The following is a 57,265-nucleotide window of genomic DNA, read 5'->3' as shown; positions in this document are numbered from 1 at the left end:
TCGATGCGTACCTCAAGGCGTCGTGGGCGTTCGATGGGTTCACGGAGCCGTCATCTGTGTGGAGAGACGGCGCGTCACCGCTGACGAGCGTCCTGTTGGCGGTGGTGGGGTTCGACGCGCCGTCGAGGATGGCGATGGGGTCTTGTCCCGATTCCAAGGACGTCACGCGGGTGGTGGATGGAATGTCGAAGTTGGCGATCGGCGAGCCGGCCGTGACGACCTGCTGGATGTTGTAGCCGGAGTCCCCTGCCGCCATGGCACCCGCCGTGATGCCACCGAGGCTGAAGCCCACGAGCATGACGGGGTCGCTCTTCGAGATGCCTGCCCTCGCCATGGCATCGTAGGTCGCCTGCGCGAGCGCGGTCTGATCGCCGTTGGCGATGGCGTGCATGTCGGACGTCAGGTCATTGGGGTTGGCGGTACCCGCGTAGGGGTTCCACTGCTGAGTGCTCGGAATCTGAACCGTGTAACGGACGACGCCGTCTTCGCCTTCCGTCGCGATGATCCTGACGACCCCCTCGTCTTTGGCGCCCATGGCGTCCACCTGCTGGGCACCGAGCAGCAGTCCCGCGAGATCGTGAGGCGCTGCCTTCCCGTCGGCAGCGTAGTTCTGGGCGTAGAACTCCTCGAACGAGAGGTCGGCATCGTCCCCGTACAGCGCCTCGTAGGCGTCCGCCGCAGCCTTCATCTCGCGTTGGTCCAGCACCTGCTGACTGTTCTGGCTGCCCCCGAGCACGGCCTCGCCGTCCTCGAACATGCCGAGGGTGTCGCCGGTGGCGAGCAGACCCTTGACGACGACGTCGTAGCCGGGGCCGAGGGCACCGAGCGAGGACTGCATGCCCTGGATGAAGTTGCCCCAGGCCGCGACGTCGTCGTAGTTCTTCGCCACGTTGTCACCGAGTGCCGACTGCAGTCCCGGCAGGCCGGTGAGCAGCTGACCCGGGTCGTCGACGTACTGCTGCCACGTGTCGCCGACGCCGCCGACCAGGGCCTTGAGGCCCTCGGTGCCGACGGCGACCACACCCGACTCGAGAGCCGAGGCCAGCAGGTAACCCGTCAGGCCCAGCACGCCCTTCAGCTGCTCGCCGGTCGTGACGGCCGACGCCGCCACCGACACCGTGCCGCCGAGCAGCGACACCGTCACGCTGACGGCCCCGCCGAGACCGGCGGCCGAGACCTGCAGGGCGCTGTCGGCCAGTTCGTAGGTGGACACCACGGCGACCGTCACGACGGCCAGTGCGTCGGCGGCGGCGATCGAGAGCGCCAGGGCCGCGGTCGCGCCGACCACGACGCCGGTCACGGTGGCGGCCGTGCCGGGCGACAACACGGCCGACTCGACGAAGTCCCCGTCCGTGAGGACGCCGCCGACCGTCGTGACGCGCCCGGCGACGAAGGCCGAGTGGGCGCCCAGCGTGGTCGCCAGCCGCTCGATGTCGGAGTAGGTCGCCGTGAGGTCGCCGGCGGCCCCGGCCGTCGCTCGCGAGGTGTCCACCGCGGCGGCGGCGCCCTTCTCGCCCAGGTCGCGCGAGGCGTCCCTCATCGCGACCGGCAGGTCGCCCTTCTCGAGGAACCCGTCGACCATGTCGCCGAGCAGATCGTCGTCAGCCATCGCGCGCCTCCTTCACCCATGTCGCCAGCACCCCGAGCAGGTCGGCGCGGACCATGCCGCGCCCCACGCTCGTCAGGTGCACCCTCGTCTGTTCGGCCAGGCGCTCGGGCACGCCCGCCGCGGCCACCGGGACGGCCAGCCCGATCTTGATCCAGTCCGTCTCGCCCAGCAGCCAGGCACCGGTCCAGGCGCCGTCGGACGCCCGCGAGGCGAACGTCACCCGGAACCCCGTGGGCAGCGTGCCCGTCAGTTGCCGCAGCAGGTCGACCGAGTCGGAGGCGTGGACCTGTTCGACGACCTGCGCGGTGACGGGACCCTCGCCGCGCTCGAGGGCCGCGATCACGGCCCGGGACTCGGCCAACCCGAGGCTGCGGTGCGTGATCGGCGCGGCCTCGCGGCCGCCGGCGGGCAGGTGCGACAGGAGCTCGTCGGTCAGTGCCTCGAGCGGCGCGAGGGTGACCTCGACCGTGGCGTCGGCGAAGTCGCTGCCCGTGGCACGACGGAACGCGAGCCCGGCTGCGGTCGGGCCGACGAGGTCGACCAGCACGCGGGTCTCGACCTCGGGCTGCCAGGCCTGGACGACGGCGCGAACCTGACCCACCGAGTGCAACGCCAACCCCGCCAGCACGGCGGGAGACGTGTGGGGGCGCAGGTCGAGGTCGTCGGTGACCTCGAGCAGCACGCCCTTGGCGGCGAGGGCGGCCAGCGCCTCGGGGCGCGGCGTCTCGCCAGGGCGAGCCGTCTCGCCCGCGCCGAGCGTCCAGTCGGCCGGCAGCGTGAGCCCGGGCAGGCCCCGCACGAGCCAGCGGTACTCGTCGGCCGTGAGGTCGAAGCGCGAGACGGGCGGCACGGCGGGCCTCGAGGACCCGCTGCCGGTCACGACCAGCCCCGCGAGACGAACGTGTCCTTCAGGTCGAGCCAGTCCTTCGACCCGGCGACCGGCGTACTCGGCACCGCCGTGGCGATCTCTCGGGCCCGGATCACCTTCTGCTCGGGCACCTGGACCCCGGCCACCTCGTAGTAGAAGACCTTGACCTTGGACGCGACGCCCTCGACGACGTCCTCGGCGGCGGCCGCGACCGTCGAGACCACCCTCATGAAGCCGGTGACGGCGTTCGCCGGGACGTCCTCGACGAACTCGCGGACGGTGCGGGCGACGTGCACGGCGTCGTTCCAGCGCTCACCGACCCACGCGGCGGCGTCCTCGATGGCCTGCTTGACCTCGTCGACCCGGCGGGCGTGCTGCTCGAGCGCGTCGGCGGCGTCGTCGACCTGCGAGGCTCGTCGCCCCAGGTCGTCGGCCGTCGTCGTCACCCTCGCCCGCAGCGCGTCGGCGGCAGGCGACGTCCACGCCACGTTCGCGGCGTCGTCGATCATCGTGCGTGCCCTGCCGCGCAACTCGTCGGCCACCGTGCGCAGCTCGGTGGCCTTCGCGCGCAGCCGGTTCGTGTCCCCGTACATGCGTCACCCCTCGCGGCCGGTCGCCCCCCGGGCGGCCGGCCATCGCTCGTCGGTCGTCAGCGACCGATGCGCGAGGCGAGCTGCGAGTCGACGTCGCCGAGCGTCGTCGCGGTCGTGCGGAGGAAGGTCGAGAGGTCGTTGAGGCCGCCGATGGCGTTCTGCGCACCGGTGGTGAAGCGCGTGTAGGCGTCGTTGTAGGCGCCCGACGACTTGTCGGTCTGGAACCCGGCACTGGTCAACGCGGCGATCTGCGACTGCAGCTTCGACAGGGTGGCGTTGATCTCGTCGCGACCGGCCAGCAGGCGGTCGGCGTTGCTGTTGAGCTCTTGGTACGAGACGTTCATGTTGGGCATGGTGTTCCCCCCGGTGGTGGTCGTCGGTAGACGGAGCTGTCGGCCCCGCGTCGACATGCAAGCAGATCGGTGCACGATCCGCACCTTAATATGCGGCTGAATCGACTTTGCCCGGGGGTGAGGTCGAGGGTGACTGCGCGGGCGAGACGGGCGCCGCGGGCAGGGCCACCTGCACCCGCGACACCCGTCCCTGGTCGACCAGCAGTCCCCGGCCCACGGGGAAGTCCTTGCGGGTCACGCGGGGGAACTGCGTCCGGAACAGCTGCAGCCCGTCGGTCTCCTCCGGCTGCATCACGATGCCCGCCCGGGCCGCCTTGAGCTCGGAGAACGTCTGCCACGCACCGCCGCCGGTGATCGTGTCGGTCTCGGCGACCACCACGACCCCGGCGCGCCGCGCCGCCTTCAGGAGGCGCGCGACCGACCCGTCCGCCGGCAGCGCCTCGAGGTCGGGGACGCTCTCGACCGCGACGACGAGGTCGAGCTCGGTGCCGGCCGGGGCGGACTCGATCCGCAGGGCCAGGGACGTCGTTAGGGCGTCGGCGGACTCCGCGTCGCTCGACGCCTCGACCCAGTCGAGCGCCCCGCCGAGCCGGCCGCGTCGGGCCGCCACCAGGTAGGGCTGCCAGCTCGGGCGGGTCGCCCGGATGCCCCGCAGCACGGTCGTCATCGTGGTGGTGCGGCCCGACCCGAACGGGCCGGTGACGACGAAGAGCCCGTCGAGCGGGACGGCCACGGGCGCCAGCGTCTCGTCGGCGAGGCCGAGGGTCGGACGTCCGTCGACGTCGGCGGGCAACGAGGTGGCGGAGATCCGCTCGGGCAGGCGGCGGACGCCGGGGGCAGCCGACACGTGGTCGCCGAGCGAGGCGGCCAGGGTGTCGACGACCTCGGCCTGGGCGGCGACGTCGGGGGTGCCACCCGCGACGGCGAGCTGCACCTCGAGCCCGTCGATCACCGCGCGACCGGCGGGAGCGTCGACGAACACGTCGGGCTTCACCCCGGCGACGGCGTAGTCGCCTTCGCTCGCCAGGCGCAGCACGAGCCTCGTCTGCAGGTTGGACTGCAGCGTGGTCGAGAAGGCGCCGAGCCGGTCGGCGGTCAGCACGAAGTGCAGTCCCACCTGGCGACCGACGGCCAGGAGGTCGGCGAAGCGGTCGAACACCGCGCCTCCGGACCGGAACTCGTACCCTGCCCGGAAGGCCGCCATGCCGTCGACCAGGACGAGGACGCGGGGCAGCGCGGTGCCGGTCGCCGCGCGGTGGTCGGCGAGGCTGCCGACGCGGGCGGCCGAGAAGAGGGCGGAGCGCTCGTCGACCAGCGCCTCCAGCTCGGCGAAGAGCCGGGCGACCCGCTCGTCGTCGTCGCCGTCCACGATCGAGCCGACGGTGGGCAGCGACTCGAGCGAGGCTAGGCCGCCGCCCGAGAAGTCGATGCCGTGCACCCACACCGGGTGCTGCCGGGCGACCGCCGAGGCGGCCACGGCGACGGTGCGCAGGGCGGCGGACCGGCCGCTGCCGCCGGTGCCGATCACCGCGACGTTGCCGGTCCGGTCGAGGTCGAGCACGTAGGGCGCCTGCCGCTGGGCCGAGGGCTCGTCGCGCAGGCCGATGACGAGGCCGCTGCCGGTCGAGGGCGGCAGGTCGGCGAGGTCGAGGCGGTCGGGCAGCGGCTCGAGCCAGGGGCGTCGCGGGGCGGCCAGGCCCACGGCCGACGACGCGCGCCGGATCGTCGCGGCCAGCCGCTCGATGTCGCGGGGCGCCGACTCGTCCCGCCGGTTGTCGGAGCTCGCCACGACCCAGTCGCGGCCGCGACCGAAGACCAGCTCGGTGACCTCGACGTCGGGCCTGCTCCGGTCGTCGTCCGAGGTCCAGCCGCCGAGGTACGCGGACTGGAAGTCCAGCACGCGCCCGGGGCCGAGCTTGGCGGCGGCTCGACCGGGCGTGCCCGGCGAGAAGAACGCCGCCGTGGGCACGCCCAGCACGTCCTGGCTGTCGGCCTCGTCCGAGACCCGCAGGGCGACGCGGAGGTTCGTGTTGGCTCGCAGGTTGTCCTTGATGACGCCGGCCGGGCGCTGGGTCGCCATGATCAGGTGCAGCCCCAACGACCGTCCGCGCTGGGCGACGTCGATCACGCCGTCGACGAACTCGGGCACCTCGCGGGCGAGGGCGGCGAACTCGTCGATCACGATGACGAGCGACGGAGGCGCGTCCCGGTCACCGCGCTTCTCGAGCGTCTCGAGGTCCTTCGCCCCCTTGGCGTTCAGCAGGTGCTCGCGGTGGGTGAGCTCGGCCCGCAGCGAGGTGAGGGCCCGCCGCACGAGGTGCGTGTTGAGGTCGGTGACGAGGCCGACCGTGTGGGGCAGGTCGACGCACTCGGCGAACGCCGCGCCTCCTTTGTAGTCGACCAGCAGGAACGTCACGCGGTCGGGCGAGTGCTCGGTCGCCATGCCCATGATCCAGGTCTGCAGGAACTCGCTCTTGCCCGACCCGGTCGTGCCGCCGACCAGGGCGTGCGGACCGTGCCGTCGCAGGTCGAGGGCGAACGCCTCGGCGGGCCCCTGCCCGACGAGCGCGCGGATGCCTCCGGGCTCACGGTGCGAGCCCGGGCGCCAGGCCGAGGTGAGGCTGTCGTTCTTCATCCAGCGCTGGACGACGGCGTCCGACTGGTCGGCGACCCGACCCTCGAGCAGGTCGAGGAACCCCACGCGGTGCGGCAGGTCGGACTCGTCGAGCACGGGGGCTCCGGAGTCCTCGACCGGCGCCAGCAGGCGCGCGGCCTCGAGGGCGTCGATCGAGCTCGTCGTCTCGAGCCGTTCGAGCGCGACCCGGACGCCGCTGCGGACGAAGCCGACCGCGGCCTGGCCCGTGTCGCCGTCGACGTCGAGGTAGGTGCGGCAGACGACCGGCAGCGACGCCACCGTGCTCGCGAGCCACAGCACGAAGACGCCGTAGTCGGGCCCCTGCTCGGCGATGGCCACGAGGCGGGCGCGGTCCGCCGGCAACTCGTGCGCCACGACGACGAGGACGGCCGGCACCGCCGGCAGCGAGTCCACCGAGGCGCCGTGCTCGGCGTCGGCGGTGCGCGCACGGTCGAGCCGCGACCGCACCGTCTCGCCTCGCCCCGCACCGGCCTCGCGACGCGTCGCGACGAGCTCCTCGAGCTCGGCCATGAGCATCGTGGCCGAGGTGAAGTCGCCGGCCAGCCCCGAACTGCTCAGGGGGCTGTGCGGCGAGTCGACGTGCGGCAGCCAGGTGAGCCACGACCAGTCCCTCTGGGACTCGCCCGATGCCAGGGCCGTCACCACCAGGTCGGCGGGCGAGTGCAGCCCGACGAGCTGCAGCACGAGCGATCGTGCGGCGTCGCGCGAGATGGTCGAGTCGCCGGCGACGCCGATCGCCCCGGCACGCTCGAGGTTCTCGATGATCGGCACGCCGTCGACCTCGGCGAAGTCGTCCACCAGTCGCGTGACGCGGTCCCAGTGGTCGGGCCCCGACGAGTTCTTCGAGGGCGGCGTCACGACCGTGCGACTCGGCTGGGTGCCCAGGCCGAAGCGGACCTCGAGGAAGGTGGTGTGCTCTGGCTTGCGCGTCCAGAGCAGCGGCGACCGGTCGCGGACCGCCGCCGCGACCTCGTCGGCCGACGGGGACTCCGCCACCCGCGCCTCCCGTTGCCGGTCGCGCTCGTCCTCGAGGTGCGCCCGGCTCGCCGCCAGCGACTCTTCGAAGCGCTCGCGTTCGTCGCGGCCGCGACGCTTGTTCTGGATGCGGTTGTCGATCCAGGTGCCGATCATGATCACCGGCGACAGCGCGATGAACAGCAGGCTGAAGACCTGCCGGGTCACGGCGAACAGCACGGCGCCCATGATGACCGGAGCCACCACGGCCAGCACCGGGAACCTCGTGCGCTCGGGGATGGTCGGCAGTTCGGGGGCGACGACGGTCTCGCCCGGGTAGGTCGGTTCGACCCGGGGCGAGCGGACGAAGGTCGTGTGGTCGCGGGCGTCGGGGGAGGTCGGCGACGGGGCTCCCGCCGACGGGGCCGCCGTGGTGGCGACCGGCCGGGGGCCCGACGCCGGGGTGCCGGCCGAGGGCACCCGCGTCACGACCGTCAGTTCGGTCTCGCCGAGGGTCCGGTCGGACGCGAGCCCGTCGTCGGCCGCGAGCCCGTCGTCGGACGCGAGCAGGTCGTCCGACGCGAGCACGCCGTCCGACCCGGGCGACGGGGGCGGACCGGACGGCCCGCCGGTCGCCGACGGGACCCCGCCGGGGGCGACGGGAGCCGGGGGGACGCCGCCCGCCGCGAGGGGTGCCGCGGCGCCGCCCGCGGCCGACGCCCCGGAGGTCGGGGACCCGGTCGCGCCGGGCAGCACGCCGCCGGCCTCGACGGCCCGGCCGTCGAGGCGGTGCTGGGGGAGGCGCGGTCGCGACCCGGTCAGCAGCGACACCCGCATCTCGGTGTCGCCGACCCGCAGCAGCGAACCCTCCGAGAGCACGGCGCGGTCGACCAGTCGGCCGTCGACCTCGATGCCGTTCGAGCTGTTCAGGTCGGTGACGGTGAGGCCCTCGGTCGCGCTGACGCTCGCGTGCCGGCGCGACACCGAGGTGTCCGACAGGTGCACGTGGGCTCCCGGGTCGCGTCCGACGTAGCTCGTGCCCGACGCCAGCCGGAACTCCCGGCCCGTGTCGGGGCCCGAGGTGACCTGCAGCAGGGCGACCGGGAGAGCGAGCCGGTCGTCGCCGATGCGGTGGTCGTCGGTGGCGACCACCTCGACGGTGCACCCCGACCGCAACCCGGACTCGTGGACGGTCAGCAGCGGGTTCAGCAGGCGGGAGGTCGTCGACCCGGGCACCCACATGCGCAGCGTCGGGGTCGCGGGCCTCGGCGTGCGGGGGGCGTCGGGGTCGGACTCGACCAGGTACCGGGCGATGTCGCCGACGCTGGCCGTGATGTCGACCGTGACGGCCAGGTCGCGTGCCCGGTCGTCACCGCGCCGGGCCCCGTCCCCGTCGATCAGTGTCAGCTTCAGCCGCATAGCCGTCTCCCCTCGCCCGCGACGAGCCTAGGTGACGAGCGGGGGAGGCGCGGGTGCAGATGACGCGCCGCCCGCGACCCCTGCCGCCCGGCTACAGCGCGACGAGCCGCTCGTGGGCGTCGTCGACCCAGGGGTCCATCGTGCGACGTGAGGCGTCGGCGTCGTGCCAGGCGACGATCTGGCGGGCTCCCTCGGCGAACGGCACCCGCGCCTCCCAGCCGGGCACCAACGCGCGGATCTTCGACGTGTCGAACACGGCCGGGTGGCTGCGGTCGCCGCAGAGGTCGGCCGTCCACTCGGGCACCTCGTCGGTCAGCACCTGCGTCGTGCGGTGGACGACGTGCAACGACGCGCCCGCAGCGTCGGCCAGGTCGCGGGCGATCATGTTCCAGGTGAGCAGCTCGGGCGACATGATGTGGAACGCCTCGCCGAGGGCTCCCGGGTGGCCGAGCAGGCCGACGAACGCCCGGGCGAAGTCGGCCGAGTGGGTCAGCGCCCAGAGCGACGTGCCGTCACCGTGCAGCACGACCGGGTCGCCGCGGCGCATGCGCTCGATCGTGGTCCAGCCGCCGAGCAGCGGCACGTGCGTCTCGTCGTAGGTGTGCGACGGCCGCACGACGGTCGCCTGCACCCGCCCGGCGAGGTGCTCGTCGCGCAGCAGGCGCTCGCAGGCGATCTTGTCGCGCGAGTACGACCACCACGGGTTCGACAACGGCGTCGCCTCGGTGATCGGCAGGGTCACCGGGGGCTTCTGGTACGCCGAGGCCGAACCGATGAACACGTACTGATCGGTCAGCGGGGCGACGACCCGCATCATCGACGCGAGCTGGTCGGGCGTGAAGGTCAGGAAGTCGGCCACGGAGTCGAAGCGATGCCCCCTCAGGGCGGCGGCCAGCGCCTCCTCGTCGCGGACGTCGGCGACGAGCTGCTCGACGCCCGCGGGCACCGGCCTGATCGTCGTGCTGCCGCGGTTCAGCACGGTCACGGCGAGGCCGTCGCGCAGGGCCTGTCGCACGACCGAGGCGCTGATCTGCCCGGTGCCGCCGATCACGAGGAGGGACGTCGATGTCATCGCTCCACTGTGCACCCCCGCGACCCGGGGTGGTCGGCCCACCGGCCCCGGGGTGACGCGTCGGGGGCGGCGGGTCAGGCCTGGTCCGGTCAGGCCTGGTCGAGGGCGTGGCGTGCTGCGCGGACCAGCTCGGGGTCGGTCTCGAACCACGAGTCGGTCGACGCCTCGGTGCCGAGCGACACGGTCGTCCCCGACCGGGACGAGGAGGCGCGCACGGCCTGCGCCCGCTTCGCCGACAGGTGCACGGCGTCGACGCCCGCGGCCACGAGTGCCGGGACGTCGCCGAGCTGCACCCCGCCCCCGGCCATCACCTGCACCCCGCCCGCCACCTCGACCATGCGCGGCAGCACCCCGGCGGCGAGCCCCGCCCCGACCGTGGACGCCCCGCCCGACGTCAGCACGCGCGTGACGCCGAGCCCCGCAAGTGCCGCCACGGCCGCCACCGGGTCCGCCGCCCGGTCCACGGCCCGGTGCACGGTGACTTCGAGCGGTGAGACCCCAGGAACCGGCCGAGACCCTCGGGCGCGAGCGGGGGTCTGGGCGGGTTGCTGGGGTGTCGTGCCCGGCTGCTGTGCGGCGGCGTCGAGGGCGGCCTCGACGAACCAGCGGACGGCGTCGACGTCGAGCGAGCCGTCCTCGCGCAGTGCGCCGACGACGACGCCGGCCACGCCGGATCGCACGAGCGCGCGGATCTCGCGCACCATCACGTCGAGCTCGTCGGCGTCGTAGGCGAACCCGCCGGGTCGGCACCGGACCAGCGCGTGCACCGGCACGCCCGTCGCGACCGTCGCCTCGACGAGCCCCTGCGACGGGGTCACGCCGCCGAGCTCGAGGGCGCTGCAGAGTTCGACGCGGTCGGCTCCGCCGTCGCGCGCCGTGACGGCCCCGGCGGCGCTCGTCACCGCGATCTCGAGGGCCGGCCGCGGGCGGACGGACGGGACGGCGGATGAGGAGGCGCGGGTCGCGTCGGTCGTCATGCCACGACCCTAGGCGAGCGGTCGCAGCCCGTGCCGGGCCCGGCACGGGCGGGGGTGCATGATGGCGGGATGCCCGACGCACCCCGCACGCCCGACGCACCCCGCTCGCCCGCCGCGCCCGCCGCCGACGCCGCGCCCGCCGCCCACGCCGCGACGCCTGCCGCGACGCCTGCCGCCGACGCCCCGGCCACCGCCGCGTACCGCGCGGCCCGCGACCACCTGCTCGGGCTCGGCCACGACCTCGACCGGGCGAGCGACGAGTTCCGCTGGCCGGACGTCGGCGACCACTTCAACTGGGCGACCGACTGGTTCGACGTCGTCGCCGAGGGCAGCGACCGCACGGCGCTCTGGATCGTCGAAGAGGACGGCTCCGAACAGAAGGTGTCGTTCGACGCCATGCGTCGCCGCAGCGACCAGGTCGCCGCGTGGCTGCACGACCTCGGCGTCGCGAAGGGCGACCACGTCATGCTCATGCTCGGCAACCAGGTCGAGCTGTGGGAGGCCATGCTCGCCGTCATGAAGGTGGGCGCGGTCATCCTGCCGACCTCGACGGTGCTGGGCGGCGCCGACCTCGCCGACCGCGTCGACCGTGGGCTGGTGCGCCACGTGATCGCCAACGCGGGCGACGCCGCCGCGTTCGCCGGGGTCGAGGGGATCGAGGCCGTCACGCGCATCGCCGTCGTGCCCGAGGGCGAGGCGACCCCCGCGGGCTGGACGTCGTTCGCGGACTCGCACCGCGCCTCCTCGGTTCGCCCCGACGTCGCGACCGCGACGGGGGACCCCTGCCTCGTCTACTTCACCTCGGGCACCACGAGCAAGCCGAAGATGGTGGTGCACTCGCACGCGTCGTACCCGGTGGGCCACCTGACGACGACGTACTGGCTCGGCGTGCAGCCGGGCGACGTGCACATGACCATCTCGTCGCCGGGCTGGGGCAAGCACGCCTGGAGCTGCTTCTTCGCGCCGTGGACCGCCGAGGCCACCGTCTTCGTCTACAACTACGGCCGGTTCCGCCCCGCCGAGTTGCGCGACCAGCTCGAGCGGGCCGGGGTCACGTCGTTCTGCGCGCCGCCGACGGTCTGGCGCATGCTGATCCAGTCGTCGCTGGGGTCGCGGCCGGGTGCGCTGCGCGAGGCGCTGTCGGCGGGGGAACCGCTCAACCCCGAGGTGATCGGCCGGGTGCAGCAGGGCTGGGGGCTCGACATCCGCGACGGCTACGGGCAGACCGAGACGACCGCCATCGTCGCCAACGCCCCCGGCGGCACGATCAAGGCCGGGTCGATGGGACGCGCCCTGCCCGGCGTCGACGTCGTGCTGGTCGATCCCGTCACCGGCGTCGTCGGCGACGAGGGAGAGGTCTGCCTCGACCTGACGACGCGTCCGGTCAACCTGATGACGGGCTACCTCGGCGACGCGGACCGGACCGAGTCGTCGATGCGCGACGGGTTGTTCCACACCGGAGACGTCGCCGTGCGCGACGCCGACGGCATGATCACGTTCGTCGGCCGCACCGACGACGTCTTCAAGTCGTCGGACTACAAGATCTCGCCGTTCGAGGTCGAGAGCATGCTGATCGAGCACCCCGCGGTGGCCGAGTCGGCCGTCGTGCCGGCTCCCGACGAGACCCGGCTCCACGTCGTCAAGGCCTACGTGACCCTGGCCGAGGGGTGGGCCCCGGACGCCGAGACCGCCCGCGCCGTGCTCGCGCACGCCCGGGTGTCGTTGCCCGCGTGGGAACGCGTGCGGCGGGTCGAGTTCGCCGAGCTGCCGAAGACCATCTCGGGCAAGATCCGCCGCGTCGAGCTGCGCGACCGCGAGGAGGCGCTGGCCCGGTCGGGCGAGCGGGCCGCGGCCGAGTGGCGCGACGGGGACTTCCCCGACCTGAAGGGGTAGGGGCGCGCGGCGAGCCCTGCGCCGCACGGCTCCCTCTCACGGCACCGCGTTTCGTGCACGGCACCGCGACTAGTCACGGTGTCGTGCACGAAACGCGGTGCAGTGTCGGGCGGGGCGGTGCAGTGTCGCGCGGCGCGGGGCGGGGCGGTGCGGGGCGGGAACGGCTGGGTGTCGCCGGATCAGCCGGCAGGCAGTTCGCGGCCGGCGGCCCAGACCCGGGCCACCGTCCAGTCGTCGTGCCACGCGACGGCGTCGGCGGCGTGCCCGGGGGCCAGCCGGCCGAGCGGCGGACTCGCGGCCGGCGCCGCGGCCGTGCTCGGGTGCGTGGCTGCTCGCCTGCCCCCCGCGTCGTGCCCGAGCACGTGGGCCGGCACGAGCGTCAACGCGGCGACCGCGTCGACGGGGGAGAGACTGGCCGCCGTAATCGCGAGGCGGAGGGCCGCGTCCTGCGTCAGGGTCGAGCCGGCGATCGTCGCGCTGCCCGTGAGCGTGGCGACGCCGTGGTCGACGGTGACCGCGAGCTCGCCGATGCGGTAGTCGCCGTCGGCGGCCCCGGCCGCGGCCATGGCGTCGGTGACGAGGGCGACCCGCCGCGGGGCCGACCGCAGCACGAGCTCGGCCACGGCCGGGTGCACGTGCACCCCGTCGAGGATCAGCTCGATCGTCACCCGCTCGTCGCCGACCGCCGCGACCAGCGGCCCCGGGTCGCGGTGGTGGATTCCGGCCATCGCGTTGAAGGCGTGCGTCACGAGCGAGGCGCCGCGGTCGAAGGCCGCGCGCGCCAGGTCGAAGTCGGCGTCGGTGTGGCCGACGGCGGCGACGACGCCCGAGCTGACGAGCCGGTCGATCGCGTCGAGCCCGCCGGGCAGCTCGGGCGCGATGGTGACCTGCCGCACGACGCCGTCGCAGGCCTGGAGCAGGGCCTCGACCGTGGCCGCGTCGGGCTCGAGCAAGAAGTGCGGCGCGTGGGCGCCCCGCCGGTCGGGAGCCAGGAAGGGCCCCTCGAGGTGCGCCCCGAGCACGAGCGGGTCGCGCCGCATCAGGTCGCCGATCGTCCCGAGCGACCGCGACAGCACCGGCACCGGGTTCGCGACGAGGCTGACCAGCGATCGGGTCGTGCCGTGTCGTCGGTGCAGGGCGAGACCGGCGTCCAGGCCGTCGGGCCCGCCGTCGAAGGCGTGGCCGCCACCGCCGTGCGTGTGCAGGTCGATCAGCCCCGGGGTGAGCGTGGCGCCCGCGAGGTCGACGGTGACGTCCGCCGGGGGTGGCACCGCGCCTCCTGCGGTCGGATCGTCGGGTGCACCCGCCGTCGCCGAGGAGGCGCGGGTCGCGTCGACCCCGCCCGTCACCCCGGCCGCCCCGCGCGACCCCGGCACCGTGGCACCGGTGGCGACGATGACGTCGCCGTCGACGAGCATCCAGAAGCCGTCGACCTCGCCGTCGGCGTCGACCTTCCGGGCGTCCCTGAACAGGGTGGTGGTCATCGGCGGGCTCCCCGGCGGTTCTCGCGACGGAAGGCCAGCACGCCCGTGACGCCGGCCAGGACGGCGAACGCGACGGCGACGACGGGGTAGCCGAGCATGGCCCAGGCCGCGACCACCGCCCCCATGATCGCGATCTCGACGAGGGCCTTGCCGACGGCGTCCGTGGCGATCGGGGCGCGAGGCGACCGGAAGAGGCCCCACACGACGATGGCGAACAGGGGCGCGCCGATCATGAACGCCAGCGACGGGAACGGGAACGGCCAGGCGAGGTAGCCCCAGAACCCGAGGCTGAGGAAGGCGAGGATCAGCGTGACGAAGCGCACCAGGTCGAGAGCGCCGACCGGGCCGCCGCGGGCCGGGACGGGAGGGGGCACGGAGTCGGTCGGAGTCACCCGCCCAGCGTACGGCCGGTGTGTGCCGTGCGGCCTGTCTCTGATCCGGTACGCACCGGATCGAGCGGCGGAGCGACGAGTGGGCAGGACGTGCTCCTCGCGGGCGCGGCAGCAACATCTTCTGCCCACTCGGCGGTCGAACGGTCGGGCGGCCACGGGCCGGGACCCGTGACACGGGGTCGAGTGGGCAGGAAGTGCTCGTCACGGGGCCGTGAGCAGCATCTTCTGCCCACTCGGCGTCGGGCGCCGATTGCCGGGCGCACGGGAGGGGGTCGGAGCCGACGAGGCCTGTGCCTGTGCGGGGCTAGCGGAAGACGATGGTGCGGGCGCCGTCGAGCAGCACGCGGTCCTCGGCGAACCAGCGGACGGCCTGGGTCAGGGTGCGGCTCTCTTCGTCCTGGCCGATCGCCATCAGCTCGGGAGCGCTGCGGGTGTGGTCGACCCGGACGACGTTCTGCTCGATGATCGGCCCCTCGTCGAGGTCGCTCGTGACGAAGTGCGCCGTCGCGCCGATCAGCTTCACGCCGCGCGCGTGCGCCTGTCGGTAGGGGTTCGCTCCCTTGAACCCGGGCAGGAACGAGTGGTGGATGTTGATCGCGCGCCCCTCGAGGGCCGCGCACAGCTCGGGGCTGAGGATCTGCATGTACCGCGCCAGCACGACGAGTTCGACGTCGTACCGGTCGACGACCTGCAGCACGCGCGCCTCGAACGCCGCCTTCGACTCGGGGTCGGTGACGGGGTGGTGCTCGAACCGCTTGCCGTAGAACTCGGCCAGGCCCGACAGGTCGTCGTGGTTGGCGAGGATCAGCGGCACCTCGATCGGCAGCTGCCCGGCGCGCTGGCGGAACAGCAGGTCGTTGACGCAGTGCGCGGCCTTGCTCGCGAGCACGAGCGTGCGGGTCGGGCGGCCGACCACGTCGAGCCGGTGCGTCATGCCGTAGTGCGCGACCACCGGGGCGAGGGCGCCCTCGAACGCGTCGCGCTCGCCGGGGGCCTCGACCTGCAGCCGCATGAAGAAGGTGCCCGTGTCGTGGCTCGAGAACTGGGCCGACTCGGTGATGTTGCCGCCGGCCTGCACGACGGCCCCGCTGATCGCGTGGACGATGCCGGGCCGGTCCTGGCAGACGAGGGTCAACGTCCAGTGCGTCGTCGGGGCGGGGGCGCCGCCGTCGGCCGCGTCGGCGGGAACGGAGGAGGCGCGGGTGGCGTCGGTCGCGTCGGTCACCAGCCCAGGGTAGTGCGGCGGGCCGGGCCGGACGGGCAGGTCAGTACGACGAGATCAGCAGCGTGACGAGGGCGACGAGCGGCAGGACTCCCTGCGTGATCGCCGCGCGCGCCTTGGTGCGGTCCGACAGCAGCAGCACGAGGGCGGCGGCCAGCATCGACCCCGTGCCGACGACGACGAGCGCGTTGCCCGACGGGGACGCCTCGAAGGCGCTGCCCGCGCCTCCTGCCCCTCCGGCCGTGATCAGGACGACGCCGACGATCGTGACGATCGCAAGGAAGAGGTTGTAGAAGCCCTGGTTGAAGGCGAGGCCCCTCGTGTGCTCGGCCTGGGCGTCGTTCGTGACGCCGAAGGTGGCGCGGACGCGCGGGGTCGTCCAGAGGACGGACTCCATCACGAAGATGTAGACGTGCAGCAGGGCGGCGAGCGAGGCCGCGACGAGCGAGACGATGAGCATGCCCCGACCCTAGGGGCGGTGCGCCTCCCGGCGGTGGCCGCGACGGCGGGTCAGTAGCATCGTGGGGGCGCGGCGGGCGCACGCCGGTGACGGCGAGGGCGACAACGAGGAGGCGCGGCGTGGCAGAGCGGGTCACCATCGTCGAGGTCGCGGCCCGGGCCGGCGTCGCGATCAGCTCGGTCAGCAGCGCCCTCAACGGTCGCCCCGGCGTCTCGGAGCAGACCCGCGCGCGCATCAGGCGAGCAGCCGACGACCTCGGCTTCGTGCCGAGCGTGCGGGGTCGCAGCCTCAGCGCCAAGCGGGCCTTCACGGTCGGGCTCGTCGTCCACCGCGACCCGTTCGTGCTCGAGTCCGACCCGTTCTTCGGCGCGTTCATCGGCGGCCTCGAGTCGGTGCTCGACCCCCGCGGCTACGCGCTGATCCTGCAGATGGGGTCGGCGGCCGACGAGCCGCTCGACCGCTACCGGCGGCTCGCGGCCGGCCGGCGGGTCGACGGCGTCTTCTTGAACGAGCTCACCGTCGATGACCCCCGCGTCGACCTCGTCCGCGAGCTCGACCTGCCCGCCGTCGGGGTCAACCCGGCCGGCGGCTTCCCGTTGCCCGCCGTGCGGCAGGACGACTCGGCCGGCATCGGCGAGCTCGTCGAGCACCTCGTGTCGCTCGGGCACCGATGCTTCGCGCACGTCGCGGGGCCCGACCGCTTCGTGCACTCGCGGCGTCGCGGAGCCGCCTGGCGCGACGCCCTCGTGGCCGCCGGGCGCGACCCCGGGGTCGTCGTCGAGGCCGACTTCACCTACGACGGGGGAGCCCGCGCCGCGTCCCAGCTGTTCGGCCCCGGTTCGGCGGGCGTGCCGGGTGCGACGGGCGCACCGGGCGACGACCGGCCGACCGCCGTGTTCTGCGCCAACGACCTGGCCGCCATCGGGTTCATGACCGAGGTGGACCGGCTCGGCCTCCGCGTCCCGGGCGACGTGAGCGTGGCGGGCTTCGACGGCATCGAGCTCGGGTCGTACGTGCGCCCCGGGCTGACCACGTTGACGACGGCCCCGCGGCTGATCGGGGCCGAGGCGGCGCGCCTCCTGCTCTCGGCCGTCGAGGGCGAGACCGTGACGGACGCCGAGATCGGGCCGGCGCGCCTCCTCGTCCGCGCGTCGACGGGCCCCGCCGCCCGCTGACCCGGGCCGGACGCGGCGGATCGCACCGCCGACTGAACGTCGCACGTCAAAGTGCGCGGTGCGACGTTCAGTCGGCGGTGCGACAGAGGGGTGAGGCCGCAGGGGGTTCCGGTCGGGCCGTCGCCGTGCTAGCTTCTCGATCTACCGAAACGTTTCGGTAGACGAGCGAGACCGCACACGACGAAGTGGGTGCCCCCGATGACGACCACCGACGCTGAGACCGTCGTCGACGCGGCCCGTGCCGCGTCGGAGCCGTACCTCGTCCCGCTGACGCGCGAGCGCCTCCGGACGGTGCTCGACGAGGCCCTCGTCCACCGGAACGAGCTGACCGGCGCCCTGTCGCAGTCGACCTTCTCGAGCCCGGCCGCCTACGCGCCGGCCGCACCCGACTGGGCCGTCGGCCCGTTCGACGCCGACCCGGCACTGACCTTCACCCTCGACGGCCAGTGGCCCGACCCGGACGGCCTCGGCTGGACGAGCGACTCGCTCTACAACCCCAGCCTCATCGAGCACGACGGCACCCTGCACCTCTTCTACCGGGCCTCGCCCCGCAAGGAGAGCCTCGGCAGCCGCATCGGCCACGCCACGCTCGCCCTGACGCAAGACGGCGTGCCCGCCCCCGGTGCCGTCTGGGTCGACGACCCGGCGAACCCGGTCGTCCGCCCGACCCTCGACGACGAGCTGCTCGGCACCGAGGACCCCAAGGTCTACCGGGCCGAGGGCCGCTTCTGGCTCTTCTACAACGGCGTCTTCCCGATCACCGAGGAGGCGCGGGTCGAGCACCCGAGCCCCGGCTACCCCGTCGAGGCGGTCGGCATCGACATCCTGGTCGCCGTCAGTGACGACCTGGTCACCTGGCAGAAGCTCGGGCCGATCGCCGACCACGAGCAGACCAGGCTCTGGGCGAAGGGCGCCGTCATCCCGCGCGACGAGCACGGCGACGCCGTCCGGCTCGGCGGCACCGGCTCGGCCGACGACCCTGGGCAGTACCTCATGTTCGTCAGCGAAGGCTTCGACGGCGTGCTGCACGTCGGCCGCTCGGACGACCTGCGTTACTGGACCTTCGAGCCCGCGCCCTACCTCGACCTGTCCGGCGTCGGCGGGCACCTGCACGAGGTCGCCGCGGCGATCGTGACGGGCGACGGTCGGCTCGTGCTCGACGTGTTCCACGACGTCGACGGGGTCTTCGCGGCGAGCCAGGCGCTCTACGACGTCGAGAGGCCCCTCGACCAGCTCGCCCTGACGCCGGGCGGCTCGCTCAGCTGGGGCGGCCTGCAGAAGGTCGGCGGCCGCTGGACCTTCGCCCAGGGCTGGGACGCCCCCGCCGGCCACCGCGACCTGTACTTCTACCGCACCGCACCCGAGACCACCCCCTAGCCCCACCGCAGCCCCACCCCCACCCAAGGAGAACACCGTGCAACGACGCACACGCTTCACCCGCCGCGCCACCCTCGGCGCCACCGTCCTGGTCGCCGCCCTCGGCCTGACCGCCTGCTCGGGCGGAGGCGGTGCCTCGGGCGACGCCCTCACCGCCAAGGGCCCCATCACGATCTGGTACTCGAACAACGAGCAAGAGGTCACCTGGGGCAAGGCCATGGTCGAGGCCTGGAACGCCGACCACCCCGACGAGCAGGTCAAGGGGCAGGAGATCCCGGCCGGCAAGTCGAGCGAAGAGGTCATCGGCGCCGCCATCACGGCCGGCAACGCCCCCTGCCTCGTCTACAACACGGCGCCGAGCGCGGTCGGACAGTTCCAGAAGCAGGGCGGCCTCGTCGACCTCTCGAGCTTCCCCGACGGCGCGAGCTACATCGAGGAGCGCAGCGGCGACCTCGCCAAGCAGTACCAGGACGCCGACGGCAAGTACTACCAGCTGCCCTGGAAGTCCAACCCGGTGATGATCTTCTACAACAAGGACCTCTTCACGAAGGCCGGCCTCGACGCCGAGAACCCCGACCTGTCGACCTACGACGACTTCCTCGCGACGTCGAAGACCCTGGTCGACGCGGGCGTCTCGAAGTACGCCATCCACCCGGCCCCGACGAGCGAGTTCTTCCAGTCGCAGTTCGACTTCATGCCGCTCTACGCGGCCGAGACCGGCGGCACCGGCCTCGTCGAGGACGGCAAGGCGACCTTCGCCGACACCGAGGGCGAGGACGTCGCGACCTTCTGGCGTTCGCTCTACGAGCAGGGGCTGGCCGGCCAGGAGCAGTACACGGGCGACTCGTTCGCCGACGGTGAGGCCGCGATGTCGATCGTCGGACCGTGGGCCGTGTCCGTCTACAAGGACGTCAACTGGGGTGCCGTGCCCGTCCCGACCAAGGACGGCACGAGCGCCGACGAGACCTACACGTTCAGCGACGCGAAGAACGTCGGCATGTACACCGCCTGCGAGAACCAGGGCACGGCATGGGACTTCCTGAAGTTCTCGACCAGCAGCGACGAGGACCGCGCCCTGCTCGAGACGACGGGACAGATGCCGATCCGCACCGACCTGGCCTCGACCTACTCCGACTACTTCGACGCGAACCCCTCGTACGCGCTCTTCGGCGACCAGGCCGCCCGCACCGTCGAGGTGCCGGCCGGCCCGAACACCGTCGCCGAGCTGCAGGCCTTCCGCGACGCGTGGTCGAACAGCGTGATCTTCGGCAAGGGTGACGTCGACTCGTCGCTGAAGGACGCCGCGGACAAGATCGACGAGCTCGCGGCGCAGGGCTGATCGTGTCCACCGTGCACGAGGCGGCGGCAGCGTCGCCGACCGCCGGCCGGACCGAGGAGGCGCACCGCGCCTCCTCGGGGGGCCCCGGCTCCGGGCACCGGGCGGGCCGTCGCCGAGGTGACGACCCGCGCGGTCGTCGCCGGGGCGGCCTGCTGGGCAAGAACCCGCTCGGCCTGCTCTTCAGCGCGCCGTACCTGGTGTTCGTGCTGGCGGTGTTCGCGTACCCGCTGGTGTACGCGGTGTACATCGCGTTCCACGACTACTTCTTCACGGCGCCCGGTGCGGTCGTCGCCCGCCCCTTCGTCGGCCTCGACAACTTCGTCACGGCGTTCACCGACCCGGCGGTCATCCGCTCGTTCGGCAACGTCGGCATCTTCCTGGTGATCAACGTCCCGTTGACCGTCGTGCTGAGCATGGTGCTCGCCACGGCGCTCGACCGGGTCGTGCACTTCCGGGGGTTCCTGCGCGTGGCGTTCTACGTGCCGTACCTCACGGCGAGCGTCGCCGTGGTGGCCGTCTGGTTGTTCCTCTTCAACGGCGACGGCCTCGTCAACCAGGTGCTCGGGCCGCTGGCCCCCACGCCGTCGTGGTTGATCAACTCGGCCTGGGCGATGCCCTCCATCGCGCTGTTCGTCACGTGGAAGCAGCTCGGGTTCTACATCCTGCTGTACCTCGCGGCGCTGCAGAACGTGCCGAAGGAGCTCTACGAGGCGGCGTCGAGCGACGGCGCCGGCGCGGTCCGGTCGTTCTTCACCGTCACGGTGCCGGGCGTCCGTCCGGCCACCGTGCTCGTGCTGCTCGTCTCGACCGTCACCGGGGCGAACCTCTTCACCGAGCCGTACCTGCTGACCGGGGGAGGCGGGCCGAACGGCGCGTCGACCTCGCCCGTGCTGCTGATGTACCAGAAGGGCATCGAGCAGGGGAACCCCGACCAGGCGGCCGCCATCGGCGTCGTGCTCGTGATCCTCGTGCTGGTCATCGCCCTGCTGCAGAACCGGTTCGCCGGCGGAAAGGACGAACGATGACGATCGCCGACGAACGCGCCTCCACCCCCGAGGCGAGCCCCGCCCGCACCCCGCGGGTGGTCAAGAAACCACCGCTGACCCGGGCCCAGACGACGCTGCGCGGCGTCGTGCTCGCGATCGGCGCCCTGGCGTTCCTGTTCCCGTTCTACTACATGGTGATCGGGTCGCTGCAGACGCGACCCGACCCGACCGTGGCGGGTGCCTTCCCGCACCCGTCGAACCTGACGGTCGAGAACTACGCCGCGATCGACAGCCGCATCGGACTGCTGACCGGCCTGGCCAACTCGGGCATCTTCACGGTCGGCGTGCTCGCCTGCACGCTCGTGTTCGGGGTGCTGGTCGGCTACGCGCTGGCCGTGCTGCAGTGGCGCGGGCGCGGGGTCACCTTCGCCCTGGCGCTGCTCGTGCAGGTCGTGCCGTTCCAGCTGCTGATCATCCCGCTGTACGTGCTCATCGCGCGCAACTACGGGCTGAGCGACAACTACCTCGGCATGATCCTGCCGTTCGCCATCAACTCGACGGCGGTGATCATCTTCCGGCAGTACTTCCTGCAGCTGCCCAAGGAACTCTTCGAGGCCGCCCGCATCGACGGCACCGGCGAGTTCCGGCTGCTCTGGAACATCGCGCTGCCGCTGGTGCGACCGGCGCTCGTCACGGCCCTGCTGCTGACCTTCATCGGCCCCTGGAACGAGTTCCTCTGGCCGTTCCTGATCACGAAGGAGGCCTCGATGCAGCCGCTCGCGGTCTCGCTCGCGAACTACATCAGCAACGTGGCGGCGACCGCGGCGAACCCGTTCGGCGCGACCCTCGCCGGCGCCGTCGTGCTGGCCGCCCCGGTGGTGCTGCTGTTCATCGTGTTCCAGCGCTACTTCATCTCGACCGACGTCGGCTCGAGCGTCAAGGGCTGACCGCCCTCGCGCTCTCGTCCCGTCCCCGTCGAGGAGGCGCGGTGCCGGTCCACCCGCCGCGCGCCTCCTCGGCTCCCTCTTCTCGAAAGGCCCCCAGATGGCTGACTTCCCCTACCGACTGACCCGCCTGGGCGTCGTGATGACCCCCGACCCCGACGCGCCCGACGAGGCCGAGGGCGTGCTCAACCCCGGCTCGGGGCGCGGGCCCGACGGCGAGCTGTACCTGCTGCCGCGACTCGTCGCCTCGGGCAACGTGTCGCGCGTCGGCCTGGCCCGGGTCGTCGTCGAGGACGGCGTGCCGGTCGGCGTCACCCGCGAGGGCGTCGTCCTCGCACCCGACCGCGGATGGGAACGGGGCGCGACGCACTCCGGCGTCGAGGACCCCCGCGTCACGTGGATCGACGAACTCGGCCTGCACGTCATGACCTACGTCGCCTACGGGCCACTCGGGCCGCGCACCGCCGTGGCCGTCAGCGACGACCTGCGCGACTGGCGTCGGCTCGGCCCGGCCACGTTCGAGTACGTCGACGAGCTCGACACCGACCTCGGGCTGTTCCACAACAAGGACACCGCGTTCTTCCCCGAGGCCGTCACGGCGCCCGACGGCACGCGGAGCTTCGCCGTGCTGCACCGGCCCATGTGGCACATCGGGGCGACGGTGCCGGGCGAGGGCAGCCCGCTGCCGGCCGGCGTCACCGACGGGCGGCACTCGATCTGGATCAGCTACGTGCCGGTCGACGCGGTCGCCGCCGACCCCCGGGCGTTGGCCCGCTGGGGGCAGCACCGCTTCGTCGCCGGGCCGGCCTTCGCGTTCGAAGAGCTCAAGATCGGCGGCGGCCCGCCCCCGCTCCGCGTGCCCGAGGGCTGGTTGCTGCTGCACCACGGCGTCACCGGCGTGATCGACGACGCCTTCGCGCAGCAGCAGAACGTCAACTACGCCGCGGGCGGCATGATCCTCGACGCCGACGACCCGTCGCGCGTGGTCGCCCGGTCGGAGGTGCCGCTGCTCGAGGCCGAGACCGCCGACGAGCGCGACGGCATCGTGCCGAACGTGGTGTTCCCGACGGCGATCGAACGCGTCGACGACGTGCCCTACGTCTTCTACGGCATGGCCGACTCGAAGATCGGCGTCGCCCGCCTCGACCGCGCCTGACGGGCGCGCGCCCGCACCCGCGACCCGCTCGTCACCACAGAGAACACCGACAAGAAGGAGGCGGTCGACGATGATCGCACGCAACTCACGATGGACGGGCGCGGCACTGGCCGCGGCCCTGGCGACCGTGCTGGGGGTGACGGGGGCGCTGCCGGCTGCCGCCGCGCCTCCTGGTCCGGGGGCCGCCCCGACGACGGCGCCGAGCGCGCCCGCCGCACCGAGCGGCGCGCCGAGCACGCCGGCCTCGCCGAGCACGCCGACGCCGCCCGTCGCACCGCTGACGAACCTGGCGCACCTGGACTTCCTGCTCGACCGGACGACGCCGGCGCCCGAGGCCGGGCACTCGACCTACCGGCAGGACGCCGAGCCGACGCTCACCCTGCCCTGGACCTACGCCGACGCCCGCGACGGCGGCACCTTCGCCCGGGTGGGCGGCGGCCCGCTCGACCCCGCGACCGGCTACTGGGGGCAGGGCGCCTACAACAGCGACGACGTGTCGCGAGCGGCCGTCGTGTACCTGCGCGACTGGAAGCAGACCGGCTCGGAGGCGAGCCGCGACAAGGCGTACGAACTGCTGAGGGCGACCGCGTACTTCCAGACCACGACCGGCGACGCCGCCGGCAACGTCGTGCTCTGGATGCAGCCCGACGGCACGTTCAACCGCAGCCCGGTGCCCGTCGAGCTGCCCGACCCGTCCGACAGCGGCAACAGCTACTGGCTGGCGCGCAGCATCTGGGCCTTCGGCGAGGGCTACGCCGCCTTCGCGCAGAGCGACCCCGGGTTCGCCGCCTTCCTGCAGCAGCGCCTGCAGCTCGGCGTGACGGCCCTGAACCGTGACACGTTGTCGCACTACGGGCAGTACGACGTCGCCGACGGGGTGAAGGTGCCCGCCTGGTTGATCGTCGACGGGGCCGACGCCTCGTCCGAGGCCGTCCTCGGGCTGACCGCCTACTCGGCCGTCGCGCCGGGTGACGCGGCCGCCCGCACGGCGCTGACGCAGCTCGCCGAGGGCGTGGCGGCGATGTCGTCGGGCGACGGGCAGACCTGGCCGTACGGAGCCGTGCTGCCCTGGGCGAAGTCCCGCTCGATGTGGCACGCCTGGTCGTCGCAGATGCCCGTCGCCCTGGCCCGGGCCTCGACCCTGCTCGGTCGGCCCGACCTGCTGAAGCCGGCCGTGCTCGACCAGACCTCGTTCACCACGACCCTGCTCACCGCGAGCGGGCCCGACAACGCCTGGTACCCGACGCCCGTCGACCAGACCCAGATCGCCTACGGCGCCGACTCGAGGCTGCAGTCGGCGCTCGCGGTGGCGTCGGCGTCGGGATCGGCCCAGGGCTCCGGCCCGGGTGCGGGTCCTGCGTCCGGCCCGGGTGCGAAGGGCCCCGGCGCGAAGGGCGCGACGGCTCCGGGGCTGAGGCGCATCGCGGCGGTGGCCGCGAGCTGGTACTTCGGCACGAACCGCTCGGGCACCCCGGTGTACGACCGCGCGACGGGCGTCACGTACGACGGCGTCCAGGCCGACGGCACGGTCAACCGCAACAGCGGCGCCGAGAGCACGATCCACGGCCTGCTGTCGATGATCGCGCTCGACGGAGCCCCCGACGTCTCGGCCCAGGCGCAGGGCCTCACGAGCGTGACCTCCCGCGACGGTCTGACCGTGGTCGAGGCCGAGACGGCGTCGACCACGACGGGCACGGTCGTCACGCCCGACTCGGCCTGGACGGGCGAGTCGCAGTACGGCGGCGGCGCGGCGCTCCGGCTCGAGCCCGGGCAGAGCGCGACCATCACGGTGCCCGCGGGCTCCGGGTTGCGTCACGTCGAGCCCGTGCTGCTGGCTGCCGAGGGCGTCCGGTCGACGTCGGTCTGGAAGGCGGGTCGCGTGCCGCTGGGGACGCTGACGACGCAGGCCGGCGCGCAGGGGGTGACCGCCGCCTCCGGGGCCCTGCTGCCCCAGACGCTGCCGGTGCCGATCGGTGTGGGAGCGACCTCGATCACGGTGACCGCCGGGCGGAACGCGACCGTGGTCGACGGCCTGATCGTGCGGCCGCTCGTGCAGCGGCTCGTGCTCGCCGGCACCGCGGCCGACGGCCGGGCGACGACGACCGAGCTGCTGTCGTCGACATCGCGGCTGCCGCTGCCTGCCTCGGTCGGCGTGCGCGGCAGCCGGTCGTCGGTGTCGTCCTACGACGCGCAGGGCCGCCTCGTGCAGCAGCGTGACGTCCAGGGCCGCAGCGTGATCGTGGTGAAGCCCGGAGGCTTCGCCGTCCTCACCCGGTAGCGCACCCCCCGAGACCCCAGGAACCCGCTCAGACCCCACGCCGCGCGCGAGGGTCTCGGCGGCTTCCTGGGGTCTCGCCTTGCCGGGACCGCAGGAGGCGCGGGTACGGTCGGACGCATGAGCGACGACACGCAGGCCCACGGTCCCGACGACGCCGGCCGCGACACGAGCCCGGGGCACGTGGTCGACCACGACCCGACGGGCATGACCGACGACGAGAAGCGGCACGACCAGCTGACCCGTGCCCCGAAGTCGGACGAGTCGGACGCCGCCCCGCGCATCACGACCGAGGACCGCGGCGACGGCGTCACCCGCATCGACGTCGCCGACACCGCCAAGGTCCGCCCGGGCAAGGCCGACTGAGGCGGGGTGCCGGTCGGCGGGCGGTCCCGCGCTGCCGCCCCGCGCCTCCTCGGCACCTCTCGCCCAGGCCGATCCGGTACGTACCGGATCAGGCTCAGCGCGTGCACGCCACCCCGCGTCGGAGCCCCCGTCGACGGCTCGTACGCCCCGGCAGACGCACTTCGCAAACGGGACAGCACGCGTGCGCCCGCCCGGCCTCGGGCATACCGTGCACGCATGGTGTCCCAGGTCAGCGCAGAAACCAGTCCACCGAACACGTCGACGAGCACGGGCCCGGGGGCGAACCCGCCCGGCGTCCCGACCACGTCGATCACGCTCACGGTCAACGGCAGCCCGCACCCGCTCGTCGTCGACAACCGCACGTCCCTGCTGGACGCCTTGCGCGAACGCCTCGACCTGACCGGGTCGAAGAAGGGCTGCGACCACGGCCAGTGCGGCGCCTGCACGGTGCTGGTCGACGGGCGGCGCACCAACAGCTGCCTCGTGCTCGCCGTCAGCGCCGAGGGCAGCGACGTCACGACGGTCGAGGGCCTGGCCGACGGCAACGCCCTCCACCCCGTGCAGCAGGCGTTCCTCGACCGGGACGCCTACCAGTGCGGCTACTGCACGCCGGGCCAGATCTGCTCGACGGTCGGCATGCTCGAGGAGGCGCGGGCCGGCATGCCGAGCCACGTCACCACCGACATCACCAACGGTGAGATCGACCTCGACGACGAGGAGGTCCGCGAACGCCTGAGCGGCAACCTCTGTCGCTGCGGCGCCTACCTGAACATCGTCCCGGCCGTGCACGACGCGGCCTGCGCGCACGACGACGCCACCGAGGGAGCCACCCGATGAAGACCTTCGAGTACGAGCGCGCGACCGACGTCGCCTCCGCCGTCGCCACCCTCGACCGCACCCCGAACGCCAAGCCCCTGGGCGGCGGCACCAACCTGGTCGACCTCATGAAGCTCGGCGTCGAGCGTCCCGACCTGCTGGTCGACGTCAGCCGCGTCGACTTCGGCGGGGTCGACGAGCTGCCGGGCGGCGGCCTCCGCATCGGGGCGGGGGTCCGCAACAGCGACCTCGCCGCGCACCCCCTCGTCCGCACCCGCTACCCGGCCCTGACGCGCGCCCTCGTCAGCGCGGCCTCTGGTCAGCTGCGCAACCAGGCGACGACCGGTGGCAACCTGCTGCAGCGCACCCGGTGCACCTATTTCATGGACACCACGAAGCCCTGCAACAAACGCGAACCCGGCACGGGCTGCGGCGCGATCGCGGGGCTGTCGCGCGAACTCGGCATCCTCGGCGTCAACGACCTCTGCATCGCCACGCACCCGGGCGACATGGCGGTCGCCCTGGCCGCCCTCGACGCCGTGGTCGTCTTCGGGACGGTCGACGGCGAGCAGCGCCTGCCGATCGACGGGTTCTTCCGCGAACCGGGCGACGACCCGACCCGCGACACGAACCTGCCGGCCGGGGCCCTGATCACGGCGGTCGAACTGCCCGCGCTGTCGGTCGCCACGAACTCGACCTACCGCAAGGCGCGCGACCGCCGGTCGTACGCCTTCGCCCTCGGCTCGGTCGCCGCCGCCCTCTCGGTCGACGAGGCCGGAGTCGTGACCGACGTCCGCATCGCCTTGGGGGCCGCGTCGCCCGTGCCGTGGCGTGCCCGCAAGGCCGAGGAGGCGCTGGTCGGCTCACCGGCGACGCCCGCCTCGTTCGCGGCCGCCGCGCAGCTCGAGCTGGCCGCCGCGACGACGACCGAGCAGAACGCGTTCAAGGTCGCACTGCTGACCCGCCTCGTCGTCGGGGTGCTCAGCGAGCTCGCCGGCCTCGACCACGAGGCCGACGACACGGCCGAGGGCGTCGACCCCTCGCCGTTCCGCCCGACGGGAGCCAACGGGGCGCACCGGCACGTCGCGGCCGACGTCGGACCGGCGAGCGGCACCGGCACCGCCGACGCCACCGACACCGAGGGGAACCCCGCATGACCACCATCGACGTCGTCACCCCCGTCGACACCAGCGTCCCCACCGGTCTCGGCGCCCCCGTCGCCCGGCTCGAGGGTCGCGACAAGGTCACCGGTGTCGCCCGCTACTCCTACGAGCACACGCCGGAAGGCGTGCTCTACGGCTGGATCGTCCAGTCGTCGGTGACGACCGGCACGATCACCGGTTCGAACCGCGACGAGGTGCTGGCGATGCCCGGCGTCCGGGACGTCATCACCCACGAGCAGGCCCCGCACCTCGAGGACGCCGAGGACGGCGAGCTGCTCGTGCTGCAGTCGGCGGCGGTCGCGTACCGCGGTCAGCCCGTCGCGCTCGTCGTCGCCGACACGTTCGACACGGCGCGCGAGGCGGCCTCGGCCCTGGCCTTCGACTACGACGAGGGCCGGGGGGACGTCGTGCTGAGCACGGACCACCCGTCGCTCTACGCTCCCGAGACCGTCAACGCGGGCTTCGAGACCGACACCTCGCAGGGTGACGTCGACGCGGCGATGGCCGACTCGGCCGTCACGATCGACGAGACCTACGAGACCGCGGCCCTGTTCAACAGCCCGATGGAGCCGCACGCCACGGTCGCCACCTGGGCCGACGGCGAGCTCGACGTGCTCGACTCGAACCAGGGCACCAGCGGCGTCGCGACGACGCTCGCCACGCTGTTCTCGCTCGACCCCTCGGCCGTGCGCGTGCGGGCCGAGCACGTCGGCGGCGGCTTCGGTTCGAAGGGTTCGGCCCGTCCGGTCGTCGTGCTCGCCTCGATCGGGGCGATGCTCACGGGCCGCCCGGTCAAGGTGGCCTACACGCGACAGATGATGTTCGCCCTCGCGGGCTACCGCACGCCGACGATCTCGCGCGTCCGGCTGGCCGCCGACTCCGAGGGGCACCTCTCGGCCCTGTCGCACGAGGCGTACTCGCACTCGTCCACGCTGCAGGAGTTCACCGAGCAGACCGCCGAGCCGACCCGCCACCTGTGGGCCGCGCCGAGCCGCCTCATGACGCACCGCCTGGCCCGACTCGACGTGCCGACGCCGCGTTGGATGCGCGCGCCCGGCGAGGCCCCCGGCATCTACGCCGTCGAGTCGGCGATGGACGAGCTGGCGTCGAAGCTCGACGTCGACCCGGTCGAGCTGCGCGTCCGCAACGAGCCCGAGGTCGACCCGCACACCGGCCAGCCGTTCAGCAGCCGGCACCTGGTCGACTGCCTGCGGCGCGGGGCCGAACTGTTCGGCTGGGCCGGCCGCGACCCCCGCCAGGGCGTCCGCCGGGTCGGACGCTGGCTCGTCGGCACGGGCGTCGCCGCCGCGACGTATCCCGCGAGCGTCATGCCCGCGGGTGCCCGCGTCACCGCGCTGCCGGGCGGACGGTTCGAGGTGGGCGTCAACGCGACCGACATCGGCCAGGGTGCCCGCACCGTCATGGCGCAGATCGCCGCCGCCGAGCTGGGCGTGCCGCTCGACCTGGTCGACCTGCACATCGCCGACAGCCGGCTGCCGACCGCAGGCGTGGCCGGCGGGTCGTCGGGCACGGCGTCGTGGGGCTGGGCGGTGACCAAGGCGAGCAGGCAGGTGACCGAGCTGCTCTCGCAGGGCCAGCCCGTGCCTCCCGAGGGTCTCGAGGTCGTCGTCGACATCGCCGAGGACATCGCGGCCATGAGCGACCACTCGCGCTTCGCGTACGGCGCCCAGTTCGTCGAGGCGCGCGTCGACCTCGACTCGGGCGAGGTCGTCGTGCCGCGCATGGTCGGCGTCTTCGCGGCCGGTCGCATCATGAACGCGCGCACCGCCCGGTCGCAGTTCGTCGGCGGCATGACGATGGGCCTGTCGATGGCGCTGCACGAGCACGGCATGCTCGACCCCACCCAGGGCGACTACGGCAACCACGACTTCGCGACCTACCACGTGGCGTCCAACGCCGACGTGGGGTCGATCGAGGTCGAGTGGCTCGACGAGCAGGACCCTCACCTCGCCCCGATGGGCGGCAAGGGCATCGGCGAGATCGGCAACGTCGGAGCCGCCGCGGCCGTGGCCAACGCCGTCGCCCACGCGACCGGCATCCGGGTGCGCGACCTGCCGATCCAACCCGACAAGCTGCTCGCCGGGCTGCCGACGCGGTACTGACCGGCCCCCGGTGCACGCCCCGGGGCAGGAGGCGCGGTGTCGACGGGCACCGCGCCTCCTGCCCGTGGGCGGCGTCAGCGGATCAGGTGGATGCTGCCGTCGCGGTCGCGCAGCGGGGCCCGCGAGGCGCCCGAGCGCACGGCGAGCACCTCGGCCAGGATCGACACGGCCGTCTCTTCGGGCGTGCTCGCACCGAGGTCGAGCCCGATGGGCGAGTGCAGCCGGGCGAGCGCGTCGTCGTCGACCGACCGCTCGCGCAGGGCGGTCATCCGCCGGTCGTGGGTGACGCGTGAGCCCATCGCTCCGACGTACGCGGCCGGTGAGGCCAGCGCACCGGCGACCAGGTCGGCGTCGAAGCGCTCGTCGTGCGAGAGCACGGCGATGACGGTGCGCTCGTCGACCTCGGTGCGGGCGAGGTAGTTCGGCGGCCACTCGACGACGACCTCGTCGGCCGAGGGGAACCGCTCGGGGGTCATGAAGACGGGCCGCGGGTCGCACACGGTGACGCGATAGCCCAGCACGGCGCCGGCGTTGCAGAGGGCGACGGCGAACTCGACGGCTCCGAAGACGAGGAGGCGCGGCGGGGGCACCGAGCGCTCGCTGAAGACCCGCAGGCCGTCGCAGTCGTCGACGGTCGGCACGACCTCTCCGGCCCGGACCGGGCCGAGGACCACGTGCGCGGTGGCCGCGCGTCCGGCCGCGGCGTCGCGCAGGGCGGCGATCGTCACGGCGTCGTCGGGCGTGACGAGGCGGGCGAGCACCTCGATGCGTCCGCCGCAGCTGAGGCCGACCTCGAACGCCGATTCGTCGCTGAAGCCGAAGGTCTCGAGCTGCGCCACGCCGTCGTCGAGCACCTGCGTGCAGCTCTCGTACACCGCTCCCTCGACGCAGCCGCCCGAGATGCTGCCGATCACGGTGCCGTCGGTCGTCACGGCCATCGAGGTGCCGACCGTGCGCGGAGCGCTGCCCACCACCGACACGGCCGTCGCGACGGCGAGGCGCTCGCCGGCGTCGAGTCGGGCCAGCAGGCGGTCGGCGATCTCGAACACGGCGCTCCTCGGGTCGGCGTCGGGCGGCGCCAGACCTCGATGCTGCCACGGCGGCGGCCTCGGGGCACACCGCGCCGCCGCGCGTTCGTCACGCGTTCGTCGGGCGGACGAGCCGGTTAGCCTGCAGCCATGGACGAGACCGCCGCCCCGCCGTCCGGCGGCACGCCGTCGGTCGGCAGGTCACCGGTCGGCACGTCGTCCGACGGTCTGCTGCTCGCGGCCGGTGCCGGGACGCGCATGGGTCGACCCAAGGCGCTCGTGGTCGACGAGCACGGGCCCTGGCTGACCCGCGCGGTGGCGACCCTGCTCGACGGGGGCTGCGACCGCGTCGTCGTCGTGCTCGGGGCGGGCGAGGTCGAGGCGCGTGCGCTGCTGGCCGCCGACCCGCGCCTCCTGCCCGTCGAGACGCCGGCGTCGACCGAGGTGACGGGTGCCTCGGGAGCCGACCCGCGCCTCCTCGGGTCGGGCGCCCCGGCGCGCGTGTCGGTCGTCGTCGCGGACGACTGGGCCGACGGCCTCGCCGCCTCGCTCGCCGCCGGGCTGACGGCGCTCGCCGCGTCCGACCCCGAGGAGGGGCGGGTCGCCCTCGTCACGCTGGTCGACTACCCGGGTCTGCCGTCGGCCGCCGTCTCGCGGTTGCTGTCGCCCGCGGCCGCCGACCTCCCGCTCGGCCCGACTGCGCTGCGGCGGTCGGTGTTCGGCGGACGCCCGGGTCACCCCGTCGTGGTCGGTCGGTCCCACTGGGCCGACCTCGCGGCGTCCCTCATCGGAGATCGCGGGGCCGGCCCCTACCTGACGGCCCACGCCGCCGAGCCGGTCGACTGCTCCGACCTCTGGGACGGCCGCGACGTCGACGTGCCGGCCTGACCCGACCCGGTCCGTGGGATCGAGTTGCCGATCGTCGCGGCTCGACCGGGTGGACACCCGCGACGATCGGCAACTCGATCGATCCCGACGACTCGGGGGAGGGTCAGTTGCACTTCCCGCTGCCGCTGTAGCACGGGGTGTAGTTCGCGGGCAGGGGTTCCTGGCGCGGTGTGGGGGACTCCCACCGGTCGCCGGGGACGGGTGCGCCGACCGCGCCGATCACGACCAGCCCGGCGACGACGACGGTCGCGACGACGGCACCACGATGACCGGCGGTGATCGCGGCGAAGAGTGAGACGACGAGGCAGGCGAGGCACGCGACGAGGGTCCTCAGCCAGCCGGCCGCGGCCTCGTCGCTGACGGTCACGGGGCTGCCGAAGAGGCTGAACTCCGCCGAGAACCACTGCCCGGCCAGCGAGAGCATCAGCAGGACGCCCGCCGCGAGGGCCAGGGCCTCGACGATCACGGCGACGCGGTGGACGAGGTGTCGGGGCGCCCGGTCGGCCGGTGCGGGTGCGGGCGTCGCGGGCGTCGCGGGTGCGGGCGTCGCGGGTGCGGGCGCCGCGGGTGCGGCGGGTGCGGGCGCCGCGGGTGCGAGCCCGGCCGGTGCGGACGCCCCGGGTGCGGACGCCCCGGGTGCGGGCCCGACGGGTGCGTCGTCGGGTGTGCGCTCGGCCGGGCGGGCCGCCTCGCCCGCCGACGTGCCGCGACTGTCGCGGCCCGACCGTGCCGCGACGACGACGAACGCCGCCAGGCCGACGGTGGCGACGAACGGCAGGCTGACGAAGACCAGGGTGGGCAGCGTGTAGAGCGAGATGCCGGCCCTGATGCCCTGCGTGACGCCCGACCCGACGGTGAGCTCGACGCCGGCCCGGGCCACGGCCGCCGCGGCGACGTAGAGCCAAGCCCGGCGTGACGCGGTGGCGTCCGACCACCGCCACGCGACGAGCACGGCGAGGACGGCCCAGACGACGAACGGCACCAGCCCGGTCCGGCCGAGCGCCTCGGGCAGCTCCGTCAGCGAGGCGACGACGCGCCCCGCCGAGGCCGTCACCGTGAACAGCAGCCGTCCGGCGACGATCAGGGCCGCCGCGGTGCCGATCACCCAGGCCACCTCGCGCCGGTCGACCCGGCGGCGCAGGCTCGCCGCCGCCCCCGCGAACCGGTCCCTGAGCTGAGTGTTCGTCATGGGTAGACGGTACCGGGGGCTCGCCGGGGCGACGTCATCCCGCCGACGGATCTCGGCCCCGTCCTGCCCCGCCCCTCCCTTCGCCGCCCATGAACCCGGTTTCGAACCGTGCACCCGCTTGCTACCGGGTGCACGGGTCGAAACCGGGTTCATCGCGTGGTCGCCGGTTGGCGCCGGGGGCACCGACGTCGGCAGGATCTCGATGGCGGGTGCCGGGCCGCGCGCCCTAGCGTCGGTCCCATGCCGATCACGCCCGACACGAAGAACTGGACCTGGGTGCTCGACCGCGCCTGCCCCGACTGCGGCTTCGACCCCGCCCGGGTCGCGTTCCGCGACGTGCCGCGCCTCGTCCGCGAGAACGCCGCCGCCTGGCCCGCCGAGCTCGCGCGGCCCGACGCCGGCACCCGGCCCGACGACGCCACCTGGTCGCCCCTCGAGTACGGAGCGCACGTGCGCGACGTCTTCCGCGTCTTCGACACGCGCCTCCGGCTGATGCTCGTCGAGGACGCTCCGACCTTCGCGAACTGGGACCAGGACGCCACGGCGCTCGACGACGACTACGCCGCCCAGCACCCCACGGTCGTGGCCGACGAGATCGTGGCGGCGGCCGCCGTCGTGGCCGACGCGTTCGAGGCCGTGGACGACGACCAGCTCGACCGGGTGGGCCTCCGCAGCGACGGCTCGGCCTTCACGGTCGACTCCCTCGCCCGCTACTTCGTGCACGACCCCGTGCACCACCTGCACGACGTCCGCCGCTGACCCCGGGCCCGCCAGGCGTGCCGGCTCGCCCCCACCCGCCGCCGCTGTCGCACCGCCGAGTGGACGTCGCACCGTCGAATGAGGCGGTGCGATGTCCATTCGGCGGTGCGACGCCGCCCGACCTGCCGCGTCCCGGCTCAGGCTCCCGCCGGGGCCACCACCGGCGCCGCGGTCGGAACCTGCACCGTCGCCGCCTCGCCCGACCCCAGGTGCACCGTGGCCCGGCCGGGCACGACGCGCGTCGACACCATCGAGCGGGTGACGCGCACGCCGATCAGGTCGCCGTCGATCGTGTTCTGCGGGCTGAGCAGGGCGCCCCGCCGGTTCTTCTTGGCGTCGACCTGCCAGCCCGAGAACCCGGCGCAGAGCCCGGTCGTGTTGCCGCCGAGCAGCAGGGCCCGGCGGTGGTCGGCCGCGGACTGCACGTACGACCGCAGCCACTGCTTCGCGGGGGCGTCGATCAGCAGCTCGCCGTCGTCGACGACGAACGCGACGGGGCGGCCGTCGGGGTCGAGAAGCGGGCGCAGCTCGGCCTCGGTCAGGTCGATGCCGGTCAGCACCGCCCGGACGCCGTCGCGCCCCGCGAACAGGCGCAGGGGCGACGGGCGTGGGGCGGCGATCACGAGCTCGGTGCCCGCGCGCAGCAGCGACTCGGCCATCGTCACGAGCATCGTGCTGCGTCCGCTCCGCGAGGGGCCGGCCACGACGAAGGTCGGGGCGTCGGCCTCGAGGTCGATGCCCTGGGCGGTCATCTCGTCACCGCCCACGCCGATGAGGGCCCAGAGCGGTCGCGCGGCGTCGGCCCCGGCCAGCTCGAGGGCGTCGTCGAGGCGGAGGTCGGTCGGCAGTCCGTCCACGCGCAACGGCCGCACGCGACGCGTGGCGACGGGTTCGGCCGCGTCGAGCCGGGCGGCCAGTTCGCGCAGCGCGGTCGCCTGGCCCTGACCGCTGACGTCGTCGCCGAGCACGCCGACCTGCAGTTCGACGCCGCTGCCCGAGCGGAAGCCCCGGCCCGGGGCGATCTCGCCGGGCAACTCCTTGTGGTTGATGCCCGCGAGGCTGTAGTCGAGGCGGTCGGTCAACCGCAGGACGACCTTGTCGTCGGTCAGCACGGCCATCCGGCTGGTGAGCAGCGACCGGTCGCCGGCGATCACGACGTGGATGCCGGCCCCGGCCCCGTCGCGCAGCAGCGCCTGCACCGAGTCGGTCAGTCGGCCGCCGTCCACCTCGCCGAGCGTCCCGACGAAGTTCTCCCACCGGTCGATCATCAGCAGCACGTGCGAGAGCCGCGCGCCCGCGGGGGCGGTCGCCCGCTGCTCGGTCACGTTCGCGACGCCCGCCTCGGCGATGACGTCGTGCCGGCGGCCCATCTCGGCCACCAACCGGTCGATCAACCGCGTCGACCGCTCGATCTGGGTGCGCTGGGTCACGGCACCGCAGTGCGGGAACGCCGCCAGGGCCGACAGGGCGCCGTTGCCGCAGTCGACGCCGTAGAGGTGCAGGTCGTCGCTCGAGACGGCCGACACCGCCGCCGCGGCGATGCTCCGCAGGGCCTGCGACCGACCCGAGCCGGGGGCCCCGACGACGTACAGGTGGCCGAGGCGGTCGAGGTCGACGACGGCGTCGCGCTGCAGCTGGCGGTCGGGCAGGTCCTCGGTGCCCCAGGCGAAGGCGAGCGGGGCCGTCGAGCCGGCCCGCGCCTCCGGGTCCACGGTCGTCAGCGGCACCCGCTCGGCCAGCGGGTCGAGCCACGGGCTGCGCTGCGACGGCACGGCCAGCAGGTCGTTCGCGTCGCGCAGGGCCCCGACGAGCACGGCGAGGTCGGTGTCGGCCGCGGCCGTGCCGGTGGCCGGCCGGGTGGGCACGGTCAGGGCGAAGTCGCGCCAGCCCAGCCGTCGGACGAAGGGCTCGACCACGGCGCCGCCGACCTCGGTGGCGCTGCGGCCGCCGACGCGGGCGGACTGGAACGGCACGACCGACGCGTGGCCGAGACGGGCGTAGGCGCGCCCGGGCACGCTCTTGGCGATGCGGGCCGCGTCGGGGATGTCGATGACGTCCGAGCTCTCGCCCGTGTCGGTCATGCGCAGGGCCACGCGCAGGTTGGTGTTCGCGCGGATCTCGGGGCTGATGACCCCCGAGGGCCGCTGTGTGGCGAGGATGAGGTGCACGCCGAGGGAGCGTCCGCGCTGTGCGATCCCGACGAGCCCGGTCACGAAGTCGGGCAGCTCCTTGGCGAGCGCCGCGAACTCGTCGATGACGATGAGGAGGCGCGGCAGCCGTTCGCCGGCACCCCCGGTCGCGAGGTGGTCGCCGTAGTCCTCGACGTCCTTCGCGCCGACGGCGGCCAGGACGTGCTCGCGCCGGGTCAGTTCGGCGCGCAGCGACCGGAGCGCCCGCTCGACGAGGTGGCTGTCGAGGTCGGTCACGAGACCGACGGTGTGGGGCAGCTCGGCGCAGGCGGCGAACGCCGCCCCGCCCTTGTAGTCGACCAGGACGAACGTCATCGCGTCGGGTCGGTTGGCGACGGCGAGCGAGGCCACCAGCGACTGCAGGAACTCCGACTTGCCCGAGCCGGTCGTGCCGGCCACGAGGCCGTGCGGGCCGTCCTTGACGAGGTCGAGCGAGAACGGGCCGTCGATCGAGACGCCGACGACCGCGGTGGTCGAGGCGCCGGACGAGCTCCACCGGTCGGCGAGCTGCTCGCCCGTCGGTCGGGCGAGGTCGAGCACCTCGAGCAGCGCCGCGGAGTCGGGCACCAGGCCCTCGGTGGCCGTCGAGCTGATGTCGCGGACGGGCGAGACGTCGCGGGCCACGTCGTCGTACCACCCGGGCACGACCAGGTCGGTCAGCACGTGGTCGACGTCGAGGGTGTGCTGGCGGCGCAGGACGAGTTCGGCGTCGGACCGCTGCAGCACGGTGGCCGCGCACTCCTCGGGCAGCTGCCACTCCTCGGCGTCGAGGCAGACGACCCGCACCCCGCAGGCCGGACCCTCGCGGAGCAGGCCGACGACGCCGGGCATCGCCCGGAGGCGGCGGGCCCCGTCGAGCACGACGACGTACTCGGGCGTGAACCGCACGGCGCGGGACTGCCGGGTGGCCAGGGTGGCCTGTCGTTCCGCCACGAGCTGCGAGAGCTCGGCGAGGCGTCGGCCGATCGACTCGGAGTCCGCACCGACGAGCGAGAGGGCGTCGTCGCCGTCGGGGCGGACGTGGGGCAGCCAGTTCACCCACGACCAGTCGTCGACCGCGGTCGTCGAGGTCAGGACGACCAGGCGGACGTCGAGCGGGCTCTGGGTCACGGCGAGCTGACCCAGCATCCAGCGGCCCATCTCGCGGGGCCAGGCTCCTGTGCCGGCCACGCCCACCACGCCGGCCGCGGCGAGCGAGACGGTGACCGGGACCCGTTCGGTCGTGCCGGTCACGACGCTGCGCGAGACGAGGTCGCGATCGTCCTGGATCTCGACGGTGGCGGGCAGGTCGGCGACGCCCACCCGCACGGTCAGGTGGTCGGCGTCGGTCGACCGGCGTTCCCAGAGCCGCCGGGTCGGCACGCGAGCAGCCGTCCGCAGCTCGGCGGCGTCCCCCGCGTCGTGGCGGCGCCGGTCGCGCTCGGCGACCACGGCCTGGTCGACGCGCTCCTCGATGCGCCGGACGAGGTCGCGGTGGTCGGCGAGCATGCGGGCGTGGCTCTTCTTGCCCTGGCGCCGCGAGGTGACGGTCGTGCCGATCATCATGATCGGCGACATGAAGGCGAACATCAGGTAGAAGGGCTGGCGGAACAGGATCGCCATCGTGACCCCGAACACGGCGGGCACCGCGGCCATGATCCACGGCAGGGGCGAGCGCTGCGGGGGCACGGGCTCCTTCGGGATCGTGTAGCGGTCGACGACCGGAGGCGGCAGCAGCCGCGGAGGCCGGTTGAAGTCGAGCCAACCGGAGTCCGGGGGGCGCAGCAGCACCACGTCGGACACCGTGACGGGGCGGGCGGCGAGCATCGAGTCGGCCACCCGCAGGATCTCGCCGTGGGTCCACGCCGTCCAGTCCGGGCCGAGGTCGGCGCCCTCGAGCAGCACCAGCGGCACCGCGCCTCCGGTGAGGCGACGGAGGCGCACCGAGGCGTCGAAGCCCACCTCGAACTCGACGACGGCCTCGCCCGACGTCGACTCGAAGCCGAGCGACCCGTCAGGCCCGACGGCGAGCCGGGTGGTGCCGACCATCAGGGGCTCGAGGCGCCCGCTGTCCCGTCCGCCCACCGTGCGCAGTTCGACGATGCCGGTGGGTCGGGGCGTCGGGGGCGTCGAGCCGAGGTGCAGGACGGTCCCGTCGAGCAGGCCGCTCGTCGCGAAGGTCACGCCGTGGTCGACGTCGACGGCCTCGCGGGGGACCGCACCCCACTCGCGGCCGAGGGCCTCGAAGATGCGCTCCATCGGGGTGTCGCCCGGCGCGTCCACGAGCACGTCGCCCGAGCGGCCGACGAGGTCGTCGACCACGGTGACGACGACCCTCACCGGGTGCCCACCGCGGTGGGGGTGGTGGTGGCGGTCGCCGCGGCGCCGGCGTCCGGCGTGCTCGCCGGCCGGGCCGTCGCGGACAGGGCGACGTCGACCCAGCGCAGCTCGCCGAACGGTCCGGCCTCGAGCAGGCCGTCGCGCCGCGCGGTGAACGACCAGCGCGCCTCGGTCGACGAGGTCAGCACCACGACGCCCCAGAGCGAGTCGGGGCGTTCGAGGGCGGCGCGCAGGGCGGCCCACGCGTCGCGGCCGGGCACGTCCGCGAGCAGCAGGACGCCCGGTCGGCCGTTCTCGACGACCCGGGCCACGGCGTCGTCGAGCGAGAGGACGGCACCGAGCGCGACCTCGTCGTGGGTCAGTCCGACCGTGGCGAGGGCGGTGGCCGACGACCAGGGCGACGTCGCCAGCTGGTCGGTGATGCGACGGGCGACGGCCAGCACGGCCGCGCGGTCGCCCGACACGGTGACCGGGCCGTGGGCGTGGGCGAGTTCGACGTGCGTGCGACCGTCGGACGACGAACCGAGGGCGACGGTCGTCGCGAAGTGGCCGGACCGGTCACCGGCGACCCCGTCGGCGTGCAGGGCGGCGAGCGAGGCGGACCAGGTGCGGCCGTCGACCGTGGTCGACCAAGGAGCCGGGGGTGCGACGGTCGGCGAGACGAGGTCGACGTCGACCCGGTCGAGCCCGACGACGAGACGCACCATGCCGGGGAACACCAGGCGCTCGCGTTCGCACGAACCGATCAGCGCCCGCAGGACGCGGTCCACGGTCCAGGTGCTCGCGGGGTCGGCGCGCACCTGGTCGGCCCAGTCGACGGCCACGGTGCTGCGCTCCTTGCGGGCTCCGATCACCAGGGGCACGGTGAACGCCAGCGTGACCACGACGAGCAGCACGGCGATCGTCAGCGCGAGGTTGCCGAACGGGTGCACGAACGGCGACAGTGCTGACGACGACAGTGCTGACGACGACAGCGCTGACGACGACAGCGCCGACGACATCAGCGCCGACGACGACAGTGCGAGTGCCGTCACGCGTCGACCTCGGCCAGCCGCGTCTCGAGGTCGCCGGGCTCGGCGCCGGGTACGTCGATCCAACGGAAGGTCGTCACGAGGGCGTCGAACAGCTGCACGAGGGCCGCGGCGAGTCGTTCGCTCGGTTCGTCGCCGTAGACGGCCGAGAAGTTCAGCACGAGCCAGCGGCCCGGGCGGTGCGGCACCGAGATCGTGTAGACCACGCGGCGCGTCCAGACGCGCTCCCACGAGCCCTCGGGCTCGTCGTTCGTCAGCACGTCCTCGGTGCGTGCGGCGGCTGCGCCGTCGACGTCGCGCAGGCCGCCGTCGAGCTGACCGGCGTCGACCAGCAGGCGGGCGATCACCTCGACGGGCTCCGCGTCGGACTCGTCGTCGACCTCGGCCTCGGTCAGCGACGCGGGCAGCGTGTAGCCGTCGACCGGTCGGCCGGGCAGGTAGACGGCGGTCGCGCCCGCCTCGCCCGCCTCGGCGACCGTCCGGGCCAGCTGGCGGCGGAACTGCCGTCGCAGCGGCTCGGCGCTGTCGCGCGGCAGGTCGTCGGGCAGGGCGGCGGCGACGATCGCGTCGAGCTCGTGGGCGAGGTGGACGGCCGCCTCGGGACGAGCCGGCAGGCGCACCCAGCCCGGGGGCAGGGTCATCACGAACGAGGCGGTCAGGTCGACGGTCATGCGTCGCTCCCGTCGGTCCACGGGCCGACCCGGATCAGGGGCATCAACCGGACGACCTGTTCGCGGAACGGCACCACGAGCCCGAGGTCGTTCGTCCGCCAGAGGGCCACGACGTCCAGGCCGTCGCGTCGGCGGACGCACGTCACGGTCGCCCAGACCTCGCGGTCGTCGGTGACGTCGGCGCGGCTGACGACGATGCCGGGTCCGTCACCGTCGGGCAGGTCCTCGACGGTGGGTGCCTCGGCGGGGTGACCGCCGCGGGCCAGGCCCAGTTCGAGCAGGTCCACGTCGTCCTCGGTGTCGGCCGCCGACACGATCACCGGCAGCGGCCAGCGACCCGGCAGGCCGAGTCCGGCGACGAGTCGCGACGAGTCGTCGAGCGAGTCGGCCATGTCGAGCAGGTCGGTCAGGGTGGCGTCGACGTCGAGGGCAGGAGGCGCGACGTCGATCTCGAGGTCGGCCCGCGCCAGCTCATCGAACAGGTCGATCATCAGCTCACGCCACTCGGCCTCGTCCAGGCCCGCCCCGGCCGTCCGTGACGGCACGACGAGCCAGTCGGGCAGGCCGGCCTCGATCACGGCCTCGACGCGGGGACGGTCGAGGCGGTCGCCGCCGCCGCTCACAGCGGCGCCTCGGGGCGCTCGTTGCCCCCGGGGAAGTCCTGCTTCGCGCGGTCGTAGGCCGGGAGGGCGCCGTTGGCGGCGAGCAGGCCGAACCCGGTGCCGGCCCACCCGTACATCGTGCGCCCACCGTTGAAGAACGAGATCGCCGGCGACAGGCTCGGGGTCGCGATCCCCTGCAGGCGCAGGGCGTGTTGGTAGACGTTGTAGTCGTGAACCTGGTCGACGCCGAACAGTTTGTCCTTCCGGAACCCGCGGTACCCCGGAACGCTCTTCCTGAATCTCTCGTTGAACGCCTTGGCGTCCTTGTTCAAGAGGAACGGCAGCTTCTTGAGGTTCCACCAGTTGGGGTCGACCTTGCCGATGCCCGTCTTGTGGATCGCGTTCTGCTCCATCCGCGCGAGCAGTGCGGCACGGCCCGGGCCACGGAGGTCGGCGAGGCGTTCCAGGTTGGCCGCACGCTGGTTCTGCATGGCGAACCGTTCGACGCGCAGCTGGTTGCGTTCCTGCCACCGGGCGGCACGCTGCTGCTGGGGGCGGATGGTCATGGACGCCCGGTTCTGGGCGATCATGCGCGTGAGCTTCTCGTTGTTCTTGACGAGCTTCGCCTCGGTCTTCGCGAACCGCTCCGACATGAGCCGCAGCTGTTTCGCGTCGGTCTTGACGAGCGCGAGCTTGCGGATGCTGACGAGCTTGGTCAGCAGGGCGCCGGCACCGAGCAGCAGCACGCCGACGCCCGCGATGATGACGTCGACGAACGACGCGTCGCCCAGGGCGGCCTGCGCGGCGGTCGCCGCGAAGGCGAGCCCGGTCACGATGGCCCCGGCCAGCGCGGCCATGCCGAGACCCGGGATGAAGAACGCGAGCAGGGCCAACGCGACGCCGATCCAGGTCAAGATCTTGACCAAGATCTTCAAGAACTTCCGGAAGTTCTCCTTCACGCGGTCCTGCCACGAGTCCTTGAGGCCGTCGTTCCACGCCCCCCTGATGGTCTCCGAGGCGCGCCGCCCGCGGGCGTCGAGTTCGGTGAGGGCGTTCTCGAGGCGGGCCACGGCCGCGGTGCTCGACCCCTTGGCGTCCGAGAGCGCGCCGTCCTTCGCTCGGCCCGCCGCCTCCTCCTCGGTCGTCAGCGGGGGAGCGTCCGACGGGCGTCCGACCCGCGGGTCGGACATGCCGGTGGCCGCGGCCATCGCGCCGTTCGCCGCCGTGGCGTCGGCCAGGGCGGCGGCCGACTCGGCCAGTGCGACCTGCAGGGCGGGCAGGTACTCCGTCAGGGCGTCGCGCACGGCCGTGTACCGGCCGCTCATCTTGGTCAGCTGTTCGCCGACTTGCTTGCTCTTCTCGCGGACCCGGTCGGCGCTCTCGCCCTTGAACTGCGACTCGTCGCCCTCGCCGATGCGGCGGAGCACCGTGGCCTGGTCCTCGATGTCCTTCGCCATGTCGCGGTAGTAGACGGTGAGCTGCTCGATCTGCTCGACGTCGGCCACGACCGGGTCGCGGTGACGGTTCAGCAGGTTCCACTCGCCGGGACGTTCGGGCATCAGACGGTCTCCGTCTTCAGGCCGTCGGCGATGCTGGCGTCCGCCTTGTCCCACTCGTCGTGCATCTGCTGCAGCTTGTCGTGCAGCTTCGAGACGTTGTCCTTGATCTTGCCGCGGTGGATCTTCCAGTTGCCGCTGAAGTCGTGCATGGCCTTGTTCACCGTGGCCTGCCCGAAGATGTCCTTGTTCTCGTCCTTGCCCGACGCCTGGTGGTCGAGCTCGTCCCGCACCCGCGCGAGGGCGTCGATCGAGGTCTTCAACGCCTCTCCGTCGACGATCAGGTCTGCCATGTCTCCGAGTCCGTTCCCGACGATGTCGTGTCGATGTCGTGCCGAGGTCGTGCCGAGTGGTGCCACCGGGCGGTGGCGGACGGGCGGTCCCGCCTCCCGGGGCGGGAGGCGGGACCGCGTCCGGCTACTTGAGGGCCTTGGCCAGCTCGGAGTCGGTCTGCTCCAGCGCCTCGGCGGCGCTGTTCAGGTACTGGCTCATGCCTTCGAGCCCCTGGATCGTCTTGGTCGCGCCGTCGTTGAACTCCTGGTACGACGACCCGAACGCCACGGACGACTGGTCGGTCACGTAGCCGCCGCTGATGAGGCTGTCGACCAGGGTCTTGAGCTCGCGCAGCTTCGACTCGATGTCCTGCTCGCCGTTGTTCAGACGGGTCGCGGCATCGCGCATGTCGCCGTAGGTCACGTTCAGGTTGGGCATTCGGTGCTCCTTCGAACTGGGGTGTCGTCGGTGTCGACGGTGTTCACCGGCGGCGAACGAGGGCAAAGCTAACGGGACGAGGTGTCCTCGTGGCCCCTGAGCGGGGGGTGGATCGGTGCCTTAACCCGCTCCGGCGGCCCGATACCTCGGGGTATGCGCGGCGGTCGACGAAGCGAATGCGATCGTTCATCGGCTCTTTTCTTGCGCTCGGTGAAGAAATCCGGCCCGAAAGAGGTCGCCGGGTATTCACCCGCCCCTGACCGAACGGAGTTGTCCGGTTTGCGAATCCCCGGTGTGTCGACCGGGCGACGAGGTCACCTGCGAGACGGTGCGGAGTCCCGTGAGGGGGCTCGCAGCGACCCGTCGAACACCGTCAGCGCCGTCGCGACGACCGCGAGACCGATCACGACCGCGGCCAGCGTGTGCAGTCCGGTCGTGGTCGGTGCGTCGCCGTACACGCCGCCGATCAGGCTCGACGCCCCGATGGCCCCGACGTAGATCGCGGTGCGCGAGAGGCCCGCGGCCGTGCCGATCATCGACGACGGCACCTGGCGGTAGAGCGCGGCCTGGTTCGAGACCGAGGCGAGGCCCTGCGGCAGGCCGAACAGGGCCGGCACGAGCACGAGCGCCCAGACCGGGGACCCGGAGGCGGTGGTCAGCAGCAGCGCGCCTCCTGCGATCGGCACGGTCGCCGCCACGACCAAGGGCAGCCGCACGGCCGACCGCCGGGCGAAGACGAAGGACGCGACCCCCGCGACGATCGCACCCGGCAGCTGGATCAGCCCGGCCTGCGCGCTGCCGATGCCGCCGACCTGCTGCACCCACTGCGAGAAGCCGTAGGTGACCGTGTAGGCGATGCCGTAGACGAGGAAGAGTCGCAGGTAGGTGCGGGTCAGGGGCCCGTTCGCCGCGAGCACGCGCACGTCGACGAAGGGCGCGACGGCTCGGAGCTCCCAGGCGACGAGGCCGACCAGCGCGGCGACGGCCAGGCCGAGCAGCCACCACCAGCCCTGACGCAGGTCGAGCAGGAACACGAGCAGGGCGGCGATCGTGACGGCGAAGAGGGCGAGCCCCGGCAGGTCGACGGCACGGGCGAACGAGAGCCGGGTGGCCGTGGGGTCACGGGCCGGGCGCAGCGAGTCGCTCGGCATCCAGAGCAGCGAGAGCACGAGTCCGACGCCGGCGAGCGGCACGTTGACCAAGAAGATGGAGTGCCAGCCGAACAGGCCGATCAGCGCCCCGGCGAGGGCCGGCCCGGCCGCGGCCGACGCGAGCGACGAGATCGACAGGCCACCCAGCACGAGCGGCGGGGTCGCGACGCCGAGACGGTCCGACTGGTTGCGGATGGCCGTCATCGCGGCGGGGTAGGCGGCCGAGGTGCCGATGCCGATCAGCACCCGCGCGGCGACGGCTCCGCCGAACGACGGCAGCACCTCGGGCAACACGCCGGCGAGCATGACGACGACCATGCCGCTGACGAACACCTTCTTCGGTCCGACCCGGTCGGCGAGCTTGCCCATCGTCGGCTGGCCGATCGCGCTGGCCAGGTAGAGCGCGGCCACGAGCCAGATCGCCTGGTCGGCACCGATGCCGAGGTCGGTCGAGATCGGGGCCAGGGCGACCGCGATCATCGTGGTGTTGATGGGGTTCAGCAGCGGGCCGAACAGCAGCGGCACGACGAACCGCGGCCCGAACGGACGGGCGTCGTGCGAGGTGCGGGCGAGGCGTGCGGCCCGGGCGCCCTCTCGTCGGCTGGGGACCGCGCCGGTCACGACCGGTGCCGGCGGATGCGGATCGGACCCTTCGCCGTCGACGGGTCGACCACCGACCCGCCCTGCGTGATGTCGACCTCGCCCGCGGCGACCAGGCGACGGGCCGCGCGTCGCACGGGCTCCATCAGGTCGCGCCACGCGTCCTCGTCGTCGGGGTGCAGCGACCGGGCGACGTCGGAGGGGCAGATGCTCGACGTGGCGGCCCGGGCCGCGAGCAGGTCGCGGATGCGCTGCTCGAGGGCGCGGTCCTGCGTCGTCACCTTGCGCTTGCGGCAGGCGTCGCTGCAGTACGCGACCTCGTCCCAGTTCGACGCCCACTTCTTGCGCCACTCGATCGTGCGTCCGCACGATCGGCAGGTCTTCGGATCGTGGGTCGCGGCGCTCATGCTGACAGTCAACGCGGGAGGCGCGGTGAGCGTTCCCGGGGACGCGCCCGTCGTTCCCTCCGCTCGGTGCGTGTCGCACCTCCTCGTCCGCTCAGGGGATGGAGGCGGGGGCACGGTCCGCGTATCGTCGTCCCGATGAGCGGGGACACGGCGGCAGGCACGACGCGGGGTTCGTGGTTCGAGGTCGATCGGCAGCCGGTGCCGGGTGCGACCCCGAAGCAGGCACTACGGCGCTTCGTGGGCAACGCGTACGTCGTGCACGCCCGGGCCGGCCGCGCCGAGTTCTGGTGGATCTGGCTGTTCCAGACCGCGCTGGGGCTCGCGTGGAACCTCGGCGTCGGGTCGCTCGTGCGCGGGGCGGGCGAGGTGTCGTGGTCTGTCGGCGCCTACGGCTCGTCGCTCTTCGCGTACTGGCAGGTCGTCACGTCGGGTGGGACGGTCGGCGGTGCCCCCGGGGGGACGACCTGGGTCGGCATCGTGTGGGGCCTCTGGTGCCTCATGACTTTCGTGCCCATGGCGACGCTCACGATCCGTCGCCTGCACGCCGCCGGCGCGTGGGGGTGGGGCTGGTTCTGGCTCGGCGTGCTGCTCCCGTTCCTCCAGATCGTCGTCGTGCTGATGCTCGCCCGCGAGACCCGGCCGCCGAGTGCCCGCTTCCGTGACCGCGAGCTCGACCTCGCAGCTCCGCAGGCGACCGACCCGCCCCTGGCCAGGCCGGGCGACAGCGGCTAGACTCGACCTCGGTCGGGCGTCATTCCCGGCCCCGGGCGTGCACGACAGCGCGCAGTCGGGATCACCATCCTCCCCGAGCCACCCACGGTCACGAACGACACGAGTCGTGAAGGCCGTGCCGCCGACAGGCCTGCTCGACCCTCTGGTCGAGGCGACCGGCCGGCCCGTGGCCGCCATCGGGTCGAGAGAACGGCGCCCGCCGACCACCCCAGGTTCCATGACACTCGCACCCCCGCGCCCCACGGCGCCCTCGTCCACCCCGTCCGCCCGCTTCCCGTGGGCCGGCCTGATCGCCATCGCCGTCGCCACGTTCCTCTCGATCTCGGGCGAGATGCTGCCGACCGGCCTGCTGCCCGAGATGAGCGCCGACCTCGGCGTCACCGAGTCGAGCATCGGCCTGCTCGTCAGCGTCTTCGCCTTCACGGTCGTGCTGACCAGCACCGGCCTCACCCACCTCACCCGTCGCCTGCCCCGCCACCTGATCGTGGTCGGCCTGATCGTCGTCCTCGCGATCAGCGCCGGGCTCACCGCGATCGCGCCGACCTACGAGCTGGTCCTCGCCAGCCGCGTGCTCGGCGGTCTCGCCCACGGCATGTTCTGGGCCATCGGCGGCGCCTACGCCGGGCACCTCGTGCCGCGCGCCCAGGTCGGCCGTGCGCTCGCCGTCGCCATGAGCGGCGGCACCCTCGCGTTCGTGCTGGGCGTCCCGCTCGGCACCGCCCTCGGCCAGGCGCTCGGCTGGCGTGAGGCGTTCGGCATCCTCGCCGGTCTGATGGCACTCGGGGCCGTCTTCGTCTACAAGTTCCTGCCGCCGGTGGGGCGGGGTACGGCGCACGAGTCGACCCCCGAGCCGGTGACCGACGCGGTGCCGACGCTGGTCGAGGGCACCGCGCCTCCTGCGGGTGCCACCGTCCGCCGTCGCAGGCTGCCGAAGCCGAGCGTGCTCGGCGTCGTGCTGAGCTGCGTCATCACGGCGGTGTTCATGATCGGCCACTACTCGTTCTTCACGTACATCACGCCCTACCTCGTGCGCTCGACCGGGGTGCCCGAGCAGGGACTCGCCGGCTGGCTCTTCGCGTTCGGCGTCGCCGGGGCCGTCGGGCTCGGCATGGTCGGCTGGTTCCTCGGGGCGCGGCCGCGGGTGAGCATCCCGATCGGGGTGGCCGTGGTCGGTCTCGCCGTGACCGGCATGCTGCTCTTCGAGGGGATGCTCATGCCGTCGCTCGTGGCCTTCGTGCTGTGGGGCGTGACGTTCGGTGCCCTGCCGCCGCTGTTCCAGACCCGCATGCTGCAGGTGGCACCCGAGCGCATGCGCGACCTCGCGAGCGCCTTCTACACGACGGGCTTCAACGCCGGCATCGGCGGAGGAGCCCTGATCGGCGCCCTCGTGCTCGACGGAGCCGGGCTCGACTCGCTGCCCGTGCTCTACATCGTGGTGGCCGCGGTCGTGCTGGTCGCGGTGCTCGTGAGCGACCGCCTGCTCGCCCGCCGATCGGCCCGCCCCGCCGCCTGACCCGGTCGTGCGGCGCTCACCCCGCGTCACCCCGCCGAGCGGCGCTCACCCCCTGCCTAGGCAAATCGCTGAGCGCCGCTGCAGGGGGTGGCTGACGCTGTGGCGTCCTCGCGTCGTGCCAGCCAGCCGTGTCACCCCGCCGAGCGGCGCTCAAGCCCTGCCTAGGCAAATCGCTGACCGCCGCTGCAGGGGGTGGCGCGGCCGGGACGCACGAACGCAGGAGGCGCGACTCGCGTGAGTCGCGCCTCCTGCGTCCGGGGCGGTCCGGGGCGGTGCGGGCGCCGGGTCAGCGGCGACGACCGGGCTGCTGGTAGCCGCCGGCCTGGCCGTTGCCGCCACCGCGGCGCTTGTTCATGATCTTCTTGAAGACGAACGTCGCGATCAGCGGGGCGAAGCGTCGGAGCAGTGATGCCATGGGGTGCCTCCTGGGGCGATGGTGCACGGGTCGTGCGGTCGAGCCGGTCGGCTCGGTGGGATGCGGCCCGCGGTGCTGCGGGAGACGATCGCGTCGGGGCGACCGCCGCAGGTCTCACTGAACTCCCTGCCCGCTGAAAGCGCTGACTACTGGACGCGCCGCGACTCGTTCTCGTCGTCCGAGTCGTCGTCCTGGCCGGCGATGAAGATGTCGCTGACCTCGATGTTGATCTCGACGACCTCGAGTCCGACGAGCTGGGTGATGGCGTCGCTGACGGCCTGACGGACGTCGTTCGCGACCTGCTGCACCGACATCGGGTAGTCGACGACGATGCTGAGGTCGGCCGCAGCCTGGGTCTCGCCGACCTCGACCTTGACGCCCTGGCCGTGGTCCTGCTGGCCGACCGCGCTGCGCAGCGCGCCCACGGCACGCGACGCCCCGCCGCCGATCGAGTGGACGCCCGGCACCTGGCGGGCGGCGATGCCGGCGACCTTGGCGACGACTCCGTCGGCGATCTGCGTCGTGCCCGCGGCGTCGGACGACACGGTCGAGGCACCGTCGACCCGCGAGGGGCTGTCGACGCGCGACCCGGTGCTTGTGGCGGAGGTGGTCATGGCGGTGTTCGACATCTGAGGTCCTCTTTCGGCTGGGGTGGGTGGTGCGTCAATGAGACGCCGTGCGCGACCCGAACGTCACGGTGAAGATGCTGACAACCCGCTGAGTGGCCGCGCCTACTGTCGGGGCATGCAGCGCACCCGGTGGATCTTCCTCGACCAGCTCGGCCCGCACTTCGACGACGGCGACCCGATGCTCCTGATCGAGAGCCGGTCGTCGTGGCAGGGACGCACGCTGCACCGGGCCAAGCTGCAGCTGATCCTCTCGTCGATCCGGCACCGGGCGGCCGAGCTCGGCGACCGGGTCGAGTTCCGGCAGGTCGACCACTACTCCGAGGCGCTCGAGGGGCGCGACGACCTGCAGGTGGTCGACCCGACCTCGTACCGGGCCCGTGGCCTCGTGCGGTCGGTCGGCGCCGAGGTGCTGCCCAGCCGTGGCTTCGTCTCGAGCGAGGCCGAGTTCGCCGAGTGGGCCGCCGGGCGACAGGGCGGCCGCGGCGCCGGCCGGTCCGGGGGCGCGGCGGCGGACGCCGACGATGCCCGTCGAGGAGGCGCGGGTCGACCGACCGGCGCGTCCGGCGGTCGACCGGCACCGCGCCTCCTGATGGAGGACTGGTACCGAGCCGTCCGTCAGCGCACCGGCCTGCTGATGGAGGGCCCACAGCCCGTCGGAGGCCAGTGGAACTACGACCACGACAACCGCGAGAAGCCGCCGAAGGGAGCGGCGACGCTCGGTCTGCCGCCCCAGGAGTGGCCCGCCGAGGACGACATCGACGCCGAGGTGCGTGCCGACCTCGACCGGTGGGAGCGCGAGGGCGTCGTCACGCTCGTCGGCGACGACGCGCCCCGTCGTTTTGCCGCCACCCGGGCCGAGGCGACCGCTGCGCTGGCGGACTTCGTCGAGGTGCGGCTGCCCGACTTCGGCCCGTTCGAGGACGCGACGCTGTCGGGCGACTGGACGATGGCGCACTCGCTGCTCAGCGCACCGATGAACCTCGGCCTGCTCGACCCGCGCGAGGTCGTCGAGGCCGCGATCGCGTCGTACCAGGCGGGCGACGCGCCCCTGCGCAGCGTCGAGGGGTTCACCCGGCAGATCGTCGGCTGGCGGGACTGGGTCTGGCACCTGTACTGGCACCTCGGCGAGGACTTCGCGACGACGAGCAACCACCTCGGAGCGACGCAGCCGTTGCCCGCGGTGTTCGCCGGGCTCGACGCCGAGGCGGTCGAGGCCGAGTGCCTGAGCGACACCCTCGACGGGTTGCGGCGCCACGGCTGGAACCACCACATCCAGCGGCTGATGATCCTCGGCAACTGGGCCCTGCAGCGCGGGGTCGACCCGGCGGCGCTCAACCAGTGGTTCGTCGACATGTACGTCGACGGCACGCCCTGGGTCATGCCCGCCAACGTCGTGGGCATGTCGCAGCACGCCGACGGAGGCATCGTCGCGACCAAGCCGTACGCGTCCGGTGGCGCGTACGTCAACCGCATGACGGACCACTGCGGCTCGTGCCGGTTCGACCCGAAGAAACGGCTCGGCGAGGACGCCTGCCCGGTGACCGCCGGGTACTGGGCGTTCCTCGACCGGGTCGAGCCGGTGCTCTCGGGCAACCCGCGCATGGGCCAGCAGTTCGCCGGGCTGCGCGGGCTCGCCGACCGCGAGGCCGTCGTCGAGCAGGAGCGCACCCGCACGACCTGGTGACCCGGCGCCCTCGGAGGCACCCCTCGTTAGGGTGACGGGAGCACCGGGCGCAGGGAGCCCGGCGCAGATCACGAGGGAGCCCCGATGGCCACGTCCATGCGCAGAACGGCCGTGACGGCCACCACCACGGGCGTGCTCGTCCTCGGCCTGCTGCTCGCCGGCTGCACGTCAGGAGGCGCGGGTGGCGACGACGACGCCGCGTCCGGCGGGTCGTCGGCCGGCTCCGGCGGCTCGGGGTCGACCGCGTCCGGCGAGGGCACCTTGAACGATCTGACGAGCTGTGAAGACGTCGGCGTCGCACTCGGCTCGGTCATCGACGGTCTGGAGGCAAATGCTGACTCTGCCTTTGAAGGCAATCAAGGAGCCTGTGCCTGGTTGACACCGGGTGTGGACGAAAGCAACGTCGCGGACGCGAGTGGAATTCTGGTCGTGACGCAGCAAAACGAGTTGAGCGAATCCGACATCAAGGCCCAGATTGATGAGGCGGAGGCAACGGAGGGGGTTGAAGCCATCGATGACTCGCGGGTTGCGGCCTTCGGCGGTCAGGCGTTCTCCCAGACCGGCACGCAGCAAGGTCTAACTGCCTCGGTCACGACGATCATTTCGCCCCACGGCCTGGTCGCCGTCACCGCGACGGGTGCGGGCGACACCGCCCCGCTCAGCACCGACGAGACGCTCGACGCCGCCTACGGCCTCTTCGACTGAACCGCGCCGGGTGCGGGCGTCGTCCTCGTGACGCGCCCGCGCCTCCTCGGCTCGTACGCTCGTCGGCTCGTCGGCTCGTCAGCCGACGCTGATGCGGTCGAGCACGAAGTCGGCGATGACGCGTTGCCCGGCGTCGTTCGGGTGCACCCCGTCGGCCGAGAGCAGCGAGGCGACGCCGTCGGCGGGCAAGGCGTCGGAGAGGTCGACGTACGCGCTGCCGGACTCCGTCGCGAGCCGCTCGACGACCGCACGGTAGTCGTCGACGTCGCCGGCCAGCCCCCGGGTGAGGTTCGTGCCGGGCACGAACTCGCCGATCAGCATGATCGACGGCGGGTCGTCGAGGCCCTGCAGGCCCTCGATCAGGGTGCGGTAGTCGTCCTCGAACTCGGCGGGCGTGCGGGTGAAGGCGTCGTTGGCGCCGAGCGTGACGGTCACGAGGTCGGGGGCCGCGGCGGCGACCGAGTCGAGGTACCCGGGCAGGTCGGCCGTGAAGGTGCGCGCCGTCGCGCCCGAGCGCGACGAGTCGAAGAGCGAGACGCCGCGGTCGCGGTCGCCGTCGTACGCCGTGAGGCCCTCGAGGTCGACGGCCGAGTGGGCGTGGATCGTCACGGTGTGCTGACCCGCGTCGAGATCGCTCACGGGGGTGATGCCGCTCGTCGCCATCGAGTCGTGCGTGTCGACCTCGACGGCGTCGCCGTCGTCGATGGCGTAGCTGAAGGTGCCGCGGCCGCTGGTCCACCAGAGGTCGAGGCCGGTGCCGGTGAACGCATAGGTCGTGGTCGCGCCGGCCCCGAGGGTGACCGAACGGTAGCCGAGGTCGGCGGTGCGGGAGGACGCCGAGACGGGCCCCTCGCTGCTCGTCGCCCAGCGCGCCCAGGTCGACGCTGGCGGCGCGACGGCGAACGCGGCGGGCCGGTAGCCGACCCCGCCCGGCACGTCGTCGGTCGGGTAGCGCTCGCGAAGGCCGTCGAGGGTGAGGTCGATCCAGCGGGAGTCCACGGTCGAGGCGCCCATGCCCTCAGTGATCGAGTCGCCGACGGCGACCCAGCGGGCGGGGTAGTCGTCACGGTCGTCGAGGGCGGTGGCCCAGTCGGCGAGCTCCGAGGAGGCGCGGGTCGGGCCGGCCGACGAGGTCGCGTCAGCGGAGGCGTCGCTCGTGGGCTCGCTCGGGACGGTCGGGTTCGCCGTGCAGCCCGTCAACAGGGCGAGGGCGGCGGCGACCGCGACCAGTCGGGTGGTGCAGGTCATGAAGACGACGGTAGTCGAGGCACGCGGGGGCCGTTCGCCGGCAGGGTCGTCGACCGGCTCACGACTCGGTGACGGTGCCGCCGTCGACGCGCCAGTGACGGTCGAGCCGCACGGTCTCGAGCATGCGGCGGTCGTGGGTGACGAGCAGCAGCGTGCCGTCGTACGACTCGAGGGCTTGTTCGAGCTGCTCGATCGCGGCGAGGTCGAGGTGGTTCGTGGGTTCGTCGAGCACGAGCACGTTGACGCCGCGGGCCTGCAGCAGGGCGAGGCCGGCGCGCGTGCGCTCGCCCGGCGAGAGCTCGTCCACCGGGCGCGAGACGTGGTCGGCCTTCAGCCCGAACTTGGCGAGCAGCGTCCGCACCTCGGCCTGGGGCCAGTCGGGCACGAGAGCCTCGAACGCGTCGGCCAACGGCACGTCGCCGGCCAGCAGTGCCCGGGCCTGGTCGATCTCGCCGACGGCGATGCTGGCTCCGCGGCTCGCGCCTCCTTCGCTCGGTTCCTGCCGGCCGAGCAGGCCGCGCAGCAGGGTCGACTTGCCGGCGCCGTTGGGGCCGGTGATGCCGATGCGGTCGCCACCGTTCACCTGCACCGAGACCGGGCCGAGCACGAACTCGCCCGTCGCGGGGTCGCCCTGGCGGAACACCGCGCCGCTGAGGGTCGAGACGACGGCGCTCGAGCGGGGTGCTGCACCGATGGTGAACTCGAGCTGCCATTCTTTGCGCGGCTCGTCGACCTCGTCGAGCCGGGCGATGCGGCTCTCCATCTGGCGGACCTTCTGGGCCTGCTTCTCGCTCGACTCGGCCGAGGCCTTGCGGCGGATCTTGTCGTTGTCGGGCGCCTTCTTCATGGCGTTGCGGACGCCCTGGCTCGACCACTCGCGCTGCGTGCGGGCACGGCCGACGAGGTCGGCCTTCTTCTCGGCGAACTCGTCGTAGGCCTCGCGGGCGTGACGACGGGCGGTCTCGCGCTCGTCGAGGTAGGCGTCGTAGCCGCCCCCGAAGACCCGGTTCGACGACTGCGCCAGGTCGAGCTCGAGCACCTTCGTGACGCACCGGGCGAGGAACTCGCGGTCGTGGCTGACGAGCACGATGCCCCCGCGCTGGCCCTGGACGAAGCGCTCGAGTCGTTCGAGGCCGTCGAGGTCGAGATCGTTGGTGGGCTCGTCGAGCAGGGCGACGTCGAAGCGGCTGAGCAGCAGGGCGGCGAGGCCGACGCGGGCCGCCTGGCCCCCGCTGAGACCGGTCATCGCGCTGTCGGGCCCGACGGCGACCTCGTCGGCGGCGCCGGTGCCGGTGGCGAGGCCGAGGTCGGCGAGCACCTGCGGCAGGCGTTCGTCGAGGTCGACGGCGCCGCTGGCGAGCCACCGGTCGAGGGCCGTCGAGTAGACGTCGGCGGGGTCGAGCCCGTCGGCGCGCGGGGCCGGGTCGGTGTCGCCCAGGGCGGCGGCCGCGGCGTCCATCTCGGCGGTGGCCTGCGTGCTGCCGGTCCGGCGACCGATGTAGCCGGCGACGGTCTCGCCGGGCACGCGCTCGTGCTCTTGCGGCAGCCACCCGACGAAGGCGTCGCCGGGGGAGAGGGTGACCGTGCCGGCCTGTGGCTCGTCGACCCCCGCGAGGAGGCGCAGCAACGTCGACTTGCCGGCCCCGTTCACGCCCACCACGCCCACGACGTCACCCGGGGCGACCGTCAGGTCGAGGTCGTCGAACAGGGTGCGGTGCCCGTGGCCGCCGGCCAGGCCCTTGGCCACGAGTGAAGCGCTCATCCGGCCATTCTCGCGCACCGGCCCGTCGGGCCTGGCATGCTCGACGCATGGCCACCCTCACTCGTCCCCGCCGCGGCAAGATCATCGCCGGAGTCTGCGCCGCCCTCGCCGCCCGGTTCGGCATCAGCGCCTTCCTCGTGCGGCTGATCTTCGTGCTGTCGATCATCCTGCCCGGGCCGCAGGTGCTCGTGTACCTCGTGCTCTGGGTCGTGTTCCCGAAAGAGGACCGCTAGGCCCTCGCCGGGCATCGGCCGGGCGTCCGCCCGGGCGCTCGAGACCCGTGGCGCCGGGTCAGCGCTTGGGCAGGGACCTCAGCAGCGCCTCCTGCAGGTAGCCCAGCCAGTCGAAGACGTGGCCCATGGCGCGCAGCTGCGGGTCGCCGCTCGGGGCGACGCCGTCGGCCGTGACGCCGAGGCGCTCGCCGAGGGTCAGCCGCAGGTCGTTCAGGGTGCGGAGCCACGACTGTTGCGCAGCCCGGTCGAGCCCCGTCTCGGGCGCGTCGAGCGAGGCGAGCACCGCCCGCCCGTTCTCGACCTTGCGCCGGGTGAGGTCGCCGGCCGTGAAGCGACGGAACTCGGCGGCCGCCTCGTCGTCGTCGCGGTACGCCGCGGGCAAGAGGCGCGCCAGGGCCGGATCGCCCTCGTCACCTTTCTCGAGCAGCCCCAGCAGTTGGCCGACCAGGTCGGCGAGCAGGCCCCGCTCGTCGGCGTCGAGCCGCACGCGGACCTCGTCACCGCCCCGGGCGCGGACGAACGGCACGAGCGTCACGCCTCGTCCTCCTTCGACAGGGTCGCCCACAGGCCGTAGTCGTGCATCGCCTCGACGTGACGTTCCATCGCCTCGCGGTTGCCCGTCGCGACGACGGCGCGGCCCTCGGTGTGCACCCGCATCATCAGCCGCTTCGCCTCGGCCCGGCCGAAGCCGAAGTAGGTCTCGAAGACGTGGGTCACGTAGGTCATCAGGTTGACCGGGTCGTCCCAGACGAGCGTCACCCACGGGGTGTCGGGCGAGGTCAGGAGGCGCTGGTCGGCCTCCGTGCCCGTGCGGGTGTCGTCGAGGGTCGCGGTCACCCGCCCAGGGTGTCACACGGGCCTCCGAGCGGGCCGTCGCCCGGCTTCCGGCCCCGGGGTCCGCTTGTTATGCTGAGCGGGTCGCGACTGGCGTTCAGATGGTCACCATCGGGGAGCGACTGACACACGTGCGTGGCCGTACGCCTGGGCCACGACATCCGACCCTCCGTCCGTCCCGTGTGCCAAGGAGTCCTCCGTGACCATCTCCGACCAGACCGCCGCCTCGACCGCTGCCGCCTCGACCGACCGCCAGCCGTCGACCTTCAACCAGCCGCTCTCGGTCGTCGACCCCGAGATCGCCGCCGTCCTCGAGCAGGAGCTCGGCCGTCAGCGCGACTACCTCGAGATGATCGCGTCCGAGAACTTCGTGCCGCGTGCCGTGCTCGAGTCGCAGGGCTCGGTGCTGACCAACAAGTACGCCGAGGGCTACCCCGGCCGTCGCTACTACGGCGGCTGCGAGTTCGTCGACGTCGCCGAGAACCTCGCCATCGAGCGCGCCAAGTCGCTCTTCGGCGCCGACTTCGCCAACGTGCAGCCCCACTCGGGCGCCCAGGCCAACGCCGCGGTGCTGGCCGCCATCGCCGACATCGGCGACACGATCCTCGGCCTCGAACTGTCGCACGGCGGTCACCTCACCCACGGCATGAAGCTCAACTTCTCGGGCAAGATGTACAAGGCCGTGGCCTACGAGGTCGACCCCGAGACCTACCTGATCGACATGGACGTCGTCCGGCGCCAGGCGATCGAGCACCAGCCGAAGGTCATCATCGCCGGCTGGTCGGCCTACCCCCGCCAGCTCGACTTCGCCGCCTTCCGTGCCATCGCCGACGAGGTCGGCGCGTACCTCTGGGTCGACATGGCGCACTTCGCCGGGTTGGTCGCCGCCGGTCTGCACCCGTCGCCCCTGCCGCACGCGCACGTCGTCTCGTCGACCGTGCACAAGACCCTCGCGGGCCCCCGCTCGGGCGTGATCCTCTCGAACCACGAGCCGCTGTTCAAGAAGCTCAACTCGGCCGTGTTCCCCGGCCAGCAGGGCGGCCCGCTGATGCACGTCATCGCGGCCAAGGCGACGGCGTTCAAGCTCGCTGCCGAGCCCGAGTTCAAAGACCGGCAAGAGCGCACCATCCGCGGTGCCCAGGCGCTCGCGGCCCGCCTCACGGCCGACGACGCCAAGGCCGCCGGGGTCGACGTGCTGACCGGTGGCACCGACGTGCACCTGGTGCTCGTCGACCTGCGGGCCAGCGAGGTCGACGGCAAGCAGGCCGAGAACCTGCTGCACGAGGTCGGCATCACGGTGAACCGCAACTCGGTGCCGTGGGACCCTCGTCCGCCCATGGTCACCTCGGGCGTCCGCATCGGCACCTCGGCCCTCGCGACCCGTGGCTTCTCGGACGACGAGTTCGCCGAGGTCGCCGACATCATCGCGCTCACGCTGATGCCGTCCCCCGACGTCGAGGCCCTCGCGGCCCGCGTCAAGGCGCTGACCGACGCGTTCCCGCTCTACGCGTGAGCGCTGACGTCACGGCCGGCACGCCGGCGGGCGTCGCTGCAGGGTCCGGTGTCGGCGACGGCGGTGCGTCGGCGTCCGGCGTCGGCGACGGCGCTGCGGCTGGAGCAGGCGCTCCGTCCGGAGGCGCGGTGACGCTCGAGCGTTCCCGGTTCGTCCCCGGCGACGAGACGTCCGCGGTGAAGATCGACGGCACCGCCCTGGCCGCTGCCGTGAAGGACGACCTGCGCCACCGGGTCGAGGCCCTCAAGGCTCGCGGCATCGCGCCCGGGCTCGGCACGATCCTGGTCGGGGCGAACCCCGGCTCGCTCTCGTACGTCGCGGGCAAGCACCGGGACTGCGCCGAGGTCGGCATCGAGTCGATCCGCATCGACCTGCCCGACACGGCGACCGAGTCCGAGATCCGGCAGGCGATCGAGGCGATGAACGCCGACCCGGCCGTGACCGCGTTCATCATCCAGCTGCCGCTGCCCGCCGGCATCGACCCGACGGCGATGCTCGAGCTGATGGACCCCGCCAAGGACGCCGACGGCCTGCACCCCGTCAACCTGGGCGAGCTCGTCCTGGCTGTGCCCGGCGGCAAGGGCTCGATCGACACGCCCCTGCCCTGCACGCCGCGGGGCATCGTCGAGATGTTGCACGCCTACGACATCCCGATCGCCGGCACCCACGTGACGATCATCGGGCAGGGTCTGACGGTCGGGCGTCCCCTGGGGCTCCTGCTGACCCGCCTCGAGGCGACCGCGACGCTGACGCACTCCCGGACGGTCGACGTCGCCGCCGAGGTGCGCCGCGCCGACATCGTGGTGGCCGCCGCCGGAGTCGCGGGGCTGGTCAAGCCGGACTGGGTCAAGCCCGGCGCGGCCGTCATCGACGTCGGCATCACCCGCGTGTTGAACGAGGAGACCGGCAAGTACAAGCTGCGCGGAGACGTCGACCCGGCCGTCGCCGCAGTCGCCGGCTTCCAGTCACCCGTGCCCGGCGGCGTCGGGCCGATGACCCGCGCCATGCTGCTGAAGAACGTGGTCGAGGCCGCGGACCGCCTCTGACGCCCCCGCACCACGCCACGAGATGGGCACAGCGCCAGGCCTTTTCCTGATGCTGTGCCCATCTCGTGGTGCTGTGGCCGTCTCGTGGTGCTGTGGCCGTCTCGTGGTGGTGTGCCCCCATCCCGTGGTGATGTGCCCCTCGCGTGGTGGGGTGGCACTTGCCCGTGGTGCGGCGTCG

49 protein-coding genes and 1 riboswitch (1 of these 50 cut by a window edge) are annotated in these 57,265 nt (G+C 73.3%); of the genes, 21 read left to right on the top strand and 28 right to left on the bottom strand.

Going from position 1 to position 57,265, the window contains the following annotated elements; translation table 11 throughout:
* From ASG05_RS07745 to ASG05_RS07715, 7 genes are all read right to left on the bottom strand, one after another.
* On the bottom strand, positions 1–1,609 hold the 5' portion of the coding sequence (locus ASG05_RS07745) for a hypothetical protein (protein WP_056259557.1). The gene continues 92 nt to the left of window position 1, outside the view; 1,609 of the gene's 1,701 nt are visible here — the first part of the coding sequence; it begins with the start codon at positions 1,607–1,609; its stop codon lies off the left edge, out of view.
* On the bottom strand, positions 1,602–2,489 hold the full coding sequence (locus ASG05_RS07740; protein WP_056259555.1) for a hypothetical protein: 888 nt from the start codon (positions 2,487–2,489) through the stop codon (positions 1,602–1,604). Before ASG05_RS07740 ends, ASG05_RS07745 begins: the two co-directional genes overlap by 8 nt.
* Positions 2,486–3,070 (bottom strand): hypothetical protein, encoded by a 585-nt coding sequence (locus ASG05_RS07735; protein WP_056259553.1) that lies wholly within the window; start codon positions 3,068–3,070, stop codon positions 2,486–2,488. Before ASG05_RS07735 ends, ASG05_RS07740 begins: the two co-directional genes overlap by 4 nt.
* Before the next feature lie 56 nt (positions 3,071–3,126).
* Positions 3,127–3,423: a WXG100 family type VII secretion target gene (locus tag ASG05_RS07730; RefSeq protein WP_056259551.1), complete on the bottom strand. Its 297-nt coding sequence runs from the start codon at positions 3,421–3,423 to the stop codon at positions 3,127–3,129.
* Positions 3,424–3,508: 85 nt separating this feature from the next.
* A complete protein-coding gene (locus ASG05_RS07725) occupies positions 3,509–8,452 on the bottom strand; it encodes an FtsK/SpoIIIE domain-containing protein (protein ID WP_056259549.1) in 4,944 nt (1,647 codons plus the stop codon).
* A 91-nt stretch (positions 8,453–8,543) separates the two neighbouring features.
* Positions 8,544–9,524 (bottom strand): NAD-dependent epimerase/dehydratase family protein, encoded by a 981-nt coding sequence (locus ASG05_RS07720; protein WP_056259547.1) that lies wholly within the window; start codon positions 9,522–9,524, stop codon positions 8,544–8,546.
* Between the two features lie 89 nt (positions 9,525–9,613).
* Positions 9,614–10,501: a copper homeostasis protein CutC gene (locus ASG05_RS07715; RefSeq protein ID WP_056259545.1), complete on the bottom strand. Its 888-nt coding sequence runs from the start codon at positions 10,499–10,501 to the stop codon at positions 9,614–9,616.
* A 69-nt stretch (positions 10,502–10,570) separates the two neighbouring features.
* Between ASG05_RS07715 and ASG05_RS07710 the strand changes: the two genes are divergently transcribed.
* Positions 10,571–12,394: an AMP-binding protein gene (locus tag ASG05_RS07710; protein ID WP_082486549.1), complete on the top strand. Its 1,824-nt coding sequence runs from the start codon at positions 10,571–10,573 to the stop codon at positions 12,392–12,394.
* A gap of 179 nt (positions 12,395–12,573) precedes the next feature.
* Here ASG05_RS07710 and ASG05_RS07705 read toward each other — a convergent pair whose 3' ends face one another.
* The 4 genes from ASG05_RS07705 to ASG05_RS07690 all read right to left on the bottom strand — a co-directional run bounded on the left by ASG05_RS07705 (position 12,574) and on the right by ASG05_RS07690 (position 15,952).
* Positions 12,574–13,878, bottom strand: coding sequence for an N-acetylglucosamine-6-phosphate deacetylase (locus tag ASG05_RS07705; protein WP_056259544.1), 1,305 nt, complete (start codon positions 13,876–13,878; stop codon positions 12,574–12,576).
* A complete protein-coding gene (locus ASG05_RS07700; RefSeq protein ID WP_235491437.1) occupies positions 13,875–14,270 on the bottom strand; it encodes a YrdB family protein in 396 nt (131 codons plus the stop codon). The genes ASG05_RS07705 and ASG05_RS07700 overlap by 4 nt, the downstream gene beginning before the upstream one ends.
* Positions 14,271–14,574: 304 nt before the next feature.
* A complete protein-coding gene (gene purU, locus ASG05_RS07695; protein ID WP_056260729.1) occupies positions 14,575–15,405 on the bottom strand; it encodes a formyltetrahydrofolate deformylase in 831 nt (276 codons plus the stop codon).
* A gap of 130 nt (positions 15,406–15,535) precedes the next feature.
* Positions 15,536–15,952, bottom strand: a complete 417-nt coding sequence (locus tag ASG05_RS07690; RefSeq protein ID WP_056259540.1) for a DUF1304 domain-containing protein — start codon at positions 15,950–15,952, stop codon at positions 15,536–15,538.
* 119 nt (positions 15,953–16,071) lie between these two features.
* On the opposite strand from ASG05_RS07690, the gene ASG05_RS07685 reads away from it, so the two are divergent.
* From ASG05_RS07685 to ASG05_RS07635, 11 genes are all read left to right on the top strand, one after another.
* Complete coding sequence (locus ASG05_RS07685) at positions 16,072–17,127, top strand: LacI family DNA-binding transcriptional regulator (RefSeq protein WP_056259538.1); 1,056 nt, start codon at positions 16,072–16,074, stop codon at positions 17,125–17,127.
* 198 nt (positions 17,128–17,325) lie between these two features.
* A complete protein-coding gene (locus ASG05_RS07680) occupies positions 17,326–18,504 on the top strand; it encodes a hypothetical protein (RefSeq protein WP_157490125.1) in 1,179 nt (392 codons plus the stop codon).
* A 37-nt stretch (positions 18,505–18,541) separates the two neighbouring features.
* Entirely contained in the window at positions 18,542–19,843 is a 1,302-nt protein-coding gene (locus ASG05_RS07675; protein ID WP_369814047.1) for a sugar ABC transporter substrate-binding protein, read from the top strand.
* An 11-nt stretch (positions 19,844–19,854) separates the two neighbouring features.
* Positions 19,855–20,868: a carbohydrate ABC transporter permease gene (locus tag ASG05_RS07670; protein ID WP_056260723.1), complete on the top strand. Its 1,014-nt coding sequence runs from the start codon at positions 19,855–19,857 to the stop codon at positions 20,866–20,868.
* Positions 20,865–21,776 (top strand): carbohydrate ABC transporter permease, encoded by a 912-nt coding sequence (locus ASG05_RS07665; RefSeq protein WP_082486547.1) that lies wholly within the window; start codon positions 20,865–20,867, stop codon positions 21,774–21,776. The genes ASG05_RS07670 and ASG05_RS07665 overlap by 4 nt, the downstream gene beginning before the upstream one ends.
* Positions 21,777–21,873: 97 nt before the next feature.
* Entirely contained in the window at positions 21,874–22,929 is a 1,056-nt protein-coding gene (locus ASG05_RS07660; RefSeq protein ID WP_056259536.1) for a glycosidase, read from the top strand.
* Positions 22,930–22,999: 70 nt separating this feature from the next.
* The gene (locus tag ASG05_RS07655; RefSeq protein WP_056259534.1) at positions 23,000–25,207 is read left to right on the top strand and encodes a hypothetical protein; all 2,208 of its coding nucleotides are present in this window, start codon (positions 23,000–23,002) and stop codon (positions 25,205–25,207) included.
* A gap of 117 nt (positions 25,208–25,324) precedes the next feature.
* Complete coding sequence (locus ASG05_RS07650) at positions 25,325–25,570, top strand: hypothetical protein (RefSeq protein WP_056259533.1); 246 nt, start codon at positions 25,325–25,327, stop codon at positions 25,568–25,570.
* Between the two features lie 216 nt (positions 25,571–25,786).
* Positions 25,787–26,407 carry a (2Fe-2S)-binding protein gene (locus ASG05_RS07645; protein ID WP_082486546.1) on the top strand — a complete coding sequence of 207 codons (621 nt, stop codon included), beginning with the start codon at positions 25,787–25,789 and terminating at the stop codon, positions 26,405–26,407.
* Entirely contained in the window at positions 26,404–27,543 is a 1,140-nt protein-coding gene (locus tag ASG05_RS07640; protein WP_082486545.1) for a xanthine dehydrogenase family protein subunit M, read from the top strand. Before ASG05_RS07645 ends, ASG05_RS07640 begins: the two co-directional genes overlap by 4 nt.
* Positions 27,540–29,672: a xanthine dehydrogenase family protein molybdopterin-binding subunit gene (locus ASG05_RS07635; protein ID WP_056259531.1), complete on the top strand. Its 2,133-nt coding sequence runs from the start codon at positions 27,540–27,542 to the stop codon at positions 29,670–29,672. The genes ASG05_RS07640 and ASG05_RS07635 overlap by 4 nt, the downstream gene beginning before the upstream one ends.
* A 74-nt stretch (positions 29,673–29,746) precedes the next feature.
* On the opposite strand, the gene ASG05_RS07630 is transcribed toward ASG05_RS07635, so the two are convergent.
* A complete protein-coding gene (locus ASG05_RS07630) occupies positions 29,747–30,721 on the bottom strand; it encodes an XdhC family protein (RefSeq protein WP_056259529.1) in 975 nt (324 codons plus the stop codon).
* Positions 30,722–30,850: 129 nt separating this feature from the next.
* Here ASG05_RS07630 and ASG05_RS07625 point away from each other — a divergent pair, with 129 nt between their 5' ends.
* Entirely contained in the window at positions 30,851–31,588 is a 738-nt protein-coding gene (locus ASG05_RS07625) for an NTP transferase domain-containing protein (RefSeq protein WP_056259526.1), read from the top strand.
* Positions 31,589–31,691: 103 nt separating this feature from the next.
* Here ASG05_RS07625 and ASG05_RS16285 read toward each other — a convergent pair whose 3' ends face one another.
* The gene (locus ASG05_RS16285; protein WP_056259524.1) at positions 31,692–32,777 is read right to left on the bottom strand and encodes a DUF6234 family protein; all 1,086 of its coding nucleotides are present in this window, start codon (positions 32,775–32,777) and stop codon (positions 31,692–31,694) included.
* 240 nt (positions 32,778–33,017) lie between these two features.
* Between ASG05_RS16285 and ASG05_RS07615 the strand changes: the two genes are divergently transcribed.
* Positions 33,018–33,536: a DinB family protein gene (locus ASG05_RS07615; RefSeq protein WP_056259522.1), complete on the top strand. Its 519-nt coding sequence runs from the start codon at positions 33,018–33,020 to the stop codon at positions 33,534–33,536.
* 137 nt (positions 33,537–33,673) lie between these two features.
* Here ASG05_RS07615 and ASG05_RS07610 read toward each other — a convergent pair whose 3' ends face one another.
* The 9 genes from ASG05_RS07610 to ASG05_RS07570 form a co-directional block, all read right to left on the bottom strand.
* Positions 33,674–38,044: an FtsK/SpoIIIE domain-containing protein gene (locus ASG05_RS07610; RefSeq protein WP_056259520.1), complete on the bottom strand. Its 4,371-nt coding sequence runs from the start codon at positions 38,042–38,044 to the stop codon at positions 33,674–33,676.
* Positions 38,041–39,078 carry a hypothetical protein gene (locus tag ASG05_RS07605; RefSeq protein WP_056259519.1) on the bottom strand — a complete coding sequence of 346 codons (1,038 nt, stop codon included), beginning with the start codon at positions 39,076–39,078 and terminating at the stop codon, positions 38,041–38,043. The genes ASG05_RS07610 and ASG05_RS07605 overlap by 4 nt, the downstream gene beginning before the upstream one ends.
* Positions 39,075–39,746, bottom strand: coding sequence for a hypothetical protein (locus ASG05_RS07600; RefSeq protein ID WP_157490124.1), 672 nt, complete (start codon positions 39,744–39,746; stop codon positions 39,075–39,077). The genes ASG05_RS07605 and ASG05_RS07600 overlap by 4 nt, the downstream gene beginning before the upstream one ends.
* Complete coding sequence (locus ASG05_RS07595; protein ID WP_056259515.1) at positions 39,743–40,369, bottom strand: hypothetical protein; 627 nt, start codon at positions 40,367–40,369, stop codon at positions 39,743–39,745. The genes ASG05_RS07600 and ASG05_RS07595 overlap by 4 nt, the downstream gene beginning before the upstream one ends.
* Positions 40,366–41,907: a hypothetical protein gene (locus ASG05_RS07590; protein WP_056259513.1), complete on the bottom strand. Its 1,542-nt coding sequence runs from the start codon at positions 41,905–41,907 to the stop codon at positions 40,366–40,368. The genes ASG05_RS07595 and ASG05_RS07590 overlap by 4 nt, the downstream gene beginning before the upstream one ends.
* A complete protein-coding gene (locus ASG05_RS07585; RefSeq protein ID WP_056259512.1) occupies positions 41,907–42,197 on the bottom strand; it encodes a hypothetical protein in 291 nt (96 codons plus the stop codon). Before ASG05_RS07585 ends, ASG05_RS07590 begins: the two co-directional genes overlap by 1 nt.
* A gap of 124 nt (positions 42,198–42,321) precedes the next feature.
* Positions 42,322–42,615, bottom strand: a complete 294-nt coding sequence (locus ASG05_RS07580; protein ID WP_056259510.1) for a WXG100 family type VII secretion target — start codon at positions 42,613–42,615, stop codon at positions 42,322–42,324.
* A 314-nt stretch (positions 42,616–42,929) separates the two neighbouring features.
* Positions 42,930–44,387: an MFS transporter gene (locus ASG05_RS07575; protein WP_056259508.1), complete on the bottom strand. Its 1,458-nt coding sequence runs from the start codon at positions 44,385–44,387 to the stop codon at positions 42,930–42,932.
* Complete coding sequence (locus ASG05_RS07570; protein ID WP_056259506.1) at positions 44,384–44,773, bottom strand: DUF2256 and DUF3253 domain-containing protein; 390 nt, start codon at positions 44,771–44,773, stop codon at positions 44,384–44,386. The genes ASG05_RS07575 and ASG05_RS07570 overlap by 4 nt, the downstream gene beginning before the upstream one ends.
* Positions 44,774–44,908: 135 nt before the next feature.
* On the opposite strand from ASG05_RS07570, the gene ASG05_RS07565 reads away from it, so the two are divergent.
* Together ASG05_RS07565 and ASG05_RS07560 are read left to right on the top strand one after the other, a co-directional pair.
* On the top strand, positions 44,909–45,505 hold the full coding sequence (locus ASG05_RS07565) for a DUF805 domain-containing protein (RefSeq protein WP_056259504.1): 597 nt from the start codon (positions 44,909–44,911) through the stop codon (positions 45,503–45,505).
* Between the two features lie 217 nt (positions 45,506–45,722).
* Positions 45,723–47,018: an MFS transporter gene (locus tag ASG05_RS07560; RefSeq protein ID WP_056260717.1), complete on the top strand. Its 1,296-nt coding sequence runs from the start codon at positions 45,723–45,725 to the stop codon at positions 47,016–47,018.
* A 286-nt stretch (positions 47,019–47,304) separates the two neighbouring features.
* On the opposite strand, the gene ASG05_RS16990 is transcribed toward ASG05_RS07560, so the two are convergent.
* Both ASG05_RS16990 and ASG05_RS07555 read right to left on the bottom strand, forming a co-directional pair.
* Positions 47,305–47,433 (bottom strand): hypothetical protein, encoded by a 129-nt coding sequence (locus ASG05_RS16990; RefSeq protein WP_255354548.1) that lies wholly within the window; start codon positions 47,431–47,433, stop codon positions 47,305–47,307.
* Between the two features lie 146 nt (positions 47,434–47,579).
* Positions 47,580–48,062: an Asp23/Gls24 family envelope stress response protein gene (locus ASG05_RS07555; RefSeq protein WP_056259502.1), complete on the bottom strand. Its 483-nt coding sequence runs from the start codon at positions 48,060–48,062 to the stop codon at positions 47,580–47,582.
* A gap of 115 nt (positions 48,063–48,177) precedes the next feature.
* On the opposite strand from ASG05_RS07555, the gene ASG05_RS07550 reads away from it, so the two are divergent.
* Positions 48,178–49,746, top strand: a complete 1,569-nt coding sequence (locus ASG05_RS07550) for a cryptochrome/photolyase family protein (RefSeq protein ID WP_056259500.1) — start codon at positions 48,178–48,180, stop codon at positions 49,744–49,746.
* An 84-nt stretch (positions 49,747–49,830) separates the two neighbouring features.
* Complete coding sequence (locus ASG05_RS07545) at positions 49,831–50,451, top strand: hypothetical protein (RefSeq protein ID WP_056259498.1); 621 nt, start codon at positions 49,831–49,833, stop codon at positions 50,449–50,451.
* Between the two features lie 78 nt (positions 50,452–50,529).
* Here ASG05_RS07545 and ASG05_RS07540 read toward each other — a convergent pair whose 3' ends face one another.
* On the bottom strand, positions 50,530–51,699 hold the full coding sequence (locus ASG05_RS07540; RefSeq protein WP_056259496.1) for an SGNH/GDSL hydrolase family protein: 1,170 nt from the start codon (positions 51,697–51,699) through the stop codon (positions 50,530–50,532).
* Positions 51,700–51,757: 58 nt separating this feature from the next.
* Positions 51,758–53,461, bottom strand: coding sequence for an ABC-F family ATP-binding cassette domain-containing protein (locus ASG05_RS07535; protein WP_056259494.1), 1,704 nt, complete (start codon positions 53,459–53,461; stop codon positions 51,758–51,760).
* A gap of 47 nt (positions 53,462–53,508) precedes the next feature.
* Between ASG05_RS07535 and ASG05_RS07530 the strand changes: the two genes are divergently transcribed.
* Entirely contained in the window at positions 53,509–53,694 is a 186-nt protein-coding gene (locus tag ASG05_RS07530; RefSeq protein WP_056259492.1) for a PspC domain-containing protein, read from the top strand.
* A gap of 58 nt (positions 53,695–53,752) precedes the next feature.
* Here ASG05_RS07530 and ASG05_RS07525 read toward each other — a convergent pair whose 3' ends face one another.
* Both ASG05_RS07525 and clpS read right to left on the bottom strand, forming a co-directional pair.
* Positions 53,753–54,229, bottom strand: coding sequence for a DUF2017 domain-containing protein (locus tag ASG05_RS07525; protein WP_056259490.1), 477 nt, complete (start codon positions 54,227–54,229; stop codon positions 53,753–53,755).
* Positions 54,226–54,531, bottom strand: a complete 306-nt coding sequence (gene clpS, locus ASG05_RS16720) for an ATP-dependent Clp protease adapter ClpS (RefSeq protein ID WP_056259489.1) — start codon at positions 54,529–54,531, stop codon at positions 54,226–54,228. The genes ASG05_RS07525 and clpS overlap by 4 nt, the downstream gene beginning before the upstream one ends.
* Before the next feature lie 73 nt (positions 54,532–54,604).
* A riboswitch (ZMP/ZTP riboswitch) is annotated at positions 54,605–54,688 on the top strand.
* A 45-nt stretch (positions 54,689–54,733) separates the two neighbouring features.
* Here clpS and glyA point away from each other — a divergent pair.
* Together glyA and ASG05_RS07510 are read left to right on the top strand one after the other, a co-directional pair.
* The gene (gene glyA / locus ASG05_RS07515) at positions 54,734–56,041 is read left to right on the top strand and encodes a serine hydroxymethyltransferase (RefSeq protein WP_056260716.1); all 1,308 of its coding nucleotides are present in this window, start codon (positions 54,734–54,736) and stop codon (positions 56,039–56,041) included.
* 128 nt (positions 56,042–56,169) lie between these two features.
* Entirely contained in the window at positions 56,170–57,087 is a 918-nt protein-coding gene (locus ASG05_RS07510) for a bifunctional methylenetetrahydrofolate dehydrogenase/methenyltetrahydrofolate cyclohydrolase (protein WP_056260714.1), read from the top strand.
* Positions 57,088–57,265: the final 178 nt, after the last annotated feature.

Source organism: Frigoribacterium sp. Leaf186 (assembly GCF_001423905.1).
GTDB lineage: Bacteria > Actinomycetota > Actinomycetes > Actinomycetales > Microbacteriaceae > Frigoribacterium.
This window is presented reverse-complemented; position numbering and strand designations above follow the sequence as displayed.

Coding starts and splice junctions, on each gene's coding strand:
- ASG05_RS07735 (WP_056259553.1), bottom strand. CDS start 3,070: ATGTACGGGGACACGAACCGGCTGCGCGCGAAGGCCACCGAGCTGCGC.
- ASG05_RS07730 (WP_056259551.1), bottom strand. CDS start 3,423: ATGCCCAACATGAACGTCTCGTACCAAGAGCTCAACAGCAACGCCGAC.
- ASG05_RS07725 (WP_056259549.1), bottom strand. CDS start 8,452: ATGCGGCTGAAGCTGACACTGATCGACGGGGACGGGGCCCGGCGCGGT.
- ASG05_RS07720 (WP_056259547.1), bottom strand. CDS start 9,524: ATGACATCGACGTCCCTCCTCGTGATCGGCGGCACCGGGCAGATCAGC.
- ASG05_RS07715 (WP_056259545.1), bottom strand. CDS start 10,501: ATGACGACCGACGCGACCCGCGCCTCCTCATCCGCCGTCCCGTCCGTC.
- ASG05_RS07710 (WP_082486549.1), top strand. CDS start 10,571: ATGCCCGACGCACCCCGCACGCCCGACGCACCCCGCTCGCCCGCCGCG.
- ASG05_RS07705 (WP_056259544.1), bottom strand. CDS start 13,878: ATGACCACCACCCTGTTCAGGGACGCCCGGAAGGTCGACGCCGACGGC.
- ASG05_RS07690 (WP_056259540.1), bottom strand. CDS start 15,952: ATGCTCATCGTCTCGCTCGTCGCGGCCTCGCTCGCCGCCCTGCTGCAC.
- ASG05_RS07680 (WP_157490125.1), top strand. CDS start 17,326: ATGACGACCACCGACGCTGAGACCGTCGTCGACGCGGCCCGTGCCGCG.
- ASG05_RS07665 (WP_082486547.1), top strand. CDS start 20,865: ATGACGATCGCCGACGAACGCGCCTCCACCCCCGAGGCGAGCCCCGCC.
- ASG05_RS07660 (WP_056259536.1), top strand. CDS start 21,874: ATGGCTGACTTCCCCTACCGACTGACCCGCCTGGGCGTCGTGATGACC.
- ASG05_RS07655 (WP_056259534.1), top strand. CDS start 23,000: ATGATCGCACGCAACTCACGATGGACGGGCGCGGCACTGGCCGCGGCC.
- ASG05_RS07650 (WP_056259533.1), top strand. CDS start 25,325: ATGAGCGACGACACGCAGGCCCACGGTCCCGACGACGCCGGCCGCGAC.
- ASG05_RS07645 (WP_082486546.1), top strand. CDS start 25,787: ATGGTGTCCCAGGTCAGCGCAGAAACCAGTCCACCGAACACGTCGACG.
- ASG05_RS07640 (WP_082486545.1), top strand. CDS start 26,404: ATGAAGACCTTCGAGTACGAGCGCGCGACCGACGTCGCCTCCGCCGTC.
- ASG05_RS07635 (WP_056259531.1), top strand. CDS start 27,540: ATGACCACCATCGACGTCGTCACCCCCGTCGACACCAGCGTCCCCACC.
- ASG05_RS07625 (WP_056259526.1), top strand. CDS start 30,851: ATGGACGAGACCGCCGCCCCGCCGTCCGGCGGCACGCCGTCGGTCGGC.
- ASG05_RS16285 (WP_056259524.1), bottom strand. CDS start 32,777: ATGACGAACACTCAGCTCAGGGACCGGTTCGCGGGGGCGGCGGCGAGC.
- ASG05_RS07615 (WP_056259522.1), top strand. CDS start 33,018: ATGCCGATCACGCCCGACACGAAGAACTGGACCTGGGTGCTCGACCGC.
- ASG05_RS07600 (WP_157490124.1), bottom strand. CDS start 39,746: ATGACCGTCGACCTGACCGCCTCGTTCGTGATGACCCTGCCCCCGGGC.
- ASG05_RS07590 (WP_056259513.1), bottom strand. CDS start 41,907: ATGCCCGAACGTCCCGGCGAGTGGAACCTGCTGAACCGTCACCGCGAC.
- ASG05_RS07585 (WP_056259512.1), bottom strand. CDS start 42,197: ATGGCAGACCTGATCGTCGACGGAGAGGCGTTGAAGACCTCGATCGAC.
- ASG05_RS07580 (WP_056259510.1), bottom strand. CDS start 42,615: ATGCCCAACCTGAACGTGACCTACGGCGACATGCGCGATGCCGCGACC.
- ASG05_RS07570 (WP_056259506.1), bottom strand. CDS start 44,773: ATGAGCGCCGCGACCCACGATCCGAAGACCTGCCGATCGTGCGGACGC.
- ASG05_RS07565 (WP_056259504.1), top strand. CDS start 44,909: ATGAGCGGGGACACGGCGGCAGGCACGACGCGGGGTTCGTGGTTCGAG.
- ASG05_RS07560 (WP_056260717.1), top strand. CDS start 45,723: ATGACACTCGCACCCCCGCGCCCCACGGCGCCCTCGTCCACCCCGTCC.
- ASG05_RS16990 (WP_255354548.1), bottom strand. CDS start 47,433: ATGGCATCACTGCTCCGACGCTTCGCCCCGCTGATCGCGACGTTCGTC.
- ASG05_RS07555 (WP_056259502.1), bottom strand. CDS start 48,062: ATGTCGAACACCGCCATGACCACCTCCGCCACAAGCACCGGGTCGCGC.
- ASG05_RS07550 (WP_056259500.1), top strand. CDS start 48,178: ATGCAGCGCACCCGGTGGATCTTCCTCGACCAGCTCGGCCCGCACTTC.
- ASG05_RS07545 (WP_056259498.1), top strand. CDS start 49,831: ATGGCCACGTCCATGCGCAGAACGGCCGTGACGGCCACCACCACGGGC.
- ASG05_RS07540 (WP_056259496.1), bottom strand. CDS start 51,699: ATGACCTGCACCACCCGACTGGTCGCGGTCGCCGCCGCCCTCGCCCTG.
- ASG05_RS07535 (WP_056259494.1), bottom strand. CDS start 53,461: ATGAGCGCTTCACTCGTGGCCAAGGGCCTGGCCGGCGGCCACGGGCAC.
- ASG05_RS07530 (WP_056259492.1), top strand. CDS start 53,509: ATGGCCACCCTCACTCGTCCCCGCCGCGGCAAGATCATCGCCGGAGTC.